At 72.4% G+C, this 57671-nt stretch carries 48 protein-coding genes and 3 pseudogenes (2 of these 51 cut by a window edge); 21 read left to right on the forward strand and 30 right to left on the reverse strand.

What is annotated here, in order from left to right:
- The 6 genes from AB0K65_RS15505 to AB0K65_RS15530 all read left to right on the forward strand — a co-directional run.
- Positions 1–12, forward strand: the 3' end of a protein-coding gene (locus AB0K65_RS15505; RefSeq protein WP_365716568.1) for a class I SAM-dependent methyltransferase. The gene continues 816 nt to the left of window position 1, outside the view; the window shows 12 of its 828 coding nt (coding positions 817–828); the start codon falls outside the window, past its left edge; it ends in the stop codon at positions 10–12.
- A 617-nt stretch (positions 13–629) separates the two neighbouring features.
- Positions 630–1982: an ATP-binding protein gene (locus AB0K65_RS15510; protein WP_365716570.1), complete on the forward strand. Its 1353-nt coding sequence runs from the start codon at positions 630–632 to the stop codon at positions 1980–1982.
- A 1-nt stretch (position 1983) separates the two neighbouring features.
- Entirely contained in the window at positions 1984–2391 is a 408-nt protein-coding gene (locus tag AB0K65_RS15515) for a roadblock/LC7 domain-containing protein (protein ID WP_365716572.1), read from the forward strand.
- Positions 2388–2744: a DUF742 domain-containing protein gene (locus AB0K65_RS15520; RefSeq protein ID WP_365716574.1), complete on the forward strand. Its 357-nt coding sequence runs from the start codon at positions 2388–2390 to the stop codon at positions 2742–2744. The genes AB0K65_RS15515 and AB0K65_RS15520 overlap by 4 nt, the downstream gene beginning before the upstream one ends.
- Positions 2725–3348 (forward strand): ATP/GTP-binding protein, encoded by a 624-nt coding sequence (locus AB0K65_RS15525; protein WP_365716576.1) that lies wholly within the window; start codon positions 2725–2727, stop codon positions 3346–3348. The genes AB0K65_RS15520 and AB0K65_RS15525 overlap by 20 nt, the downstream gene beginning before the upstream one ends.
- Positions 3345–4790 carry a cytochrome P450 gene (locus AB0K65_RS15530; RefSeq protein WP_365716578.1) on the forward strand — a complete coding sequence of 482 codons (1446 nt, stop codon included), beginning with the start codon at positions 3345–3347 and terminating at the stop codon, positions 4788–4790. The genes AB0K65_RS15525 and AB0K65_RS15530 overlap by 4 nt, the downstream gene beginning before the upstream one ends.
- Positions 4791–4903: 113 nt before the next feature.
- Here the strand turns inward: AB0K65_RS15530 and AB0K65_RS15535 are convergent, their stop codons facing one another.
- The 4 genes from AB0K65_RS15535 to AB0K65_RS15550 form a co-directional block, all read right to left on the reverse strand.
- The gene (locus AB0K65_RS15535) at positions 4904–5935 is read right to left on the reverse strand and encodes a hypothetical protein (protein WP_365716580.1); all 1032 of its coding nucleotides are present in this window, start codon (positions 5933–5935) and stop codon (positions 4904–4906) included.
- Between the two features lie 362 nt (positions 5936–6297).
- Positions 6298–7149, reverse strand: coding sequence for an aldo/keto reductase (locus tag AB0K65_RS15540; protein WP_365716582.1), 852 nt, complete (start codon positions 7147–7149; stop codon positions 6298–6300).
- 235 nt (positions 7150–7384) lie between these two features.
- A complete protein-coding gene (locus AB0K65_RS15545; protein ID WP_365716685.1) occupies positions 7385–8875 on the reverse strand; it encodes a hypothetical protein in 1491 nt (496 codons plus the stop codon).
- 233 nt (positions 8876–9108) lie between these two features.
- Positions 9109–10065, reverse strand: coding sequence for a zinc-binding dehydrogenase (locus AB0K65_RS15550; protein ID WP_365716584.1), 957 nt, complete (start codon positions 10063–10065; stop codon positions 9109–9111).
- A gap of 455 nt (positions 10066–10520) precedes the next feature.
- On the opposite strand from AB0K65_RS15550, the gene AB0K65_RS15555 reads away from it, so the two are divergent.
- Both AB0K65_RS15555 and AB0K65_RS15560 read left to right on the forward strand, forming a co-directional pair.
- On the forward strand, positions 10521–12584 hold the full coding sequence (locus AB0K65_RS15555) for an RICIN domain-containing protein (RefSeq protein WP_365716586.1): 2064 nt from the start codon (positions 10521–10523) through the stop codon (positions 12582–12584).
- Positions 12585–12763: 179 nt separating this feature from the next.
- Positions 12764–13372 (forward strand): hypothetical protein, encoded by a 609-nt coding sequence (locus tag AB0K65_RS15560; protein WP_365716588.1) that lies wholly within the window; start codon positions 12764–12766, stop codon positions 13370–13372.
- Positions 13373–13427: 55 nt separating this feature from the next.
- Here the strand turns inward: AB0K65_RS15560 and AB0K65_RS15565 are convergent, their stop codons facing one another.
- From AB0K65_RS15565 to AB0K65_RS15575, 3 genes and pseudogenes are all read right to left on the reverse strand, one after another.
- Positions 13428–14339, reverse strand: coding sequence for a YihY/virulence factor BrkB family protein (locus AB0K65_RS15565; RefSeq protein WP_365716590.1), 912 nt, complete (start codon positions 14337–14339; stop codon positions 13428–13430).
- A 171-nt stretch (positions 14340–14510) separates the two neighbouring features.
- Complete coding sequence (locus AB0K65_RS15570; RefSeq protein ID WP_365716592.1) at positions 14511–15518, reverse strand: MBL fold metallo-hydrolase; 1008 nt, start codon at positions 15516–15518, stop codon at positions 14511–14513.
- Positions 15519–15601: 83 nt separating this feature from the next.
- Positions 15602–16574: pseudogene (locus tag AB0K65_RS15575) on the reverse strand (serine hydrolase); the annotation flags it as partial.
- Between the two features lie 164 nt (positions 16575–16738).
- On the opposite strand from AB0K65_RS15575, the pseudogene AB0K65_RS15580 reads away from it, so the two are divergent.
- From AB0K65_RS15580 to AB0K65_RS15590, 3 genes and pseudogenes are all read left to right on the forward strand, one after another.
- A pseudogene (locus AB0K65_RS15580) lies at positions 16739–17014 on the forward strand (LysR family transcriptional regulator); the annotation flags it as partial.
- A 215-nt stretch (positions 17015–17229) separates the two neighbouring features.
- Positions 17230–18219, forward strand: a complete 990-nt coding sequence (locus AB0K65_RS15585) for a nitroreductase (protein WP_365716594.1) — start codon at positions 17230–17232, stop codon at positions 18217–18219.
- Positions 18220–18254: 35 nt separating this feature from the next.
- Positions 18255–19487: a SpoIIE family protein phosphatase gene (locus AB0K65_RS15590; RefSeq protein ID WP_365716687.1), complete on the forward strand. Its 1233-nt coding sequence runs from the start codon at positions 18255–18257 to the stop codon at positions 19485–19487.
- Positions 19488–19539: 52 nt separating this feature from the next.
- Here AB0K65_RS15590 and AB0K65_RS15595 read toward each other — a convergent pair whose 3' ends face one another.
- Positions 19540–19920: a metalloregulator ArsR/SmtB family transcription factor gene (locus tag AB0K65_RS15595; RefSeq protein ID WP_365716595.1), complete on the reverse strand. Its 381-nt coding sequence runs from the start codon at positions 19918–19920 to the stop codon at positions 19540–19542.
- A gap of 163 nt (positions 19921–20083) precedes the next feature.
- Here AB0K65_RS15595 and AB0K65_RS15600 point away from each other — a divergent pair, with 163 nt between their 5' ends.
- Entirely contained in the window at positions 20084–20968 is an 885-nt protein-coding gene (locus tag AB0K65_RS15600) for an alpha/beta hydrolase (RefSeq protein WP_365716597.1), read from the forward strand.
- A gap of 160 nt (positions 20969–21128) precedes the next feature.
- Here AB0K65_RS15600 and AB0K65_RS15605 read toward each other — a convergent pair.
- A pseudogene (locus tag AB0K65_RS15605) lies at positions 21129–21281 on the reverse strand (HEAT repeat domain-containing protein); the annotation flags it as partial.
- A gap of 42 nt (positions 21282–21323) precedes the next feature.
- A complete protein-coding gene (locus tag AB0K65_RS15610) occupies positions 21324–22214 on the reverse strand; it encodes an NAD(P)-binding domain-containing protein (protein WP_365716599.1) in 891 nt (296 codons plus the stop codon).
- Positions 22215–22323: 109 nt separating this feature from the next.
- Between AB0K65_RS15610 and AB0K65_RS15615 the strand changes: the two genes are divergently transcribed.
- Positions 22324–22968 (forward strand): TetR/AcrR family transcriptional regulator, encoded by a 645-nt coding sequence (locus AB0K65_RS15615; protein ID WP_365716601.1) that lies wholly within the window; start codon positions 22324–22326, stop codon positions 22966–22968.
- A 330-nt stretch (positions 22969–23298) separates the two neighbouring features.
- Here AB0K65_RS15615 and AB0K65_RS15620 read toward each other — a convergent pair whose 3' ends face one another.
- The 6 genes from AB0K65_RS15620 to rhaI form a co-directional block, all read right to left on the reverse strand.
- Entirely contained in the window at positions 23299–23979 is a 681-nt protein-coding gene (locus AB0K65_RS15620) for a lactate utilization protein C (RefSeq protein ID WP_365716603.1), read from the reverse strand.
- The gene (locus AB0K65_RS15625; RefSeq protein WP_365716605.1) at positions 23976–25421 is read right to left on the reverse strand and encodes a lactate utilization protein B; all 1446 of its coding nucleotides are present in this window, start codon (positions 25419–25421) and stop codon (positions 23976–23978) included. The genes AB0K65_RS15620 and AB0K65_RS15625 overlap by 4 nt, the downstream gene beginning before the upstream one ends.
- Entirely contained in the window at positions 25418–26173 is a 756-nt protein-coding gene (locus AB0K65_RS15630) for a (Fe-S)-binding protein (protein WP_365716607.1), read from the reverse strand. Before AB0K65_RS15630 ends, AB0K65_RS15625 begins: the two co-directional genes overlap by 4 nt.
- A gap of 71 nt (positions 26174–26244) precedes the next feature.
- Positions 26245–27708, reverse strand: coding sequence for a rhamnulokinase family protein (locus AB0K65_RS15635; RefSeq protein WP_365716609.1), 1464 nt, complete (start codon positions 27706–27708; stop codon positions 26245–26247).
- Positions 27705–29750: a bifunctional aldolase/short-chain dehydrogenase gene (locus AB0K65_RS15640; protein WP_365716611.1), complete on the reverse strand. Its 2046-nt coding sequence runs from the start codon at positions 29748–29750 to the stop codon at positions 27705–27707. The genes AB0K65_RS15635 and AB0K65_RS15640 overlap by 4 nt, the downstream gene beginning before the upstream one ends.
- Before the next feature lie 90 nt (positions 29751–29840).
- Positions 29841–31010: an L-rhamnose isomerase gene (gene rhaI / locus AB0K65_RS15645; RefSeq protein ID WP_365716613.1), complete on the reverse strand. Its 1170-nt coding sequence runs from the start codon at positions 31008–31010 to the stop codon at positions 29841–29843.
- 187 nt (positions 31011–31197) lie between these two features.
- On the opposite strand from rhaI, the gene AB0K65_RS15650 reads away from it, so the two are divergent.
- Positions 31198–32208: a LacI family DNA-binding transcriptional regulator gene (locus AB0K65_RS15650; RefSeq protein WP_365716615.1), complete on the forward strand. Its 1011-nt coding sequence runs from the start codon at positions 31198–31200 to the stop codon at positions 32206–32208.
- A 128-nt stretch (positions 32209–32336) separates the two neighbouring features.
- Here AB0K65_RS15650 and AB0K65_RS15655 read toward each other — a convergent pair whose 3' ends face one another.
- The 13 genes from AB0K65_RS15655 to AB0K65_RS15715 form a co-directional block, all read right to left on the reverse strand.
- A complete protein-coding gene (locus AB0K65_RS15655) occupies positions 32337–33194 on the reverse strand; it encodes a fumarylacetoacetate hydrolase family protein (protein ID WP_365716617.1) in 858 nt (285 codons plus the stop codon).
- Positions 33195–33228: 34 nt separating this feature from the next.
- Entirely contained in the window at positions 33229–34266 is a 1038-nt protein-coding gene (locus tag AB0K65_RS15660; RefSeq protein ID WP_365716619.1) for a cupin domain-containing protein, read from the reverse strand.
- A gap of 42 nt (positions 34267–34308) precedes the next feature.
- Positions 34309–35568: an FAD-dependent monooxygenase gene (locus AB0K65_RS15665; protein WP_365716621.1), complete on the reverse strand. Its 1260-nt coding sequence runs from the start codon at positions 35566–35568 to the stop codon at positions 34309–34311.
- Between the two features lie 87 nt (positions 35569–35655).
- Complete coding sequence (locus AB0K65_RS15670) at positions 35656–36306, reverse strand: CoA transferase subunit B (RefSeq protein ID WP_365716623.1); 651 nt, start codon at positions 36304–36306, stop codon at positions 35656–35658.
- Complete coding sequence (locus tag AB0K65_RS15675) at positions 36303–37061, reverse strand: CoA transferase subunit A (protein ID WP_365716625.1); 759 nt, start codon at positions 37059–37061, stop codon at positions 36303–36305. Before AB0K65_RS15675 ends, AB0K65_RS15670 begins: the two co-directional genes overlap by 4 nt.
- A 17-nt stretch (positions 37062–37078) precedes the next feature.
- The gene (locus tag AB0K65_RS15680) at positions 37079–37855 is read right to left on the reverse strand and encodes an SDR family oxidoreductase (protein WP_365716627.1); all 777 of its coding nucleotides are present in this window, start codon (positions 37853–37855) and stop codon (positions 37079–37081) included.
- The gene (locus AB0K65_RS15685) at positions 37852–38598 is read right to left on the reverse strand and encodes an SDR family oxidoreductase (protein WP_365716629.1); all 747 of its coding nucleotides are present in this window, start codon (positions 38596–38598) and stop codon (positions 37852–37854) included. The genes AB0K65_RS15680 and AB0K65_RS15685 overlap by 4 nt, the downstream gene beginning before the upstream one ends.
- Positions 38595–39566, reverse strand: a complete 972-nt coding sequence (locus AB0K65_RS15690; protein WP_365716631.1) for a fumarylacetoacetate hydrolase family protein — start codon at positions 39564–39566, stop codon at positions 38595–38597. Before AB0K65_RS15690 ends, AB0K65_RS15685 begins: the two co-directional genes overlap by 4 nt.
- A 133-nt stretch (positions 39567–39699) precedes the next feature.
- Positions 39700–40638 (reverse strand): VOC family protein, encoded by a 939-nt coding sequence (locus AB0K65_RS15695; RefSeq protein WP_365716633.1) that lies wholly within the window; start codon positions 40636–40638, stop codon positions 39700–39702.
- A 12-nt stretch (positions 40639–40650) separates the two neighbouring features.
- Entirely contained in the window at positions 40651–41655 is a 1005-nt protein-coding gene (locus AB0K65_RS15700) for an amidohydrolase family protein (RefSeq protein ID WP_365716635.1), read from the reverse strand.
- Entirely contained in the window at positions 41652–42782 is a 1131-nt protein-coding gene (locus AB0K65_RS15705) for an FAD-dependent oxidoreductase (RefSeq protein WP_365716637.1), read from the reverse strand. Before AB0K65_RS15705 ends, AB0K65_RS15700 begins: the two co-directional genes overlap by 4 nt.
- 37 nt (positions 42783–42819) lie before the next feature.
- Positions 42820–43776, reverse strand: a complete 957-nt coding sequence (locus tag AB0K65_RS15710) for a cyclase family protein (RefSeq protein ID WP_365716639.1) — start codon at positions 43774–43776, stop codon at positions 42820–42822.
- Positions 43773–44771, reverse strand: a complete 999-nt coding sequence (locus AB0K65_RS15715; RefSeq protein WP_365716641.1) for a fumarylacetoacetate hydrolase family protein — start codon at positions 44769–44771, stop codon at positions 43773–43775. Before AB0K65_RS15715 ends, AB0K65_RS15710 begins: the two co-directional genes overlap by 4 nt.
- A gap of 126 nt (positions 44772–44897) precedes the next feature.
- On the opposite strand from AB0K65_RS15715, the gene AB0K65_RS15720 reads away from it, so the two are divergent.
- Positions 44898–45812 (forward strand): LysR family transcriptional regulator, encoded by a 915-nt coding sequence (locus AB0K65_RS15720; protein ID WP_365716643.1) that lies wholly within the window; start codon positions 44898–44900, stop codon positions 45810–45812.
- A 228-nt stretch (positions 45813–46040) separates the two neighbouring features.
- On the forward strand, positions 46041–47297 hold the full coding sequence (locus AB0K65_RS15725) for an MFS transporter (protein WP_365716645.1): 1257 nt from the start codon (positions 46041–46043) through the stop codon (positions 47295–47297).
- 505 nt (positions 47298–47802) lie between these two features.
- Here the strand turns inward: AB0K65_RS15725 and AB0K65_RS15730 are convergent.
- Positions 47803–48870 carry a LacI family DNA-binding transcriptional regulator gene (locus tag AB0K65_RS15730; RefSeq protein WP_365716647.1) on the reverse strand — a complete coding sequence of 356 codons (1068 nt, stop codon included), beginning with the start codon at positions 48868–48870 and terminating at the stop codon, positions 47803–47805.
- A 236-nt stretch (positions 48871–49106) separates the two neighbouring features.
- Between AB0K65_RS15730 and AB0K65_RS15735 the strand changes: the two genes are divergently transcribed.
- From AB0K65_RS15735 to AB0K65_RS15755, 5 genes are all read left to right on the forward strand, one after another.
- Positions 49107–50420 carry an extracellular solute-binding protein gene (locus AB0K65_RS15735; protein WP_365716649.1) on the forward strand — a complete coding sequence of 438 codons (1314 nt, stop codon included), beginning with the start codon at positions 49107–49109 and terminating at the stop codon, positions 50418–50420.
- Positions 50421–50510: 90 nt separating this feature from the next.
- The gene (locus tag AB0K65_RS15740; RefSeq protein WP_365716651.1) at positions 50511–51395 is read left to right on the forward strand and encodes a sugar ABC transporter permease; all 885 of its coding nucleotides are present in this window, start codon (positions 50511–50513) and stop codon (positions 51393–51395) included.
- A 3-nt stretch (positions 51396–51398) separates the two neighbouring features.
- Positions 51399–52295, forward strand: a complete 897-nt coding sequence (locus AB0K65_RS15745) for a carbohydrate ABC transporter permease (protein ID WP_365716653.1) — start codon at positions 51399–51401, stop codon at positions 52293–52295.
- Between the two features lie 43 nt (positions 52296–52338).
- The gene (locus AB0K65_RS15750; protein WP_365716655.1) at positions 52339–54918 is read left to right on the forward strand and encodes a family 78 glycoside hydrolase catalytic domain; all 2580 of its coding nucleotides are present in this window, start codon (positions 52339–52341) and stop codon (positions 54916–54918) included.
- A gap of 473 nt (positions 54919–55391) precedes the next feature.
- Positions 55392–57671, forward strand: the 5' portion of a protein-coding gene (locus tag AB0K65_RS15755; RefSeq protein WP_365716657.1) for a glycoside hydrolase family 3 C-terminal domain-containing protein. 198 nt of this gene lie beyond the right edge of the window; the window shows 2280 of its 2478 coding nt (coding positions 1–2280); the start codon lies at positions 55392–55394; its stop codon lies beyond the right edge, outside the window.

Below are 57671 nucleotides of genomic sequence, written 5' to 3' on the forward strand. Positions count from 1 at the left end.
GGGCGTCGCTGACCCGTACGCGAGGACCCGCGCGGGGCAGCCTTCCAGGTGCCCGCTCGACCACGAGCCGGGTCCGCCGCGCATCGGGCACCAGGCGCGGGCTTTCTCGCCGTAGCCGCGCCAGCTGACGGGTCACCGCCGGGGACCAAGGGCGCGAAGGCCAGGGTGTGATCGGTTGAGAGCTTCTTCGATGCCTGGATTGGCCGTTTGATACGCCAGAAATGACCGGTGGCGGCTGTCCTTTTCGCAAAGTCACATGGCGAACACGAACTGACTATGCTCCCCGATGTGTTGCGCCGCGCTCACAGCGAGTCATGGTCGCCGTGGTGCGCGCGGACGGAGTGGGCTGCCATGGGAAGCGACCGACGGCGCGATCCCGAGGCGGCCGCGGGGCCTCGTCGGGGCATGCGTGCGTGCCCGTGTGGAGTCCGACTCGCTCGTCTCGGCGCATCGCATCACCTCGGTCCGCTCATTTCAGACTGTTTAGGGACCCCTTGATGGTTCGTGCAGGATCAGTTTCCAGAGCCCGGTCAACCGCGGCTGCCCGGGTATGGCTCCTCCCGCCCGGAGTTCTGGCCGGAGCCTCCGCCATAGCGCTGCTCCTCTCGCCTGCACAGATACGGACACCGGTGGCCTGGTGCGGCCTCACCGCCGTCCTCCTCACGGTCGCCACCTCGGCCGAGACCGCACGGCGGCTGCGGTCGGCGGAAAGGGCCCGCCACGCGCGGGCGAGCGCCGAGGCGGGGGAGCGCGCCGCACAGCGGGAGGCCGCGCTGATCGGGCGCCTGGCCCAGCAGCGGGCCACCACCGTCTGGCTCGCCGAGGAGCTGCTGCCCGCGGCCGTCGCCCGCCTCCAGAAGGGGACCCCCGCCTCGGAGATCCTGCAGGCCGTGACCTTCGGCAAGCACCTCGACGACGAGTTCACCGAGGCGCTCAAGGGAGCCCTGCGCACGCTCCTGGAGGCGGTGGAGGCCGAGGAGTACACCCGGGACGCCTCCCAGCGGGCCCTCGTGGCGGTCGCGCGGCGGGTGCAGGCGATCGTGCACCAGCTCGCCAAGGATCTGCACTCCATGCAGATCCTCCACGGCACGGACGTGGTGGTCTCGCGCGGCCTGCAGGACATCGACCACCGCAACGCCCTGATCGGCCGCCTCGCGGCCAGCATCGCGGTCCTCGGCGACGCCCGGCCCGGGCGCCAGTGGTCGAAGGCCATTCCGCTCTACGACGTGCTGCGCGGTGCCATGTCACGCATCGTGGACTACCCCCGCGTGAAGCTGCAGTCGGTGACGGAAGTGGCCGTGACCGGCCCGGGAGCCGAACCGCTGATCCACCTGCTCGCCGAACTCCTCGACAACGCCACGACGTTCTCGCCGCCGCACACCCCCGTCGAGGTGACCGCGAGCGAGGTGCCCTCCGGCATCGCGATCGAGATCGAGGACCGTGGCGTCGGGCTCACCGAAGAGGTCCGGCAGCGTGTGGAACGCGTCATGGCGCAGTCGGGGTCGACCATCCACCTCGCCGGACTCGGCGAGGTGACGCAGCTCGGCCTGCCCGTCGTCAGCCGGCTCGCCCGCGAGCTGGGCTGCGACGTCGATCTGCGGACCTCCGCCTACGGAGGCGTACGGGCCGTCGTGCTCGTGCCCCGGCGTCTGATCACCACGGTGCCGCAGCCCGTCGTGAGGACCCCGCCGCCGGTCCGCCGGCGCATGGGCGGCCCCGTCATGCCCCGACCTGCGCAGGCGCGCGACGCCGTCCCGGAGACGGGCGAGGTCGGGAAGACCGCCAACGGGCTCCCGCAGCGACGCCGCGAGACGCCCGTCCCGACACCGGTCGTCATGGGGACGCCCACCCCGCCCGCCCCCCGGGGGCCCTCCGCCGCGTCCCGCCCGCCGGGCCTGATGTGGGAGGCGTTCAACGGCGAGAAGAGGCCGGGCGCGGAACCATCCACTCCACACAGCGAGCCGTCAGATGAGGTCGAGTAACATGCAGCCACTGCCCAACATGGACTGGATGCTCAAGGAGCTCGTGGGCGGCGTCCCGTACGTGCGACACGTGGTCGTCCTGTCGTCGGACGGCCTGTGCATCGGGCAGGCGAACACGGCGTCCGACACCGCCGACGCGATCGCCGCCGCCTGCTCCGGGATCCAGAGCCTGGCCCGGGCCATCGCCCAGATGTTCCCGCACGGGAACGGTTCGACGCGGATGGTCGGCATCGAAGCCGACGGCGGGTACTTCTCCCTGATGGCGGCCGGCCCCGGGGCCTACCTCGCGGTGCTGGCCGACCAGGAGGTGGACGCCGGACTCCTGGGGGACCGCATGCGCACGCTGGTGGTGCGCATCGGTCAGCACATGACCAGCCCGCCGCGTGATGACGTCGGGCAGGCGATGTGACATCAGAGAACCAGGCTCCCTGGGAAGAAGGCACTCCCGTCCCGCTCTACGTCATCACCGGTGGCCCGGGATCCAAGGCCAAGGCCTTCAACCTGGTCACCCTCATCGCGGCGAGGTCCGAGCCCGAGCCCGCGATGCAGCCGGAGCACGCGGCCATCCTCTCGATGTGCACCTACCCGCTCTCGGTGGCCGAGGTGTCGGCCTATCTCAGTCTCCCGTTCAGCGTCGTCACCGTGCTGCTCTCCAAGCTCGTCGACGACGAGCGGGTCGAGGCCATCGCACCCGTGCCGGTGGCGGCATACCCCGAACGCGGCCTATTGGAGGCGGTGATCCATGGACTACGCCAGCTTTGACGCTCTCGGCGCCGGCCCGCGTGACACCGACGTGCTGCTGCCCCACGGGGCCAGGGGCGTCAAGGTCGTCATCGTCGGCGGCTTCGGAGTCGGCAAGACGACGATGGTCGGGGCGGTGAGCGAGATCCCGCCCCTGACCACCGAGGAGACCATGACGCAGGCGGGCGTCGGGATCGACCACAATCCCGGCGCCCAAGGCAAGAAGACGACGACCGTCGCGATGGACTTCGGACGGATCAGCATCAACCGGGAGCTGATCCTCTACCTGTTCGGGACTCCGGGACAGGAGCGCTTCTGGTTCCTGTGGAACGGCATCTTCGAGGGCGCGCTCGGCGCCGTGGTGCTCGTCGACACCCGCAGGATCGAAGTGTGTTTCGAGGTCATCACCCGTCTCGAAGACCGCCGCGTCCCGTTCGTCGTGGCCGTCAACGCCTTCCCGGAGGCCCCGCAGTACCCCGTACCGGATCTGCGCACCGCTCTGGCCCTCAGCGACTCCGTGCCCATCGTCACCTGCGACGCACGCGACCGGGCGTCCTGCCGCGACGCCCTCCTCTCGCTGATGGTCTATCTGCGCACCCTCGCCGCCGCCCAGGAGACCGCATGACCGTCCCGCCCACCGAAAGCCCCACCGTGACGTCCGAGCCGAGCCCGCCTCCGGGCTGCCCGGCCCACACCGCGACCGGACCCGGCGGAGCCACCCGGCTCTACGGCGCCGACGCGGAGACGGACCCCATGGGCCTGTACGAGAAGCTGCGCGCGGCCCATGGCCCGGTGGCGCCCGTCCTGCTCGACGGCGACGTACGCGCCTGGCTGGTCCTGGGGTACCTCGAGAACCGGGACGTGGCCAGCCGCCCGACCCAGTTCTCCCGCGACCCGCGCGTCTGGCACGGCTGGACGAGCGGGGAGATCGACCCCGCCACCTCGCCGCTCGTGCCGATGATCGGCTGGCGTCCCGACTGCGTCTGCGCGGACGGGGAGGAACACCAGCGCCTGCGCGGCGCGGTCACGGCCAGCCTCAGCCAGTTCGACCACCGCGGGATCCGTCGCCACATCACCCGCTTCGCCCACCAGCTCATCGACACGTTCTGCGAGCGCGGCGAGGCGGAACTGGTGGACCGGTACGCCGAGCACCTGCCCATGCTCACCCTCACCCACCTGCTCGGCATGTCGGAGGAGTCCGCGCCCGAGCTCGTGCACGCCGCCCGGGACCTCTTCAAGGCCACCGAGACGTCACTCGCCAGCAACGCCTACGTGCTGGAGAGCCTCGAACGGCTCGTGGTGGCCAAGCGGGCCCGCCCGGGGCACGACATCGCCTCCGCGCTGATGGCCCATCCCGCCAACCTCTCGGACGAGGAGGTCCAGCACCACCTGCGGCTCATCCTGCTGGCCGGATACGAGACCACCGCCAACCTCATGGCCAACGTCCTGCGCATGGTGGTCAGCGACCCCCGCTTCCGCGGCTCGCTGGCCGGCGGACAGATGACCCTGCCCGAAGCCGTGGAGCAGGTCCTCTGGGACGAGCCCCCGCTGATGGTGTGTCCGGGACGCTGGGCCAACGGCGACACGACCCTCGGGGGGCAGCAGATCAAGGCGGGGGACATGCTCCTGCTGGGCCTGGCCGCCGGAAACGTCGACGAGGCGATCCGCCCGGATCCCTCGGCGCCCGTGCACCACAACCGCGCGCACCTGTCCTTCAGCGCGGGTACCCACGAATGCCCGGGCCAGGACATCGGGCGCATCATCGCCGACACCGGGATCGACATCCTCCTCACCCGGCTGCCCGACATCACCCTGGGCGTCCCCGAGGAGAGTCTGACCTGGCGTTCCTCCACCTGGGCCCGTCATCTGACCGAGCTGCCCGTCACCTTCGCCCCCCGGCCGCCCCAGGCGCACGACGTGCCGGCGCCGCTCCCGGCCCCGCCCGCCCAGGGCATCGCGATGCCGCCGGCTCCGGCGGAGCCGCGGAACGAACCGGAGACGCGGCAGCGGTCCGAGCCCCGTGCCTCGTGGTGGACGCGGGTCGGACGTCTCCTGCGGAGGAGGTAGCCGGGCCGGCCGGTGTCCCGGCGCCGACCGACCGTACCCGCCGAGGGGTGCCGACGCGTTCGGCGGCACCCCTCGGCGCACGGTGTCCCTCGCCGTCACGGCCGTCGCCGCCGCTACGGCCGGAACGAGACGTTCGTGGCGGCGTAGCGGGGAGCTCCGGTGTACCAGGCGTGGATACCGGAGAGGAAACCGCACGCTCCCTCGAGCCACACCTCCAACTCGGCGCGCTCGTCGTCGTGCAGCCCGGATCGCCGTACGAGCAGCGGCAGTTCCTCCTGCCTGAGGTGCTCGAAGTCCCGCAGCCGGGCGTTCACCAGATGCAGGGCAGCCGGGACCGCGTCGTGGAGGCTGATGCCGAGGGACGTTCCGACGACCAGGACGAGGTTGTTGACGTCGTGCTCCTCGTGCACCTCCCTCTCGTAGGAGGCGATGTCGTTCGCCAGGCCCATGAAGTCCATGAAGGCGTCGAGCAGGGCGTGGACGGTCCGGGTGTGCCGGATCTGCTCGGGGATGCGTGCGCCGGTGGCCAACTCGACCGAGTAGGGCGCGGTGTAGGCGGCGAAGCTCTCCCGCCGGAACGGGGCGTAGTCGATCAGGTGGGGGATGCGGCCGTTGCGGCTGTTGGCCAGTTCCTCGACCCCGGCATCGACGTATCTTTCCAGGGCGCGGTTGAACTCCTCGCGCCAGTGGGCCAGGTGCGGAGGGAAGAGGTGCCGCTGCAGATCGGCGATCCCCCGCTCGACGGCGTTGGTCGGCTCCGGCAACCGGGCGCCCGGTTCCGGTCTCAGGAAAGCGCGCAGCCGGGCGGTGAAGACCCGTGCGCCGGGCAGGTCACCGGTCTGCTTGAAGGCGGAGGCGAAGTAGTCGTCCCAGGCCAGAGCCCAGATGTTGAACCGGTGGTTGAGCCGGAGGCCGTCGAGAGAGGCGTCGGGGAGGGTCCAGGCGGTCAGCTGGTCCACGGTCATGGCATGGAACCGGGCCCGGGTCCATATCGCGCGGCGGTCCGGCGATCCCGCGTCGCCGTCCAGCATGCCCATCGCGCGCGCCCAGGACTCGCTCTCCTCGCGTAAGGCCGGCAGATAGGGGTTCACCCGCAGCGGGTAGGGCATCCACAGCTGGGGGAGCTCGACGGCACGCACTGTCATGGCCAACCTCCTTCTTCCGTGGCCCGCGTCGGCCTGCGAGCCACCCTTCGAGCGGTCTGCCTGCAGGGAGGCGGTCCCCTGTGTCGTTCGCACCACGCAGCCGGAAGCTCCGGCACGCCGTGGACGCCATGCCGGAGAGATGCGATGCGCCGCGCGCTCCCGCGCGAGCTCCCGCATGTGCCGACAACCGCCCCCTGCCATGAGGCCGGTCGATGCCCGCCCTGCAACTCTCCAAACCTGCCCTCCACGAACGACCGGCAACCCCGCAATTGGCCGGAACGCGATCGGAACAGGTGCGCGTGCGGAAGGGAACGATCCGCCCTGGGGAGCTTTCCGTTGCCGTACGTACATTCCGGCACCGTTCAGTCGTCAAGACGGTGCCCTCCGAGCAAGGTGACCATCTTGGGGTCGCGGTGGTCGAAGAACAGGGAGCTGCCGGTGTCGAGGGTGGCGATACGGTCCATCTGTTCGTCGGTGAGCCGGAAGTCGAAGACGTCGAAGTTCTCGGCCATGCGCTCGGCGCGCACGGACTTGGGGATGGCGACGACACCGCGCTGGGTGAGCCAGCGCAGCACGACCTGGGCGACCGACTTGCCGTGCTCCTTGCCGATCCCGGCGAGCAGCGGGTTGGTGAACAGGTCGTTCCTGCCCTCGGCGAAGCCGCCCCAGGACTGGATCTGCACCCCGTGCTCGCGCATCAGGACCTGGTAGTCGGCGCGCTGGAAGAAGGGGTGGGTCTCGATCTGGTTGACCTGCGGGGTGATCTCGTTGTGGACGATCAGGTCGATCAGCCGGTCGGGGTAGAAGTTGGCCACCCCGATCGCCCTGGTCGCGCCCTCGCGGTGGAGCGCCTCCATGGCGCGCCACTGGCCGTGGACGTCGCCGAAGGGCTGATGCATCAGGTACAGGTCGAGGCGGTCAAGGCCCAGCCTGGTCAGCGAGGTCTCGAACGCGCGGCGTGTGAGGTCCTCGGCGGGGGCGTCCTGGACCCACAGTTTGGTGGTGACGAACAGGTCCTCGCGCGGGATGCCGCTGGAGGAGACGGCACGGCCCACGGCTCGCTCGTTGCCGTAGGCGGCGGCGGTGTCCAGCAGGCGGTAGCCGACGGCCAGGGCCTCGGAGACGGCGCGCTCGGTGTCCTCGGCGGGGATCTGGTAGACGCCGAAGCCGAGGAGCGGCATCTCGACGCCGTTGTTGAGGGTGACGGTCTGCATGGGGGAGGGTCCTTAGCTGTGCGGGGGGTCGGAGGCGGACGAGGGCCTCGGGCGTACCGGCCCGAGCACCCCCTCGTCGTCGGTGGCGTTGCCCGCCTTCCACTCTCACCCGGCCCGGCGGGTCGTGCCGGTCGAAGCCCGGGTGACGGCGAGGGCCGGCGGCGCCCCGCGCACATCGGCTGCCCGCCGTTCCCTCCGCCGGTTCCGTGCCGGCCGGCCGGCACGGTACAGCCGATCAAGGGCTGTCGTCCGGTCGGTGGACGCTGAGGTCGCCGTAGGCCGCGAGAGCGCCGGCCAGGTCACCGGGTTCGTGCCGGAGGGTCGCGTCCAGGAAGGCGAGCGTGGTCGCGGCGACGACGCGCGGACTCTCGGTGCGGCCCAGGGACCCGACGATCGAGGGCACGGGCGGCAGATAGAGGGGGCCGTCCATGAAGGAGAGGTGTGCGGTGCCGGGGACGGTGAGGCGGTAGCTCGTCGCGGTACTGCGCGTGAGGGCCTCGGTGAGGCGGGGCAGGTAGCGCGGGTCGGTTTCGCGGGTGACGGCCTGGGTGAGCGCGAGCGTCGGCTGGTGGAGGAAGGGGGAGGCGGGGCCGTGGGGGTAGCCGTCCAGGTCGATGACGGCGTCGAACCGGCGATCCTGCCGGGCTGCCTGCAGAGCCGCGGCGCCGCCCATGGAGTGGCCGGTGACCGCGGCCCGGCCGGTGTCCAGGCGTCCGGTCAGCGGGCCGGCCGTCTCCCCCCGGGCCAGGTGGTCCAGCCGGGTGAGGACGAAGCGGAGATCGGCGGCCCGCACGGCCGTCCAGCCGGCCGCAAGATCGGTGTCCTTGGCCTGGTCTCCGGTGGAGGCGATCTCGGAGCGGATCGTCCGGCCGTCGGCGAGGACGACGGCGGCGGAGTCGTACGGGTGGTCGAGGGCGGCGACCACGTAGCCGTGGCTGGCCAGTTCCTCCGCCCAGACGGTGTTCTGGGTGCGCACTCCGCTCGACCCGGGAGAGAACAGCACGACCGGGAACCGCCCGCCCCTCACGGCCACCGGAGCGTCGAAGACCGCATGGGTGTGCGCACGCGGGACGCCGTCGACCAGGAAGCCGGGCAGACCGGCCGTGCGGGCGAGGGCATCGGAAACGGTGCGCGCCTCGTGCTCGGTGCGTCCGAGGTAGCGGGCCCGCCGCGCGCCCGGCGGACTCGTCCGGGCGGGGTACCAGAGCTGGACCACCACCGTGCGCCGGTCGTGCGGATCGGCGGTGAAGCTTTCGGGGCGGCGCGGGTCGGTCCACTGCACGACGTCGGTGCCGACCGCGTAGCGGCCCGACGGCTCGGGGAACACCGGCACAGGAAGGGCCCAGGCCGTCAGGGGGCCGGTGACGATCAGGCCGAGGCAGGCCACGGACCCCGGCCCCGCCAGCCACCATCGGGCCCGCCGCGCGGGTCGTCCGGTGCGACGGCGCAACAGCGCAGAGAGCGCGAACGGTGACGCGACGGCGGCGCCTGCCAGGACGGGCAGCATCTGCCAGCGGACACCCACCACACTCAGCGCGATCACGGCCACCACCAGGAGCGCTCCCGCCGCGACCGTGACGCGTGCGCGGGCGGTGGGAGGAAGCCAGCGCGCCACCACCAGCGCGACGGCACTGAGCAGGGTGAGAAGTTCCGGAGGGGACAGGTGGAGCCCCGCGATGATCTCGTTCACCCCGCCATCCTCAGGGCCGGGGGCGCGATGCCACATCCCTCCGGGGTCGTCCTCGCATGCGACCGAAGTCGCCATTCGAGGCGGCTCACTTGTGCGACCGAAGTCGCATCCGGGGACGTCGCTCGTGCGACTTACGTCTCACGTCGGGTCGTCACGCTCCGCTTTTCTCGGGGCCGCGGCGCTGTTCCATGGCGGGGCCTCACCCCGCAGCCGTCGGGACCGCCCGTGGGTGTCCGTCCGCCGGACGGGGTGGAGGGCGCGCCGCTCCGTCAGCGGGAGGTGTCGAGCACCAGCTTGCCGACGGTCCTGCGGGCGCGCAGGTCCTCGTGGGCGCGGGTCGCCTCGGCGAGGGGATAGACCCCGCCCACCTGCGGCTTCAGACGGCCGTCGGCGACCATGGCGAGCAGCTCGGCCATCGGTTCGCGGTACATGCCGGGACGTCCGACCGCGTGCATCAGCCAGAAGCCGACGACCGCCCGGGACCGGCCCATCAGCTGCGCCGCGTGGACGGGGCTCGGGGCCTGGCGGCTCGCCATGCCGTACGTGACCAGCCGGCCGAACGGCGCGAGGGCGGCGAGGGACGCGTCGAAGACCGGGCCGCCGGTCATCTCGAGGACGACGTCCACCTTCCTGCCCTCGTTGGCCTCGATCAGCCGTGCCTTGAGGTCGTCGGCATCGGCGTCGACGGCGACGTCCGCACCGAGGGACAGTGCGAGTTCCCGCTTCTCCGGGGTCGACGCGGTGGCGATGACGCGTCCCGCGCCGAAGGTCTTCGCCAGCTGGACGGCGAGCGAACCCGTGCCGCCCGCGGCGGCGTGCACGACGACCGACTCGCCCGAGGCCATGCGCCCCGCGGTGCGGAGCAGGTGCCACGCGGTGAGGCCCTGGACGATCAGGGCCAGCGCCTCCCCGTCCCCCACCGTGTCGGGAACGTCGATCGCCAAGTCCTCCCGCACGGAGGCCTTTTCGGCGTACCCGCCGTAGAGGTCGGCGAGGGCGACGACCCGGCGTCCGTCCTCCGTGCGGCCGACGACCTCGCCGCCGGGGACCATGGGCGTGGCGGAACGCGACAGGTAGGAGTCCTCGACCGCGTGCGTATCGGCGTAGTTGACGCCGGCGGCGGAGACGTCGATCAGCAGGCGGCCCGCCTCGGGCCGGGGATCGGGTATCTCCACCGGTCGCAGTACTTCGGGCCCGCCGAATTCGGTGACGTGTATCGCACGCACAGTCGCTCCTCACCCCTGACATGTCCGGCGGTGCACTCCTGCGGACCCCGCCGCCCTCACGTTCCCATCAGGCGCTGCTCATTACCAACTGCTCAGTATGTGAGCTGCGCCACTTCTCGGTCCGAGGACGCCTTATGGCTTCTCCAAGCATCTATTTCATTTCCCGCACCAGGTGTGACGACGGGAATTCCTTGGAGTGAGGCATTCCGTTGACGCCCCGTCACATAGGTGTCGCGTATATCTCGATCGCATAACGAGAAGTCCCGTGAAGGCTGGACCATTCGCAACGAGTGGCGTCAACTGGGCTTCCCTGCAAGCAGTATGACTGCTCATCATTTCAGACCACCGGATAACGGAACGCACACATTCCTTGGGCCCCTCTATGTCTCAATTGCCCATCCCGATGTTCTGGCAGGCTTCCGCGCACCGTTCCCCGATCAAGGAAGAGGTGCCCCGTGTCAGGACGTCGAAGACTCAGGACCCAGCGCCGAAAGACCCCCGGCCTCATACTCGTCGCGGCCGTCGCCGCCCTGGCGGTCGCGGGAGGTGTCGCGTACGAGGCCGCCGGGCCGGCAGCCGGCACGGACCGGGGGCTGCCCCTCGCGCAGCCCGTCGGCACGCCGAGCACGGCGACGCAGCCGGCCGCGGAGCCGACGCGCGACGAGGAGCCCGACCCCCTCGTCGAGAAGCCGAAGAGCGAGCCCGAGCGCGGGCTGGTCTACGAAGGCCTGACGCCCGCGCCCGAGGGGGATCCGTGCGCCGGTGTCTACCGCACGGCGGCCGGCCACTGCACCCACGGCCCCGACGCCCCTCCGAAGGGCGTCGACATCAAGAAGGACACGCCTCCGGCCGTCAAGGCGGTCGCCCCCGGGACGAACCCGGCAGAACCGGTGCCCGGCGGGACCGACGGCAAGCCGCCGGGCACCGAACTGCCCCGGACCGCCGCCCCCGCGCTGGATGCCGCCGCGCCGCGGAAGGGCGCCCCGCCGGCCGGGGCGGCAACCGGCACACGCGACGCGTCCGCGACCGGCCCTACGGGACAGACCGTGCAGTGCGACGGTGACGGGACGACCGGCAACCGCGTCCAGGTCGTCTACGCCCACGCCCCCGGAACGGACCGGTACGCCACGTACCTGGCGTCCTTCCGGAAGTGGGCGGCCGACGCCGACCTGATCTTCTCCGCGAGCGCCGAGGACACCGGCGGAGTGCGGCACATCCGCTACGTCACCGGCTCCGACTGCGTGCCGACGGTGCTCGACATCGAGCTCCCCGCCCCGGCCCTCGCCGAGTTCAGCGCCATGAACCGGGCGCTCGCCGCCCGGGGCCTCGACCGGCGTGACCGCAAGTACATGATCTTCGCTGACGCCCAGGTGTACTGCGGCATCGGCACCTTCGCCGGCGACGAGCGGCCCGCCCAGAACAACCTCAGCAACTTCGGTCCCTCCTACGGCCGTACGGACACCGGCTGCTGGGGCGGGCACACCGCCGCCCACGAACTGGGCCACAACCTCGGCGCGGTGAACAACAGCGCACCCCACACCAGCCGGGGCGCCCACTGCACCGACGAGTGGGACGTGATGTGCTACTCCGACAGCCCGTACTACCCGCGGATGCGCTCGGTCTGCCAGGACGGCGCCTACGAGAACCGGCTCGACTGCAACCACGACGACTACTTCCACACCAGTCCGAAGCCCGGCAGCTATCTGGCCTCGCACTGGAACATCGCCGACAGCCAGTTCCTCATGCGGAACAAGGGAAACACCCGGCCCGATCCGTCGCCCACCGGCACTCCGACTCCGACGGGCGGGCCGACCGGCGGACCGTCCACGGCGCCCACGGTGACTGTCGGACAGGTCGCGTCGGACTCCGTCGTGGCCACCTGGAAGGCCGTGGACGCCGCCGCCTGGTATCAGCTCTTCCTCGACGGCAAGGCCCTCGGCTGGGTGCAGACGAACAGCGCCCGCGTCTACAACCTGAAGCCGGGCACCGGCCACACCCTCGCCGTCTCCGTACGGGACCGGTCGGGACGGGACAGCGGCCCGGGCAAGGCCACCGCCTTCCGCACCGCCGGCGGCGGAAACGGCGGCGGCACCGTGCCGAACGCGCGCTACGTCCTCGCCAACGGCCCCACCGGCGCGGCAGCCGAGGTCTGGGGCGGCCGGACCGCTGACGGGACGGTCCTGGTCGGTTCACCCCGCAACGGTTACGCCCCGCAGCAGTGGTACGTCGACGACGCGGGCGGCGGGCTCAGCCGCATCCGCTCGGCCGCGACGGGCAAGTGCCTCCAGACCGGCGGGACGGCCGGCCCGGGCATGTGGGTGTCCCAGCAGCCCTGCGGCGACTCCGCCGCCCAGCAGTGGCGGCTGGCTCCCCTCGGCAACGGCGTGATGATCACGGCGGGATCGAGCCGCTTCGCGCTGGGCGTCAGTAACCGGCCGTACTACGGATCCTGGCTCATCGAGCTCCAGCACGCGTCCTCGGGCCCCGCGCAGATCTGGACGCTGCAGAAGTCCGGTTGACCCGTCCGGTTCGCCCCGCTCTCACCGACGCCGTCCACCACGGGGAGGACCGCCCACCGGAGTGACGGCCTACGGCGCGAGTGACGGCCGGCGGGCGGCATGCGACCGTCCGCCGGCCCGGGCCCCGCTTCCTTCGCCGCCCCCCATCCCTCGCATCGAGCACATCCCTGGAGGACCCTGTGCACATACCGCGTCCAGCGACCGCGGCGACCGCCGTGGTGGTGGCCGTCCTGTCGCTCCTCACCCTCCCCGCCGGTACCGCCCGCGCCCACGGAGGCACTCTGGCGGTCCACATCGGCGGACACGAGCACGGGCGCGTGACGGCCCGGATCACCTGGGAGAACGACGAGGACTCCGTCGGAGACCGGGTCGCCGCCACCGTCAACGCCGTCAGCGCGGACGGCGCGCGGACGGCGGGACCGTGGCTCCTGGTCCGCGACCCGTCGGACGAGAGGCGCTTCACCACCGTCGAGGCGCTGCCCGCAGGCCGGTGGAAGGTAGCCGTCGAGGTGGGTCATCCCGCGCTCGGCCGCGACGAGGCGGACATCACCGTGGCCGCCGCCCCGGAGCCGAGGACTCCCTCCGCGCCACCGGCCGACCCCTCCCCCGCCACCTCGGCGCCCCACCCTCCCACCGGCAGGGCGACGGCGCGGTCGACGGAGACGTCCGCCGACGCCGAGGCGCCCTCCGCACTGCCCGGCGCCGGGGCGGCGGCCGGCGGAGTCGTCCTCGTCGGCGGCGCGGCGGTCCTGCTCGCCGCACGGAACAGGCGCCGAGGCGGGATCTGAACCCCACGAGGCGGAGGAAGAGGACGGGCGGATGGGGGGGGGAGCCGCGGGTGCGTCACGTCGTTTCGGGGCAGGGGCCGGGCCGCTGCGGCTCCCCGTCCCGGGCCAGTTCGGCGTTGAACTGCGCGCCGGCCAGCAGGACGACGTGCGACACCCACAGCCAGACGAGGAAGGCCACCACTCCCGCGAGGGAGCCGTACAGGCGGTCGTACGTCGCGATGTGCGCCGCGTAGAACGCGAACCCCACCGACGCGAGCAGCCAGAGAAGTACCGCCAAGGCTCCGCCGGCGACCGTCTGCCGCACTCCGCGGCCCTCGGGCGGCCCGGACCGGAAGAGCAACAGGACCAGGGCCACGACCACGAGGAGCAGCAGCGGCCACCTCAGCCCCGCCCACACCAGCGCCGCCTGATGGTCCCTTCCCGTGCCCCGGCCGATGGCGCGGGCGACCCGCTCGGTGGCCGTCAGCGTCAGCACACCGCTGACCAGGAGAGCGAGCACGGTCACCGCCCTCAGCAGGACGGCGGGCAGCGTCCGCCACGCGGGGCGGCAGTCGGGGACCCCGTACATCGCGTGCAGTGCGCGCCGGAACACCGCGAGGTAGCTGGTGGCGGACCACAGCGCCGCGCCCCCGGTCAGCACGACCAGCATCCACCGCACCGACTGGTCCTCCCGCGGGCTGCCCAGCGCCTGCGCGAGCACCGGGTGGGCCGCCTCGGGCACGAACGCCTCCAGCTGGGCGATGACCTCCTGCGGGGAGCCCGTGCCGAGCAGTGCCGTGGAGAACACGATCACCAGGAGGGCCGGGAAGACGGCCAGGACCGCGTAGTACGTCAGGGCGGCTGCCCAGTCGGTGAGGTCGTCCGCCCAGACGGCGACCGGCGTACGGGCCAGAGCGCGGGCGTACTCGCCGCGCCCGCGCCCGCCCCGGCCGGGCGCCGAGCCGCTCGCGGGGATACCGATCGTCATGAAACCACCGCTCCGTTCCGGCCTGCCGCACCGTGGGCCGCCGCCTTCCCGAGCGGTGACCGGCAGGGTCCCCTTCCTGCTTCCCCGCGACGGCCGGCCCACGCCGTGGCGACGCGACCGCGATGAGGGCGGACCGGGCCCCGTGGGTCAGGGAGGGCGGGGCGGTACGGGTCAGGGCTTCGGCCGCATGTCCGCGCCGTAGGTGGTGCGGTAGTCCGGGACGACGATCCGGCTCGCCGGAGACTCCTGGTGCACCAGGGCGACGAACGCGTCCAGGTCCATCGCCGGGTCGCGGCGGGGCGGTCGGCTCAAGGGCTCCTCGAAGTCGTCCCAGTGCACGGGTACGACGACGCCGGGCCACCCGAGCGCCCGCAGCAGGCGCGGTACGTAGCGGGACGTCGAGGCGCTGGACGGTACCGCGACCATCGCGAGGTCGGGGGTCAGCCCCTGGACCGCCCGCTCGGAGAAGTCGCTGGCGCCCATCAGGAAGGCCGAGGGTCCGTCGCTTCCGGCCGTCACCTGGAAGGCGAGCGTGTCGCCCTCCGGCAGGTCCGAGATGGTGCGGGGGGCTGCCGGGGGTGGCGCGTCGAGCGTGCCCGGGGCGAAGTAGGTGTGCCGCTTGTTGCGACTGTGGAGACTCGGCACGACCTCGACGGTGAGGCCGTCGAAGTCCAGCACCTCGCCGCCCTTCACCACCGAGATCTGCCCGGGGTCGACCCCGAACGCCACCAGCAGGTGGTAGGTGGTCTCGGTGCCGACGACCCGGGCGCCGGTGGTCCTGGCGATGTGGGGCACGTCGGCGATGTGGTCCCAGTGGGAGTGGCTGACCAGGACGATCTCGGGGTGCCCGATGTGCTCTCGTATCCGTCCGGGGTCGGACCTCAGCTTCGTGCCCGCATCGAAGGCCCCGGCGAACAGGCCGGTCCTGAACCGGGTGACGTACGGGTCGAAGAGCACCGTCCGCCCCTCGACGTCGATGCGCCAGCCGGACGTCCCCAGCCAGCGGAAGGACGCCGCACCGGTCGGCGGGACCCCGCGGGCCGTCGCCCCCGCCGCCGCGACGGCGGGGGAGGGGAGGAGCGGAACGGCCGCTCCGAGCGCGGCGCCTCGCAGCACCGTACGTCGGCCGAGACCCGGGACGCGCCGCTTCGGGCGCCGTGCGTCTGTGTCGTCGTTCATGCGGCCAGGAGACCAGGAGACACCGGCCGGCGTCCAAGATCAAAATACCGGGGGTCCGATACGCGGGCGCATATGAGACCAGGTCACAGGGGGTGTTCGCGCAGGAAGTCGACGGCGATCCGGGCCGCGGCGCCGATCGCCGCGTCCACCGCCGGACGTGAGGCGGCGAGCTCCCGGGTGCGGGCGAAGACGGAGAGCGCGTAACGGCTGCCGTCGGGATACCGGACGACCCCCGCCTCCATGTGCAGGCCGGGCAGGGTTCCGGTCTTCGCCGCGACGGTCACCTCGTCCGGAAACCCCGACACCAACCGGTGCCGGAACACCTGGCGGGCCATCAGTTCCCGCACCTGCGCGCAGGCGTCCGGAGGGCCCGCCTCGTCACGCCAGACGAGACGCAGCAGCCGGGTGATCTCCCGAGGCGTGCCGGCGTTGGTCCGCGAGGGGTCCAGAACGCTCATGCGCCTCTTGCGCTCGTCCGGGAGAGCCGGGTAGCGGAGGGCGAACTCCCTCTCGTCGCGCGCGCCGACCTCGGAGAGCATCGACCGCAGGACGTCGCGCGGTCCGCCCACGATCCGGGTCCCGTCGAGGCCGAGTTCCGCTGCCAGGAGCCGCACGGTGTCCAGGCCGACGTGGGCCAGCAGGAGGTCCGCTGCCGAGTTGTCGCTCACCGAGATCGCGAAGAAGGCCAGATCGCGCAGGGACAGCTCGACGTCGTCCGCGCACCCGGCCGTACCCCAGCCCCCGAGCCGGTCGGCCGCGGTGACCCGGACCCGTTCACGGGGATCGAGCTGGCCGGCGGCGACCTGGCGCGCGAACTCCAGGACCAGCAACACCTTGAAGATCGAGGCGATCACGACGGGCTCGTCGGCGCCGACGGCCACCTCGCCGGCCGCCGAGCCCGCGCAGGCGCCCACCGCGCCGGCCTCCGAGCCGATGCCCACGGTCGGCGCCTCTGCCCTCGCACACGCGCCGAACGGCCACCTCGCCGGCCCCCGAACGCGTGCCGACGGTCATGCCGTCCGCGCCGGGCTGCCCGTCGATCGGGACAGCGTGCAGCAGCCCCTCCGCACCCACCCGTGCGAAGACCTCACGGATCCGTCCCTCGACCATCGCCTCGCCCCTCACGTAAGGTCCCTGGCTGTGGATCTCTTGCGCCACCTGCGCATCTTCGTCGCGGTCGCCGACGAACTGCACTTCAGCCGGGCCGCCGCGCCGACCAGGCGGGCCACGGTGTCGCCTTCGACCAGGGGGCGGCGGCCCGCAAGGAGCCACGTGTCGTCTGGCGGCCCCTTGCGGGCCGCCCCCTCACCCAGCGGATCACCGGAGCCTGGTCCGCGGGCCGGACCGCCCACCCGGCCGCCCCTCACTTCGCCGAGCTCGCGGCCGACGTGCTCGCCCGCGACCGTACGGCGACGCCGCGTCGCGACGACGGCGCACCCGCGCCGGACGGGCCGCCGCGCCCCTGGGCGGTGGTGTACGACGAGACGGCGGGCTGATCGTCGGCGTTCTCGCCTCCGCGTGCGGCCGGCGAACCCTCGCCGCGGCCCTCGTCCGCACGTCGACAGGCGTCGCGTGCGGCTTCGCGATGTGAAGCTCGGTACGAACTGGGACAATGCGAAGAGGGGGCGGGAAAGGCCGACCGGACCCCGGGGGTGCACACGATCGCCGGCGCGCTCGTCCGCGTGGCGATCCCGCACAGACAGGACGAGCCGTGTCCACTGCAGAACTCGACGCGGCGGTCGTGACGTCGCTGGTCGAGGACGCCGTGACGGCGCCCTCCATGCACAATGCCCAGCCCTGGAGGTTCGTCCATCGCACGGGCGGTGCTTCCCTGGCCCTGTACGGCGACCCCGACCGGAGCCTGCCGTTCGCCGACGCGGACCACCGGGCCCTGCACCTGGGCTGCGGCGCCGCCCTGTTCAACCTGCGGGTGTCCGCCGCAGACAAGGGCTGGTCCCCGGAGGTCCGGCTGCTCCCGGACCCGGAGGACCCCTGGTACCTGGCCGATGTGGCGCTCAGGCGGACCGGCAGCCCGGACCACGCGCTGGCGGACCTCCATCCCGCGATCCGGCGGCGGCACACGAGCCGGTTTCCCTTCTCGGACGAGCGGATCCCGGCACCGATACTCGACGGGCTCGGCGCGGCCGCCCTGCTGGAGGGCTGCCGGCTGATCACGCCCGGCGCCTGGCACGCCGACGCCGTCATGGGGCTCGTACGCGACGCCGAGATGCTCGAGGCGGCGAGCGAGGCCGTGCGCGCGGAGATCGCCGGCTGGACCCGCACGGAGGACGCCGGGGAGGGGCCCGCCAACGAGGGCATCCCGGCCGGAGCCATGGGGCCACGGCAGTACGGTGTGAGCGCCCCCGTGCGGGACTTCGACTCCCGGCGCCGCGTCGCGGACCGCGCCGCGGCGGTCTTCGAGTCACACCCCCAGATCGCGCTGCTCGGCACGGTGGAGGACTCCCCGGCGGACTGGTTGCGCGCGGGCCAGGCGATGCAGCGCGTGTTGTTGCAGGCGACGCTCGACGGCCTCGCGACCTCGCTGATGTCGCAGCCCCTGGAATGGCCCGAGCTCCGCCGGTCCGTACGCGATCCGAGTTCCGCGGTCGGCTTCGTCCACATGGTGTTCCGTCTCGGCTACGGCCCCCGGGGTGACGCGACACCACGCAGGCCGGTGGCGGACGTGCTGAGCCTGCGGTGAGGGGGCGCCCGGTGGAAGGGACCGACGCGAAGACGGTGGGACCGGACCTCGACTACAAGGCGCTGTTCGCCGCCACACCCAGTCCGTACCTGGTGCTGAGTCCGGACCTGGTGATCGTCGACGTCAACGACGCGTATCTGCAGGCCACCGGGCGCAGCAGGCGGGATCTCGTCGGTCTGCACCTGTTCGACGCCTTCCCGGACAACCCTGAGGACGCCACCGCGGACGGGGTGGAGAACCTGGGCGCGTCGCTGCACCGTGTCCTGCAGTCGAGAAGCCCGGACACGATGGCCGTGCAGAAGTACGACATCCCGGTGGCACACCGGCCCGGGGCCTTCGAGGAGCGGTGGTGGTCACCGATCAACACCCCCGTGCTCGGCCGGGACGGACGGGTGGCGTGGATCATCCACCGGGTGGAGGACGTGACCGACTTCGTCCGCTCCCGCCTGACCGGGCCGGGAGGACCGCTCGGGAAGCGGGAGGCGATGGAGGCCGAGCTGTACGCGCGGTCCCGGGAACTCCAGCGGCTGAACGAGGAACTGCGCCAGGCGCACTCCCGGGAGCGCCAGATCGCGATCGCCCTGCAGGGGGCGATGCTCCACTCGCCGGACCTGGAGCGGCACGGGGACGTCGAGGTGCGCTATCTGCCCGCCGTGGGCTCCCTGAACGTGTGCGGAGACTGGTACGACGTCGTCGATCTGCCCGACGGCTGCTTCGGTGTCGCGGTCGGCGACGTCGTCGGCCACGGGCTCGAGGCCGCCACCGTCATGGGCATGCTCCGCAGCGCGCTGAGCGCCGCCGTCCGCGCCCTGCACCAGCCGGCCGCCTCCCTCGAGGTCCTCGGCCTGTACGCCCGCTCGGTCGAAGGAGCGCTGGCCACGACCGCCGTCCAGGCCGTCATCGACACGCGCCACGAGCGCGTGGCCTACAGCAGCGCCGGCCACCCTCCACCCGTCCTCGTGCACCCCGACGGCACCTGCGACCTGCTGGACCAGGCCACCGACCCACCCCTCGGCGCCCGTCCCGAGCACGTCTCGCGCCCGCACGCCGCCGTGTCCTACACCCCCGGCGACACCCTCGTGCTGTACACCGACGGGCTCATCGAGCGCCGTGACGAGGACATCGACGCCGGTCTGAACCGGCTCACCGACGCCCTCGGACGCCATGCCCGCCTGAGCCCCGGCCGTCTCGCGGACGCGCTGCTGACCCGCCTCGGCGTGGTGGGCGGGGCCCGGGACGACATCGCCCTCATCGTCGTCCGCCTGTGACAGGCGCCGGTGACAGGCGCGTGCGACCGCTCCGCGTGAAGCGGCCGCGTGGTCAGCCGGGGGGTGTCGGACCGTCGTGGGGGGTCGGGCCGTCGTCCCGCGCCGCCGCCTCGGCGACGCGTTTGACGCGAGCCAGCCCGCGGTCCCAGTCGGCCGCGAGTGACGCCATCCACCGCGCCGTCGTGTCCAGGGCCGCCGGCCGCACCGCATGCCGCGCCGCGCGGCCGGCCCGGTTTCCGGAGACCAGTCCGGCGGCGTCGAGGACGGCGAGGTGCTTGACCACCGCCTGCCGCGACACGGGCAGTCGCTCGGCGAGCCTCGCCGCGGACGCCTCGCCCTGTGCGGCCAGAAGGTCGAGCCACTGCCGGCGTGTCGGATCGGCGAGCGCGCCGAGGACGCTGTCGACGTCCCCGGCGGGGGGTTCGTCCGTCACGGGGCGGGCCGTTCGGCGCGGGTCCCGAGGGCTTCCCGCTCCAGGGGCCGGCCCTGGGAGTGGTCCTTCGTGTCCGGGGGCGGTCGAAAGAAGGACGCCGCGGACCGATGAGTCGCCGGGCCCGGGCCGGTCTACAGATGCAGTGGTTGCTCTTCCCGAGGAGATGAACATGGTCGACACCGACACCCGCACCGTGGACGCGCCGGGCGCGACGGTCACCTACGACGTACGGCGGCCGGACGGCGACGCCACGGGCGGCCGGCCGCTGATGCTGATCGGCTCGCCGATGGACGCGGCAGGCTTCGGCACGCTCGCCGCGCACTTCGCCGACCGCACCGTCGTGACCTACGACCCGCGGGGCACCGGTCGCAGCGCGCGTACCGACGGTGCCCGCCGGACGACTCCGGAGGAGCACGCCGACGATCTGCGGCGGGTGATCGAGGCGCTCGGCGCCGGTCCGGTGGACCTCTTCGCGAGCAGCGGCGGCGCCGTGAACGCGTTCGCCCTGGTGGCCGGGCACGGCGAGCTGGTGGCGACGCTCGTCGCGCACGAGCCGCCGGCGGCGAGGGTGCTGCCCGACGGCGAGGCCGTCCTCGGGATCTGCGAGGACATCCACGCCACGTACCTCCAGAAGGGGATGGGGCCGGCGATGGCCAAGTTCCTCGCCACCGTCGGCCACAAGGGGCTCTTTCCCGACGACTGGCGTGACGCGCCGGCGCCGGACCCGGCGGCCTTCGGGCTGCCGACCGAGGACGACGGGTCACGGGACGACCCCCTGCTGGGCCAGAACATGATCGGCTGCACGGGATTCCGGCCCGACACGGCCGCGCTCCGGGCCGCTCCGACCCGGGTGGTCGTCGCGGCGGGCAAGGAGTCGGAGGGGGAGTGGCCGGCCCGCGCGGCTGCGGAGATCGCGCGGGAGCTGGGCACCACCCTCACCGTCTTCCCGAGCCACCACGGAGGCTTCCTCGGCGGCGAGTACGGTCAGCAGGGCGCCCCGGAGGAGTTCGCCCGCACGCTCCGCGACGTACTGGCCGACGCGGGCTGAGGCGCGGGCCGGCGGTGACGGGTTCGCCGTCGCCGGGGCGGCCGAGTCGAGAGGCACGGCCGCCCCGGCGACGGGCGCCGGGGCCCACCGCAGGGCGCTCGTCACGTTCGGTTCGCTCTCGCCCGGCGCCGCCTCGACCAGGGCCTCCATTGGCACGGGAGTGGCGGGTGAGCGACCACGTCAGCATCTCCCGTACGTGGAATGCGGGCTCGGCCGCGCACCGTGTGATCAGCGCGTCGACGAACCGGGGGTCCGGAACCGTACCGACCGTTATGGCGGCGCGCAGCCGCACCGCCGCACTGCCGCTCTCCAGGTTGCGGAGAGCGGCAGGCTTACCGGGTGGGCGGCCGGCCGCTCACCGCGCGGGTCGCTTGAGCACCTCCACGAGGCTGGAGCCGCTGTCGCCGCCGTGGCCGGCCTCGACGCCGCGCCGGAAGAGGTCGACGACGGCGGCGGGCAGCGCCGCGTCGACGCCGGCGTCCAGGACGGTGTGCAGGACGTGCTCGGCGCTGGCGAGTCCCATGGCGAGCCGGTCGACGTCCCCGGAGTGGTCGCCCGCGTCGACGCGAGGTGCGTAGAACTCCAGGAACCGCGTCAGATCCAGGGCGCCGAGGGCGTGCGGAAGGAGGTCGGCGGCCTTGATGCCATGCGCGTCGGCCAGGGCGATGGCCTGCCAGTAGGAGCTCAACGCGGTCCAGAACATGACCATGTTGAGCTGGTAGAAGAGCGCGGCCAGGCCGGGGTCCTCGCCTCGGTAGTCGGTGCCGGTGAGCACTTCCAGCGTGGGCCGGTGGGCCTCGAAGACCTCGCGCGGGCCGCTGTAGAAGGTCGAGGAGCCGGGGCTGCCGATGCCCGAGGGCGGGACGAGGACCCCGCCGGTGAGCTGGACGGCGCCGCGCTCCCGCGCCCAGTCGGCCGCCTCCTGGGCGCGGCGGGGCGTGTCGGAGCTGAGGTTGACCAGGACCCGGCCGTCCAGGACCGCCGGATCGACGCCGCCCAGGACGGCGTACAGCGCTTCGTAGTCGGTGAGGCTGAGCACCACGAGCTCGTTGGCGGCGACCGCCTCGGCGGGGGAGGCGGCGAGGACGGCGCCGCGGCGCACGAGGGCGTCGGCGCGGGAGGCGGTGCGGTTCCACAGGGTGACGTCGTAGCCCTGGGCGAGGAAGGCGCCGGCCATGGCGCTTCCCATGGGGCCGAGGCCGATGACGGTGACGGATCGGGTGGAGCCGGTGGTCGTGCCGGGCATGCGGAGTCCCCTCGAAAGGTCTAGAACGAACGCTCTATCCAATGACAGGGATGAAGTTAGCACGGTTCTAGAGCGAACGCTCTACTCAATGAGTCGGTAGGCTCACCGCATGCAGAAGAGCAGCGCGAGCAGCGCCGACGGCGCCGGCGGGGTCGACCGGACGCGCGGGGCGGGTGGGACGGGCGGGGCCGGAGGCACCCGCGATCGCATCGTCGTCGCCGCGTCCCGCCTCATCCAGCGGCAGGGATATGTCGGCACGGGCATCAAGCAGATCGCACAGGAGGCGGAGGCGACGCTCGGCTCCGTCTACCACTTCTTCCCGGGTGGGAAGGAAGCCGTCGCCGTGGCGGCCATGGAGCACGGCCGCGAGGAGTTCGCCGCGCTGCTGCGCGACGCCCTGGACGGCGAGGACGCCCCCGGCGCCGCGGTCGACGCGTGTGCCCGCACACTCGCCACCGAACTACGCGCCTCCGGCTGGATCGACGGCTGCCCCGTCACCGCGGCCGCCCTGGAGACCCTCGGCACGGACAACCCCATCCAGCGCGCCTGCGCCGAAGCCCTGGCGTCCTGGCAGCGCCTGGTCGCCGACAAACTCCTCGGCTGCGGGCTCCCCGGCCCCGAGGCGGAGTCCCTGGCCGCCACGGTCGTCAACACCCTGGAGGGGGCGGAGGTCTCCGCCCAGGTCACCCGCTCGGAGACGCCCCTGCTCCTGGCCGGCCGCCATCTGTCGCGCCTGATCGACTCGTATCTCTGACGGGACCTCGGCGGGACAGGGCTCAGGGCGTGACGACGGGGAAGGCCGTGTCCGGTGCGGTGACGCAGGAGAAGACGCGAGCGAGCAAGGCCGCGTCACCGTCGGGGCTCACCCCGTCGAGACCCTTGCCGGCCAGGATGCCGAGGAGCTGGGGCCTGGTGAGGCGCGGGGTGAGCCCCGCCGGGCTCTTCGGCTCGACCCCGTCGGCGGTCGAGCGTGGGTGAGGGCGCCGTTGTGGAGCGAGAGGCCGTGGCGGCGTCGCTCGTCGGTGAGCACGAGACCTGGCCTCATTCCGGCACCGCACCCGGTCGGGCGCATCTCCGGGACGCGTCACGGCGCGGCGGGACCGGGGCTCCGTCCTCGGTCGGCGGCGTCGACGATGACGACGTCGAGGCGCCGGGGGCCGTGGACCCCCTCGACGCGGTCGAGTTCGATGTCGCTGGTCGCGGACGGGCCGGAGATCCAGGTCAGGGGGCGGGTGGGGTCGAGGCGTCCGATGGCCTGAGGGACCGAACCGACGACCTGCGCGGGGGCGTGGACGACGCAGATGTGGTGGTCCGGTACGAGCGTGAGGCGCCGGCTCCCCTGGGCCTGTCCCGCGTCGAGCACGAGGGTGCCGGTCTCGGCGATCGCGACGGAGCAGCCGGTCACGACGCTGTCGACAGCGTCGAGATCCCGCGGGGTGTCGTCGTCCCGCTCCCGGCGCACCTCGCACCTCGCGGCTCCGGTCACGTCGTCCGGCAGGTCCCGGGGGACGATCACGCTCCTGGCTCCGCGCTCGTCGAGCAGCCGGGCGACGAGCTCCGCGAGCCCGGCGGGGCGGCAGCGGTGCACGACGGCCCGGTACTCCTCCAAGGTGGTGACCAGCAGATCGACGGTCTCCTCGGGCGTCCGGTCGCCGTGCACGCGCGCGTAGTCGCGGACCACCGCCCTCTCGCCGTCGACCGGGGTGCGCGGGTCGTTCTCCAGTGCCCGGCGGATGCGGGCGAGGATCTGCTCCCGGCCGCTCACCGGCCGTCCGCCCTTCCCTTGTGCTCCTGCCGTTGTTTCCACCAGTCGCGGAAGGACCGCTCGGGAAGTCGCGGCAGATCGCGGGTATCGGTCCACGCCCGGCCGGGGCCCGGCAGGCGTGAGGGGTGCAGACTGCGGGTGAGCGACGCGACGCGCTGACCTGAGGCGAACATTCCGGGGTGGTCGAAGGCCCATGCGGCCGCGCCCATGGCCGCCTTCTCCAGCCGGTGCCCCTTGCCGCCCTGGTCGGCGACCTTCTCCCGCAGGTGGACGAGGACTTCGGGGATGTCGATGGCGACGGGGCAGACGTCGTAGCAGGCGCCGCAGAGGGTGGAGGCGTAGGGGAGCGTGGTGTCGATGGCGGTGGTGGTGCCGCGGAGTTGCGGGGTGAGGATGGCGCCGATGGGGCCGGGATAGGCGGAGCCGTAGGCGTGGCCTCCGGCTCGTTCGTAGACGGGGCAGACGTTGAGGCAGGCGGAGCAGCGGATGCAGCGGAGAGCTTGGCGGCCGGTGGCGTCGGCGAGGGTGTCGGTGCGGCCGTTGTCGAGGAGGACGAGGTGGAAGGTGCGGGGTCCGTCGTCGTCGGTGGTGCCGGTCCACATGCTGGTGTAGGGGTTCATGCGTTCGGCGGTGGAGGAGCGGGGGAGGGTCTGGAGGAAGACTTCGAGGTCTTGCCAGGTGGGGATGGTCTTCTCGATGCCGACGACGGAGATGAGAGTGTCCGGGAGGGTCAGACACATGCGGCCGTTGCCCTCGGATTCGACCACCACGAGGGTGCCGGTCTCGGCGACCATGAAGTTGGCCCCGGAGACGGCGACTTTGGCGCGGAGGAACTTCTCGCGGAGGTGCAGGCGGGCGGCCTCGGCGAGGGCGGTGGGTTCGTCGGTGAGGTCGTGGGGGGCGGGGCGGCCCCAGCGGCCCATCTCGCGGGTGAAGATGTCGCGGATCTCGTGGCGGTTCCGGTGGATGGCGGGGACGAGGATGTGGGAGGGGCGGTCGTGGCCGAGTTGGACGATGAGTTCGGCGAGGTCGGTTTCGTAGGCGCGGATGCCTTCGGATTCCAGGTGCTCGTTGAGGCCGATCTCCTGGGTGGTCATGGATTTGACCTTGAGGACCTCGTTCTCGCCGGTGGCTTTGACGAGGTCGGTGACGATGCGGTTGGCGTCGGCGGCGTCGGTGGCCCAGTGAACGGTTCCTCCGGCTCGTTGGACCGATTCCTCGAGTTGGAGGAGGTAGCGGTCGAGGTGGCGCAGGGTGTGGTCCTTGATCCGTTTGCCGGCTTGGCGTAGTGCGGCCCAGTCGTCGAGTTCGGCGACGGCGCGGGTGCGTTTGTCGCGGATGGTGTGGGTGGCGTGGCGCAGGTTGGCCCGCAGGGTCGTGTCGCCGACCGCGGCCCGCGCGGCCGCGGGAAAGGCCGGCATGCCCAGATACGTACCGCTCATACGAGAGGTTCCTCCTTGGTGCTCGCCAGGATCTCGGCGATGTGGACCGGCCGCATCGCGCTGCCCAGCCGTGTCATGATGCCGCCGAGGTGCATCAGGCAGGAGTTGTCCGCCGCGCACAGGGCGGTCGCTCCGGTGGAGGCGGCGGCCTCGACCTTGTCGGTGCCCATCGCGGCCGAGACGTCGGGGTTCTTCACGGCAAAGGTGCCGCCGAAGCCGCAGCACTCCTCCGCGCCGGGCAGCTCCGCCAACTCCAGCCCGTCGACGGCCTGGAGAAGCCGGTAGGGCCGGTCGCCGAGGCGGAGGCCGCGCAGGCCGTGGCAGGTGGGGTGGTAGGTGACCGTGTGCGGGAAGTACGCGCCGACGTCCGTGACACCGAGGACGTCGATCAGGAACTCGGTGAGTTCGTAGGTCTTGGGCACGACCTCGGCGACGGCCCGGGCCAGTGCGGTGCCCCGGCCTTCCGTCCGGGCGCGTTCGCCCATGCGCGGGTACAGCTCGCGCACCATGGCTCCGCATGAGCCGGAGGGCGTGACGATGGCGTCGTAGCCGGCGAAGACGTCCGCGAACCGGCGGGCGAGCGGTTCCGCCTGGCGGCGGTAGCCGGTGTTGTAGTGCGGCTGACCGCAGCACGTCTGGCCGAGGGGGAAGTCGACGTCGACGCCGAGCCGGCTCAGCAGCCGCACCACAGCGCGGCCGGTCTCCGGATAGAGCGTGTCGTTGACACAGGTGAGGAAGAGGGCGACACGCATTCGCGGTCCTCCGATCCGTTCGGTAAGGCTCCGGACGGGCACGGTGTCAGGGGCCGTGCCCGCCCGGAGGATCAGTGGCCGTCCTGGGCGGCGATCCGGCGGGCGGCCGCGTCCCAGGACGCCCGGTCGCCCGAGGGTTCGTAGCGGTGCAGCGGCTGGGTGCGCGCCACGAGCTCACGCATCCGTTCGCGGTCGCCGACGAGTCCCCGGGCACGGGCCTGCACCAGTACATTCCCCAGCGCGGCCGCCTCCACCGGACCGGCGACGACGGGAATGCCGCACGCGTCGGCCGTCAGCCGGCACAGCAGCGCGTTGCGGGCGGCGCCCCCGACCACGTACACCACGTCGACGGGACGGCCGGAGAGCCGCTGCGCCTCCCCGATCGCGCGCCGGTGCGCCAGCGCGAGGGAGTCGAGGATGCACCGGGTGGTCTCGCCCCGGGTCGACGGCACGGGCTGCCCGGTGGCCCGGCACGCCTCCGCGATGCGCCGCGGCATCCGGCCGGGCGCCAGGAACGCGGAGTCGGACGCGTCGACCACCGACCGCAGTCCCTCGGCCGAGGCCGCCTCCCGCAGAACCGCCGTCACGTCCGCCTCGTTCCAGTCGCGCATGCACTCCTGCAGCAGCCACAGGCCCATGATGTTGCGCAGATAGCGGACGGTGCCGTCGATGCCGAGTTCGTTGGTGAAGTTCGCCCGCCGGCTCGCCTCCGTGAGGACGGGCGCGTCGAGTTCGAGCCCGGCCAGGGACCAGGTGCCGGTACAGATGTACGCGAAGTTCTCACGGCGCCCGGCCGGGACCGCGGCGACGGCCGAGGCCGTGTCGTGGGACGCGACCGTGGTGACGGGAACCGCCTCCCGCAGGCCCAGAGCCTCGGTCACGTGCGGCAGCAGGCTGCCCGCCGGGTCACCCGGACGGCGCAGCGGCGCGAAGAGGCCGAGGTCGATGCCGAGCGACTGCGCGATGTCCGTCGCCCACGTGCCGGTACGGGGGTCGACCAGCTGGGTCGTCGAGGCATTGGTCACCTCCGTGCCCTGCGCGCCGGTCAGCCAGTACGTCATCAGGTCGGGGACCAGCAGCGCCCGCCTGGCGATCGACGCCTGGGGCGTCCGCCGCGCCGCGACGAGTTGGTACAGCGTGTTGAACGGGGCGTACTGGATGCCCGTGCGGGCGTACAGCCGCTCGGCGGGGACGGTCCGCCAGACCTCCTCCGCCACGCCCTCGGTGCGCGCGTCGCGGTAGTGCACGGGCGCGCCGAGGAGGCGGCCGTCGGCGTCGAGGAGCCCGTGGTCCACGGCCCAGCCGTCGACGCCGATCGAGTCGACCGGCCCGGCGGCGCGCAGCCCGTCCAGGATCCCCGCGTACAGCGCGTGGACGTCCCAGCGCAGACCCTCCGGGAGGTGGACGGGCCGGTTGGCGAACCGGTGCGCCTCCGTGAGCTCCAGGACGTCCCGGGCCACCCGGCCCACCATGACGCGTCCGCTTCCGGCTCCGAGGTCGACGGCGGCGAACGATCCGCCGCGCAGCGCCGTCATCGCAGGAAGGCCGCGGCGACGCCCGCGTCGACGGGGACGTGCAGTCCGGTGGTGTGGGTGAGGTCCCCGCCGGTGAGCGCGAAGACCGCGCTCGCCACGTGCTCGGGCAGCACCTCCCGCTTGAGCAGTGTCCGCTGGGCGTAGAACTCGCCGAGCCTCTCCTCCTCGATGCCGTACGTCGCGGCCCGCTGGGCACCCCAGCCGCCGGCGAAGATCCCGGACCCGCGCACCACCCCGTCGGGGTTGACGCCGTTGACACGGATGCCGTGTTCGCCCAGCTCGGCGGCGAGCAGCCGGACCTGGTGGGCCTGGTCGGCCTTGGTGGCCGAGTAGGCGATGTTGTTCGGCCCGGCGAAGACCGCGTTCTTCGACGCGATGTAGACGATGTCGCCGCCGAGACCCTGGTCGATCATGATCCGTGTGGCCTCGCGGGAGACGAGGAACGATCCTCGGGCCATGATGTCGTGCTGGAGGTCCCAGTCCCTCGCGGACGTCTCCAGGAGCGGCTTGGAGATGGAGATGCCGGCGTTGTTGACGACCAGGTCGACCCCGCCGAACGCGAGGACCGCCTGGCGGAACGCGGCGGCGATCCGCTCCTCGCTGGTGACGTCCACCGTGACCGCCACGGCCGTGTCCGGCCCGCCGATCTCCTCCGCGACCGCCCGGGCGTTGGCCGCGTCGAGGTCGGCGACGACGACACAGGCCCCCTCGGCGGCCAGCCGGTGCGCGATCGCCCTGCCGATGCCGCTGCCGGCACCGGTCACCAGCGCCACGCGGGTGGCCAGCGGCTTCGGCTTCGGCATCCGCCGCAGCTTGGCCTCCTCCAGCTCCCAGTACTCGATGCGGAACTTCTCCGACTCGTCGATCGGCGCGTACGTCGAGACCGCCTCCGCGCCCCGCATCACGTTGATCGCGTTGACGTAGAACTCGCCCGCGACCCGGGCGGTCTGCTTGTCCTTGCCGAAGGAGAACATGCCCACGCCGGGGACGAGGACGATCGCCGGGTCGGCGCCGCGCATCGCGGGGGAGCCGGGGGTGGCGTGCCGGTCGTAGTAGGCCGCGTACTCCTCGCTGTAGGCGGCGTGGAGTTCCTTCAGCCTGCGGACGGTGACGTCCAGCGGCGCCGTCGGCGGGAGGTCGAGGACGAGCGGGCGGACCTTGGTCCGCAGGAAGTGGTCCGGGCAGGAGGTGCCGAGCGCGGCGAGGCGGGGGTGCTCGGTCCGGGCGACGAAGTCCAGCACGACACCGGTGTCGGTGAAGTGCCCGACCTGCGGCCGGTCCTGGGAGGCGAGGGCCCGGACGTGCGGGGCGAGCGCGGCGGCGCGGTCCCTGCGTTCGTCCTCCGCGAGCGGCTCGTACCCCTCGATCACGGGACCGAACGGCTCGGCTCGTCCGCGCTCGGCGAGGAACTCCTCGGCGGTGCGGATGATGTGCAGGGAGTTACGCTCGCACTCCTCGGAGGTCGCGCCCCAGGCGGTGATGCCGTGACCGCCGAGAACGCAGCCGATCGCCCGCGGGTGGGCGGCCTTGACGGCGGCGATGTCCAGGCCGAGCTGGAATCCGGGGCGGCGCCACGGCACCCACACCACCGACTCGCCGAAGCACTCCGCCGTCAGCTTCTCGCCGTCGGCGGCGCAGGCCAGCGCGATGCCGGAGTCGGGGTGGAGATGGTCGACGTGCGCCGCGTCGACCAGGCCGTGCAGAGCGGTGTCGATCGACGGGGCGGCGCCGCCCTTGCCGTGGAGACAGTGGTCGAACGCCGCGACCATCTCGTCCTCGCGCTCGGCACCCGGATACACGTCCGCGAGGGCACGCAACCGGTCGAGGCGGAGCACGGCGAGCCCGTCCTCGGTCAGGGTGCCCAGGTCGCCGCCCGAGCCCTTGACCCACATCAGGCCGATGTCCGCGCCGGTCACGGGGTCCGTGCCGGCGCCCTTCGCCGAGGTGTTGCCGCCGGCGTAGTTGGTGTTGCGGGGGTCGGCGCCGAGACGGTGCGAACGCGCCAGCAGTTCGGAGGGCGTGGGACGGGAAGCGGAAGACATGGACATCCTTCAGGACACGCGGGGGTGCGGACAGGTACGAGGGCGGGTGCGTCGGGGATCGGGGCCGAGTGCGTCGGGAGCCGGGACGGGTCAGGCGCCCCAGCCGGCCTGGTCGCCGCCGACCCGCTCCGTGGCGGCTCTCTCGGCCCAGCCGGAACGGGCGTACGCGGCGAGGGGATCCGCGTCCAGGCCCATCTCCTCGCGCACCTCGCGGAGAAGCGGCCGTACGTCGGTGGCGAAGGCGTCCATCAGGACGGCGTTCGCGGCCAGCACGTCCCCCGACCGCTGGGCGGCGGCCAGCGCGTGCGCGTCGACGAACAGCGCCTTCGCCGTGGCCTCCTGGACGTTCATCACCGAGCGGATCACGGCCGGAACCTTCGCCTCGATGTTGTGGCACTGGTCGAGCATGAACGCGACCCCGGCCTCGGGCGCAAGCCCGCCGCCGCGCACGACCTCGTGCATGATCCGGAAGAGCTGGAAGGGGTCGGCCGCCCCGGCCATCAGGTCGTCGTCGGCGTAGAACCGGGAGTTGAAGTCGAAACCGCCGAGCTTCCGCTCGCGCAACAGCAGTGCCACGATGAACTCGATGTTGGTGCCGGGCGCGTGGTGGCCGGTGTCCACCACGACCTGCGCCTTCGGCCCCAGCTTCAGGCAGTGGGCATAGGCCGTACCCCAGTCGGGCACGTCGGTGGTGTAGAAGGCCGGCTCGAAGAACTTGTACTCCAGCAGCATCCGCTGCTCCTCGCCGAGGCGGGCGTAGACCTCGGCCAGACACGCGGCGAGCCGCTCCTGCCGCGCCGGGATGTCGTCCTGGCCGGGGTAGTTGGTGCCGTCCGCGAACCACAGCTTGAGGTCCGCCGATCCGGTGGCGTCCATGATGTCGACGCACGCGAGCAGATGGTCCACCGCGCGGCGGCGCACGGAGGCGTCGGGGTGGCAGACGCTCCCCAGCCTGTACGCGTCGTCCTGGAAGGTGTTGGCGTTGATCGCGCCCAGCTCCAGGCCGTGCTCCTCGGCGAAGGAGGCGAGGGCGGCGTAGTCCTCGACCCGGTCCCACGGGATGTGCAGGGAGACCTTGGGGGCGATGCCGGTGAATTCGTGGACCTTCGCGGCGTCCTCCAGCTTCTCCCTGGGGGTGCGGGGCACGCCGGGCTGGGCGAACACCTTGAAGCGGGTCCCGGAGTTCCCGTACCCCCAGGAGGGCGTCTCGATCGTCTGCGTCCTCAGTGCGGCCTTCACGGCGTCCCGCACGGCAGTCATGGGCTACCTCACAACCTGGGCCGTGCATCCGCGACAGCCAGTGAATCGTTTCAGAAGGACACAATCAGCTGGTGAAGCCAACGGTCAAGGGGGTGAGTCGAAATTTGTGAAACGATTCAAAACATCAGTGCAGGCGAACTAGGATGAGGGCGTCGACGCGGGACGAGGCGAACGGACGGGCACAGCTGTGGTGGGCATCAAGGAGGTGGCCCGGGAAGCAGGCGTCTCGGTGGGCACGGTATCCAACGTCCTCAACCGGCCGGAGCGGGTGTCCGACCAGGTCCGGGCGCGGGTGCACGCCGCGATCGACGCTCTCGGCTACGTACGCAGCGAATCCGCCCGCCAGCTCCGCGCGGGAACGAGCCGGATGCTGGGACTCCTCGTCATGGACACCGGCAACCCGTTCTTCGCCGCCCTCGCGCGGGGTACGGAGGAGGTGGCCGCCCGGGCCGGGCTCGGCGTCATGGTGTGCAACAGCGGCGAGGACGCCGCGGCCGAGAGGGCGTACCTGTCCCTCTTCGCCGAACAACGGCTCCGCGGCGCGCTCCTTGCCCCCGTCGAGACCGACGGGGCGCCGTGGGAGGCCCTGCGCCGACAGAACATCCCCTGCGTCGTCGTGGACCGTGCGGTGAGCACCGAGCAGGCGTGCTCCGTGGCGGCCGACGACGTCCTGGGAGGCCTTCTCGCGGGCAGGCACCTGCTGGACGCCGGCCACCGCCGGATCGCCTACGTCCGCGGTCCGGACCACCTGCAGCAGGTGCGCGACCGGCGCACCGGGCTGGCGCGCGCCCTGGAGGAGGCGGGACTGCCGCGGGACGCGCTCGTCGAGATCCCCGCGCAGAGGATGGACGTCCCGGCCGGCCGGGACGCCGGCGCGCGCCTGCTCGGGCTCGCCCCGCGTCCCACGGCCGCGTTCTGCGCCAACGATCTCCTGGCCCTCGGACTGCTCCAGACGGCCTTCGGGGCGGGGGTCGCGGTCCCCGAGGACCTCGCCGTCGTCGGCTACGACGACATCGAGTTCGCCGAGGCATCCCTCATCCCGCTGACCTCGGTCCGCCACCCCGCCGACGCCATCGGCCGTCTGGCGGCGGAGATGCTGCTCGAGGAGATCGAACCGGCCCGGGAGGACCACCGCCACCGCGGCATCGTGCTGCGGCCGGAACTCGTCGTGCGCCGCTCCAGCCTTCCGCGCTCCTGACGCCGGGAGCCTTCGCGCGGTGACGTCCGGGGAGTCCTCCCCGGACGCCTCGTACGACGCCACGACGCGATACCGGTCGCCGGGCGCGTGCCGGTCGCCGGTACCGCGTCGTCAGCGGCGGTCGCGCGTCAGCCGCGGCGGTGACCCGGCCGCGAGGCGTAGGGAGTGGCCCGCGACCCGTCTACGCCCACCTCCAGCCGGCCCACCCGCTCGATCTCCACGACGACGCGGTCGCCGTGGCCGAGCGGTCCGACGCCCGCGGGCGTCCCGGTGGCGATCACATCGCCCGGGTACAGGGTCATCACCGAGGACGCGTAGGCGATCAGCTCCCGCACGCCGAAGATGAGGCTCGCCGTGCTGGTGCGCTGGCGCGTCGTCCCCGCCACGTCGCACCGCAGGTCCAGGGCGTCGGGATCGGGGATCTCGTCCGCCGTCACCACCCAGGGGCCGAGGGGGGTGAACGTGTCGAACGACTTGCGCGTGGAACGGTCCTCGCCGGACCGGACGGTGATGTCCAGGAGGCACGTGTACCCGAAGACGTGGTCCAGCGCGTCGTCGGCGCTCACGTGCGACGCGGTGCGGCCGATGACCACGCCCAGCTCTCCCTCCTGGTCGGTGCGCTTGTCGGAGTAGGGCAGGACGACGTCCTGCCCGGGGCCGATCACGGACGAGTTCGCCTTGAGGAAGACGCCCAGCTCCGCGATGGACGTGGGGTACTCCATCTCGGCCTTGTGGTCGAGGTAGTTGACGGGCGCCCCGATGATCTTGCCGGGGCGCGGCAGCGGCGCCTCCAGGTTCGCCTCCGCCAGCGGGACGCGCCGGCCGCGCGCGAGGTCCAGCGGCGCGGCCGTGCCGGTGGAAACCGCCTCGATGTGGTGGTGGAGCGCGCCGGCGGATCCGGTGCCGGTGAGCTGGTCGGTCACGTCGACGATGTCGTCGCCGTCGACGACGCCGAGCCGCCCCTTGTCGAACAGGGCCAGACGCATCTGGGCCTCCTTGCGATGGTGTCGGGTGGGTGGATCAGGCGCCGGGATCGGCGCTTTCCCCGCGATAGAGGCCGAGGGAGCGCATGACGGGCTCGTCGCTGTAGGAGAAGAGGACCGCGTCGCTCGACGTGGACGTGTTCAGGTGGCGGTAGGACGCCCAGCCCGGTATCGCGAAGGTGTCGTGCTCGGACCAGTCCAGCCGCACACCGTCGACGACGGTGGCTCCCTCGCCGCGTACGACGTTGAAGATGGTCGACGCGGTGTGGCGGCGGCCCGCGCCCTGGAAGCCCGGGCGCAGCCGCTGGACGCGGCAGCCGATCGTGGGCATGACCGGACCGCCGGTCCAGGGGTTGGTGTACTCCAGCACGATGCCGTCGACGGCGCTGCCCTCGGCGGAGTCGGCGATGGCTTCGAGGGCCCGGTCGGTCTCCTGCCACGTGTAGCGGGTGACGGGGGAGTTGAGGCCCTTCGGCGTGATCCACGTCGGGGTCAGGCGGCCGTGGAGGAACTGCCGGCTGCCCGCGTCGTCGGAGCGGGTGACCGGCTGGAGCCGCTCGGGGTACTTCTCGTAGAAGCCCGCCTCCAGGGCGTTGACGAGCGGATAGTCCAGGGCGTCGAGCCAGATCATCGGCGCGTCGCCCCGGTGGGTGTGGTCGTGCCAGTGCCATCCGGGGGTCAGCAGGAGGTCACCGGGGGCCATGAAGACGCGCTCGCCGTTGACGGTGGTCCAGGCGCCGTCGCCCTCCAGGATGAAGCGGAACGCGTTGGAGGTGTGCCGGTGGGCCTGGGCCGTCTCGCCGGGCACGATGATCTGGAGCCCGGCGTACAGGGTGTTGACCGTCGCGGGCGGGTCGCTCAGGCCGGGATTGACCAGCATGAGGACCCGGCGTTCCGCCTCGTCCAGGGACAGCGCTCGGGAGAAGTGCAGGAGGTGCGGGCGCAGTTCCCGCCAGCTCCACCGGAAGGGCACGGCCCGGCTGCGGGGCTGGGCGGGGAAGAGATTGCCGTAGAAGCGCCAGAGCGGGGCCGCTCCCAGGTCTTCGAGGGCCTTGTAGGCGGGGTCGTCGGTCATGGTGTCCTCTCGCGGTGGTCGCTCACTCGGTGGGGGATGCCGTCAGGGCCGGGGCAGAGCCGGGACCGGGCCGGGGGCCGCGGTGGAGGCGGCGGCCGGGACCCCGGTGGGGCCAGGGGTCCAGACCCAGGCGATGTCGTCGAAGTCCTCGGGCGTACGCGAGGAAAGGAGCCGGTTGCGCAGGGCGGCCCCCATGCCTTCCAGGTGGCAGAGCTCGCCGAACCGGCGGGCGTTCGTCTGGATGCCGGCGGCCCGTTCCCGTCGGCGGCCGGCGTAGGAGGCGAAGGCCGCGGCGGGGTCGGCGTGCCCGCGCAGGGCGTGGCCCAGCGTGACCGCGTCCTCCAGTGCCTGGCAGGCGCCCTGGGCGAGGTACTGCAGCATCGGGTGGGCGGCGTCGCCCAGGAGCACGATCCGGCCGTGCACCCACTCGGTGAGGGGCGGTCGGTCGAACAGGGGCCAGCGCCGGTCCCGGGCGACCAGGGGCAGCGCGTCGCGCACGGCCTGGCAGGACCCCGAGAAGCGTGCCTCCAGCTCGGCCTCGGTGCCCCAGTCGTCGGAGCCGGGGGAGTAGTGGTCGCTCTCGAAGACGGCGACCTGGTTGTAGAGCTCGCCGCGCCGCACGGGGTACTGCACGAGGTGCATGCGCGGTCCCGCCCAGACGATGACCGACTCCGTCGCGGCGTGCCGGGACATCGCCCCCGTCATGCGGCTGAGGGGCAGGGCCCCCCGGTAGGCCACGTAACGCGAACAGACCGGGTCGCCGTCACCGACGAGGATCCGCCGCAGGCGGGAGTGGAGGCCGTCGGCCGCCACGACCGCGTCCGCGGGCAGCCGCTCGGACGTCTCGGCGAAGTGCAGGCGGACCTCGGACGGGGTCTGCACCACGTCCGTCACCGTGTGCCCGGTGCGCAGCGTGATCGACGGATGGTCCTGGCAGGCCGCCAGTAGCGCCGCGTGCAGGTCGGTGCGGTGCGTGACGAGGTACGGGTGCGGGAATCGGTCGGTGTAGGCGCCGCCGCGCAGGTCGAGGGAGGTGACCTGCTCGCCGCTGAGCGCGTCCATCATGACGAGCCGCGGCGGCGCGACGGCGGACCGTCGCACGGCCTCCAGGACGCCGAGTTCCGCCAGGGCCACCGAGGCGTTGGGGGCCAGCTGCAGGCCCGCTCCGATCTCGCCGAAGCGGGCGGCACGCTCCACGAGCGTCACGCGATGGCCGGCACGGGCGGTCGCGAGGGCGGCGGCCAGTCCGCCGATGCCGCCTCCGACGACCGCGATGTGCAGGGGTGGGGAAGTCACGGGCACGAGGGCCTCCTTGGGGTGTCGGACCGGGCGCGCGGGGGCGCGATGGAGCGGCGCGCCGCTCCGGCCGGCCGGGGCGGTGGGGTGCTCTCAGCAGGCGGCGGTGACGCCGTCGACGTGGACGAGCGCTTCGGTACGGGCCCGGATGTCCTCGACCGTGACGCCGGGAGCCGTCTCCACCAGGGCGAGACCCCGGTCGGTGACGTCCAGGACCCCGAGGTCGGTGATGATCCGGTCGACGCAGGAGCGGCCGGTGAAGGGGAGCGTGCACTCCTCGACGATCTTCGGTGTGCCGTCCTTCGCGGTGTGTTCCATCAGGACGACGACCCGCCGGGCGCCGTGCACGAGGTCCATCGCGCCGCCCATCCCCTTGACCATCTTTCCGGGGATCATCCAGTTCGCCAGGTCGCCCCGCTCCGAGACCTGCATCGCGCCTAGCACGGCGGTGTCGAGGTGGCCGCCCCGGATCATCCCGAAGGACAGGGCGGAGTCGAAGAACGACGCGCCGGGAAGGACGGTCACGGTCTCCTTGCCTGCGTTGATCAGGTCGGGGTCGACCTCGTCCTCGGTGGGGTAGGGGCCGGTGCCGAGGATGCCGTTCTCGGAATGGAGCACGACGTGGACTCCCGCCGGCACGAACGCGGGGATGAGCGTGGGCAGGCCGATGCCGAGGTTGACGTAGGACCCGTCGGTCAGCTCGGCGGCGGCCCGTGCGGCCATCTGGTTGCGGTTCCAGCTCATCGGCCGCGCACCGTCCTCTTCTCGATCCGCTTGTTCGACGCCTGGGCCGGGGTCAGGGCCACGACGCGCTGGACGAAGACGCCGGGCAGGTGTACCCGGTCCGGGTCGAGCGCTCCGGGTTCGACGAGTTCCTCGACCTCGGCGACGGTGATGCGGCCGGCCATGGCGGCGAGCGGGTTGAAGTTGGCCGCCGCGCGGCGGAAGACGAGGTTGCCGTGCCGGTCTCCGCGCCAGGCTCGTACGAGCGCGAAGTCGGTGGTGATGCCGTGCTCGAGGAGGTGCGGCACTCCGTCGAAGACCCGGGTCTCCTTCGCCGGGGAGGCGACGGCGACGCCGCCGTCCGGCGCGTACCGCCAGGGCAGGCCGCCGTCACCGACCTGGGTGCCCACGCCGGCCGGGGTGTAGAAGGCGGGTATGCCGCAGCCGCCGGCACGCAGCCGCTCGGCGAGGGTTCCCTGCGGGACGAGTTCGACCTCCAGCTCACCGCCGAGGTACCGCCGTGCGAACTCCTTGTTCTCACCGACGTAGGAGCCGACGACCCGGGAGATCCGTCCTGCCGACAGCAGCACTCCCAGTCCTCGGCCGTCCACGCCGCAGTTGTTGGAGACGACGCGCAGGTCTTCGGCGCCCTGCGCGTGCAGGGCCTGGATCAGTATCTCGGGGATGCCGCTGAGGCCGAAGCCGCCGACGGCCAGGGTGGCCCCGTCGGCGATGTCGGCGACGGCGTCCGCCGGCTCACGGATGACCTTGTCCACGTGTACGGGTGCTCCTTTCAGGCGGGGGCGCCTGGCAGTACGGCGGACCATCCGCCGTCGACGACGAGGTGGGCGCCGGTGAGGCACGCCGCCTCGTCGGAAGCGAGGAGGACGGCGGCGCTCGCGACGTCCTGGGGCAGCCCGAGGCGGCCCAGGGGAATGTGACGCGCTGCCTCGCGCACCGGGTGGCCGGCGGCGAGCGGATCGCCGCGCGAGCCTTCGGCGTCGATCAGGCCGGGGCTCACGCAGTTGGCGCGGATGCCGTGCGCGGCTCCTTCGGCCGCCAGTTGGCGGGTCAGGGCGATCACGCCGGCCTCGGCCGCCGCGTGCGCGGCGGGGTGGTTCGTCAGGGAGCCGGTCCGGCCGGCGGCCGATCCGACCGTGAGGACGCAGCCGCGGCTGCGCACGAGGTGCTCCCAGGCCGCGTGCACGGTGAGCCGCACCGCGTCGAGTCCGGCTCGAACGGTGACGGCGAAGTCGCCCCCGGTCCGTTCGCCGACCGGTTCGAAGCGCACGGCTCCGGCGTCGGCGCAGCAGATGTCGATGCCGCCGAACGCGCCGGCGGCTTCCTCGACCCAGGCGTCGACGGAGGCGGCGGAGGTGACGTCGAGCGGGCCCACGGTGAGGGCGGTGCCGCCCTCGCGCGCGATGAGCCGCTGCGTCTCGACGGCCTCGTCGTGCAGGAGGTCGCCGCCGACGACCAGGGCCCCTTCGGCGGCGAAGCGGAGTGCCATCGCCCGGCCGACGCCGCGGGCGGTCCCCGGGACGAGCGCGACCTTCCCTGCCAGCCTCACGGCCCGGCCTCGCCGCGGACCGTGTCGGAGACGGACTTCACCCCGCCGTGCGAGGTGAGACCGCCGTCGACGGGGATCTCGGCGCCGGTGACGAACGACGACTCGTCCGACAGGAGGAACACGACCAGCGGAGTGACCTCCTCGACGGTCCCGACCCTGCCGAGCGGCGTCTCCCGGATGTTCGCCTCGCGGAACGACGGATCCGCCGATGCCGTCATCTCGGTCTCGATGAAACCGGGATGGATCGTGTTCACCCGGATGCCGCGCGGACCGAGCTCCAGGGCCGCCGTCTTCGACAGCCCGCGCAGGGCCCACTTGCTGGTCGTGTAGGCCACCGGATAGTGGGCGGTCAGGGCCGCGGAGGAGCCGACGTTCACGACCGACGAGCCGGGCGGCATCAGCGGAGCCAGACACCGGATCCCCAGGAGCGGACCGGTGACGTTGACCGCGTGGACGCGGGCCAGGTCCGCGGGGTCCACGTCGCCCAGGCGGGCCCGCCAGGTGATGCCGGCGTTGTTGACCAGACCGTGGACCATCCCGTGCGTCTCGCGCAGCTCGGCGGCGAGCGCGGCCCACTCCTCGGCCACGGTGACGTCCAGACGTCGCACGTCGCCCGTGGGGCGTACGTCGGTGGCGATCACGCGAGCGCCCTCGCGGGCCAGGGCGGCGGCCTCGGCGGCGCCCTGGCCCCGTGCCGCCCCCGTCACGACGACGACCTTCCCGGCGAGCCGCCCGCCGCTCACGGCCGCTCCCGGCCGCGACGCCGGCCCGCCGGAAGCGCGACCGGCTCCGGCCCCGGCACGACGCGGGTGGTCAGGGAGCCGATGCCCTGGACGGTCAGGGTGACCGTGTCGCCCGGCCCCAGCGGCGGCGGGCTCTGCCTGCCGGAGCGTCCCCACAGCTCGGCCAGGCAGCCGCCGTTCCCGCAGGTGCCCGAGCCCAGGACGTCCCCGGCGACGACGCGGGTGCCGCGCGAGGCGTAGGCGGTCATCTCCTCGAAGGTCCAGCTCATGTTGGACAGCAGGTCGTGGCCGACCCGCCGCCCGTTGACCTCGGCGGTCAGCGCCAGCCGCAGGAAGCCGTCACGGTCGCGGTACGGCTCCAGCTCGTCGGCGGTCACCAGATAGGGGCCGAGCGTCGTCGCCGTGTCCTTGCCCTTGCATGGACCGAGGCCCACCCGCATCTCGGCGGACTGGAGATCGCGCGCGGACCAGTCGTTGAAGATCGTGTAGCCCACGATGTGGTCCCGGGCCCGCTCCGGGGTGAGGTCACCGCCGTCGCGGCCGATGACGGCCGCCACCTCGAGTTCGAAGTCGAGGACGGAGGAGCCCGGAGGCATCGGGACGTCGTCGTGGGGGCCGTGGATCGCGTGCGGGTTGGTGAAGTAGAACGTGGGCGCCGCGTACCACTGCTCCGGCACGCCGGCCTCGCCGCTGACCGAGCGGCGCACGCCCTCGACGTGCTCCTCGAAGGCGACGAAGTCCCGTACGGAGGCGGGCTGGAGGAGCGGCAGGAGGCGGACCTCGGAGACGTGCGGGCCGGGCGGGACGTCGAACGCCGCCGCCCCGGCGGCGAGCAGGCCGGGCAGGCCGTCCGTCTCACGGATGAGATCGGTCAGGGACGTGACGCCCGGCAGGGGCAGAAGCGTGCCGTCTTCCTCTACGACGGCCACGCGGCGCCGTTGGCGGTGCTCGAAAGCGGCGAAGCGCATGGTGCTGCTCCAGACAGGGGGGAGGAGGCGGATGGGGACCGGCACGGCGGGGGACCGGGAACGCGGCGGCGGGAGTCAGGGCGGGACCCTGCCGCCGCGTCCCGGGGTCAGGAGGGGAAGCGGGCCGGGGGTCTCAGACCGGCGGGGCGACGAAGCAGCCGCGGTCGGGGTCGTTGAAGGACTCCTTGGCGACGAGCTCGTTCATCGGGTTCGCCGTGCCCCACTGGTCGGTGACCTCGGGCTGCGAGAAGTCGTAGACGTGCGGGTGCCAGGTGTCCTCGTCGAGTTCCTCCAGTTCGGTGGTGTACTCGACGGTGTTGCCGTGCGGGTCGAGGAAGTAGGTGAAGGTGTTGTCCCCGGCCATGTGCCGGCCCGGGCCCCAGAGCTTGGTGAAGCCGGCGCGGATCACCCGGCCGGAGCCGCGCATGTACTCGTCGATGCCGCGCATCTCGAAGGAGATGTGGTGCAGCGAGGTGTGCGGGCCCTTGGCCAGCGCCATGGAGTGGTGCTGGTTGCTGATCCGCATGAAGTGCATGACGTCGCCCATGTGCGGTGAGCTGAGCGTGTCGGAGAGCCGGAATCCGAGGTGCCGCTCGTACCAGGCGCGGGTGCGGTCCAGGTCGGGCGAGTTGAGCACCACGTGGGAGAGCTTGACCGGGATCGACTCCTTCTCCTCGATCCTGCGGTGCCGGCGGACCTCGACGTCGGCGGTGACCTCGATGGTGCGGCCGTCCACGTCGAAGAACCGGAAGCCGTAGCCGCCACCGGGCGTGTCGACCGTGCCGGGCCGCGAGAGCAGTTGCACGCCGCCGGCCAGCAGCCGTTCGGCGAGCGTGTCCACGTCCGCGGGGGTCGCGGCGCCGTAGGAGACCAGGTCGAGTCGCTTCTCGGCGGCCTTGCGCAGCCGGACCACGTACTGCTCCGGGCTGCCCTCTGCGGCGAGGAAGGAGATGCCGGAGTCCTCGGCGACCTTGGTCAGGCCCCAGACGCCGGAGTAGAAGTCGAGCTGCTTGTCGTAGTCGGGCACGGCGAGGTCCACGTGCCGCAGGTGGGTGAGCAGGCGAGCGCTCATGAGGGTGCCTCCTCAGGCGAGGGCGAGGTTGAGCAGGGCGGCGGCGTTCCCGCCGCGGATGGCGTCGAAGTCGGTCTCGGACAGGCCCGCGGCCCGCAGTGCGGCGACGGGGTCCGGGCAGCCCATGTCGAAGGGGAAGTCGGAGCCGAGCAGGACCCGGTCCGCCCCGGCGGAGCCCACCAGGGCCCGCAGGACGTCGGGGGAGTGCACGAGCGAGTCGAAGTACACCTGCCGCAGGTAGCTGCTCGGCGGCCGGGCGCAGCCCGTCGACGCGTCCGGGCGGGCCCGCCACGCGTGGTCGCCGCGTCCGATGTGGGTGGGGAGGTAGCCGCCGCCGTGGGCCGCGATCAGCTTCAGGCCCGGATGGCGGTCGAGGACCCCGGAGAAGATGAGGTGGGACAGGGCGACGGCGTTCTCGGTGGGCTGGCCCACGCTGTTGGAGAGGTACCACCGGTCGAGGCGCTCGTCGAGGGTGCAGCCGAACGGGTGCAGGAACACGATCGAGCCGGTCTCCTCCGCGCGGGACCACAGCGGTTCGTAGGCCGGATCGGACAGCTCCCTTCCCGGCGCGTGGCTGGAGATCTCCACTCCGGCCAGGCCCTGCTCGCGCGCGTGGTCGAGCGCCGGGACGAGCTGGTCGGGATGCTGCAACGGCACCAGTCCCAGGCCCCGCAGCCGGTCGGGCGCCTCCGCGCAGTGCGCGGCCGTCGCCTCGTTGGCGAGGCGGTAGACCTTCTCGGCGGTCGGCGCGTCCGCCCAGTAGTGGTAGTGCGAGGGCGACGGGCTGACCAGCTGGACGTCGACGCCCTGCGCGTCCATGCCGGCGAGGCGGACCTGCACCTCGGTCATGCTCGGTACGCGGTCGCGGACCATGGCGCCGCTGACGGCGAGTGCCTCCGGTCCGTTGCGCCGGGCGTCGAGCCGCCTGGCCTCGGCGAGTCCGGGGAGTCCGGCGACGAGCGCCTCGATCCGCGGGAGGAGGACGTGGGCGTGCACGTCGATGGTGGGGATGGTCACGGCAGCTCCCGCAGCATGGTCATGGTGCGCGCCATCAGGCCGGGCACGTCGGCGTCGCGCACGCCGTCGAGCTGCCATCGGCCGATCCGCACGGACGCCTCCACGACCGGGCGGACACGGGCGATCCGCCGTTCGTAGTAGCTCTGCAGCAACTCCTCGTCCCAGTCCTCCGCCTCGGTCAGCAGCTGGGCCAGCACCCAGGCGTCCTCCAGGGACAGTGCCGCTCCCTGTGCCAGCGTGGGAGGACAGCAGTGGGCGGCGTCCCCGATCAGGACGACCCGGCCGCGGTGCCAGGAGCCCTCGACCAGCATCCGGTCGAACCAGGTGTAGTTGACCTTCGACGGATCGGTGATCGTGGCGGTGATGGCCGGCCAGGCGCCGCCGTAGGCGGAGGCGAGCCGGCGCATCTCGTCCGCGTACGTGTCCGGCGGGATGGAGCCGCGGTCGCGGTTCCTCTCGACGACGTACGCGTAGAGCGTGGTGTCGCTCGTCGGGCAGTAGCCGGCGATGAACGCCGGTCCGCCGTAGGCGAGGTCCGTGCGCTCGACCCCCACGGGCCGTGGGGCGGCGACCCGCCAGATGGCCATGCCGGTCGGCTCGGGCTTGTCGGTGATGCCGACCTGCGCGCGGGTGGCGGAGCCCAGACCGTCGGCGGCGATCACCAGGTCGTAGCGGTGCTCGCCCGCGTCGCCGAACCGTACGGTCACCCCGGTGGCGTCCTGGTCCAGGACGGTGGCGGTCGTGCCCAGGCGGATGGTCGCGCCGCTGGCGCGGACGGCCTCGATCAGGATCTGCTGAAGCCGGGGACGCTGCATGCCGACGGTCGCCGGCAGCTCGTCGCCTCCGGTGCGCAGATCGCGCTGGACGTGCAGGACGTCGCCGTCGGGAGTGGTGATGCCGACCGAACCGAAGGCGAACCCGGACGCCTTCACCCGCTCCCAGACGCCGAGTTCGCGCAGGACGCGCAGGGCGTTGCCCTGGAGGGTGATGCCGGATCCCGCGGTGGCGTTCCAGTCGTCCTTGGCTTCGACCAGGTCGACCGTCAGCCCGGCGCGCCGCAGCAGGATCGTGACGGCGTTTCCGGCCGCCCCGCCGCCGACGACGAGGACCGTGCGTGGTGTGCTCATGGGGAACTCCCTTGTTCCTCGGGCTCTGGGCCCCGGGCTACTTGACGGCGATCGGGTTGACGGGGGACCCGACGGCGCCGGTGATGGGCAGGGGGGCGGCGGTGAGCCAGAACTCGTGGACGCCGTCGGCCGCGCAGTCGTCGGCGAGGGCCTCCAGGTCCCACATCTCGCCGATCAGCAGGCCGAGGTGGGGGATGACGACCTGGTGCAAGGGCTGGAAAGCGTGGTCGAACTCGTTGGGCCGTACCTCGAAACCCCAGGTGTCGGTGGCGATCGCGGCGATCTCGCTGGTGTGCAGCCAGGACGCGGTGGTGAAGGACAGACCCGGGGCGGCACCTCCGGCGTAGTCCCCCCAGCCGTCGCGGCGGACGCGGGCGAGCTGCCCGGTACGCACCAGCACGATGTCGCCCCTGCCGACCGTGACCCCGTGGGCGTCGGCGGCGGCCGCCAGATGCTCCTCGGTGATCGCGAAACCGTCCGGCAGCTCCCCGTCCGTGCCGGCCGTGCGGCCGATGTCGAGGAGGACACCGCGCCCGGCGACGTACGGTGCCATGTGCTCGATGCCCGTGACCTGGTCGCCGTCGGAGGTGACGACCCGTTCGGCCGGGCGCCCGTTCCACGCCTTGCCGTGGTCGAAGATGTGCCCCAGACCGTCCCACTGGGTGGAGCACTGGAGCGGCATGGCGATCACGTCGTCCGCCCCGCCGATCCCGTGCGGCAGGCCCTGATTGCCGAGGGCCGCGTCCGTACCGGTGTCGAGCATGGTGTGGACCGGGTTGGTCCGGCGGCGCCAGCCCTTCTGCGGGCCGTTGATGTCGAAACGCTGGGACAGCGAGAAGCTCACCCCGCGCCGGACGAGCGAGGCACCCTCACGGCGCTTGGCCTCGTCCAGGAAGTTCAGGGTGCCGAGGACGTCGTCCTCGCCCCAGCGGCCCCAGTTGGAGCACTCCTTCGCCGCCTGGGCGATCGCGCCCTCGGGGTCGTGGCGGTTCACGCCTCCTCCGCCGCACATCGCGTGCGCTGGGCGCCGAGACCCGTGATCGAGGCGTCCATGACGTCGCCGTCGCGCAGCAGCCGGCCCCAGTGCATGCCGTTCCCGGCGGGGGACCCGGTGAGCACGAGGTCGCCGGGAAACAGACGCGCGCTCCGGGAGGCGTACGAGACCATCCGCGCCACGTCGAAGATCATGTCCTTGGTGGACTCGTCCTGCATGACCTCGCCGTTCAGCCTCAGGGTCAGCCGCAGGTCGCCCGTGTCCCCGAGCGACTCGGCCGGCACGATCCACGGTCCCAGCGGTGTGAAGCCGGGCGCGTTCTTGCTCCGCAGCCAGTCCGTGCCGATCTGCGGCATGTCCCTGCGGAACACGGTGGCCCGGTCGGTGAGGTCGTTGGCGATCGTGTAGCCGGCGATGTACTCCAGCGCCTCCTCGACGGAGACCCGGTAGGCCGGGCGGCCGATGACCGCGGTCAGCTCCAGCTCCCAGTCGGGCTTCGCGGCCCACGAGGGAAGCGTGACCTCGTCGTAGGGTCCGGTGACCGCGCTGGGAAGCCCGACGAACACGTAGGGGAGGTCCTCGGCGGCCCGCCGGTCCATGATCTCGGCCGCTTCGGCGCGCGCCTCCTCCTCGGACCGCCCGTCGGACGGGTCGCGGTGGGCGACGTGGAGGTCGATGACGTGCCGGCGGTAGTTGGCGCCCGACTGGAAGACCTGCCGCGGCTCGACGGGAGCCAGGACCCGGAAGTCCGCCAGCGGTCGGCGCGCGAGCCCGGTGTCGGCCGCGAGCTCGCGCAGCCGCGGCAGCACGTCCGGCCACCGTTCCAGCAGCCCCCGCACCGTCAGCCCGGGTTCGTCCAGGGCCGTCCGCAGGTCGAGGACCTGCCCGTGCGGGTCGACGAGAGCGGGGAAGGCCGGGCCGTCACCGGCCGAAAGGGTGCCGAGGGCGAAAGGCCCGGCGAAAAGGTCAGAAGCGGTTCCAGGTTTCACCGACATGTCCTCCTGATTGCGATGGCACTAATCTGAACCCCTCCTGAGCAATCAGGGAAATCGATTGTGTGGATGCGATCCATACACTGGCTCGATACTCTCTGGTCGGCGCCCGCACCCGAAGGAAACCCTGTGAACCTGGCCCGTCTCGACCTCAACCTCGTCGTCGCCCTGCGCGCCCTGCTCGAGGAACGCAACGTCACGAAGGCGGGGCAGCGGGTAGGGCTCAGCCAGCCCGCCATGAGCGCCGCGCTGGGCCGTCTGCGGCGGCACTTCGGCGACGAACTCCTCTCCCGCGTCGGCGGGCACTACGAGCTCACCGCCCTCGGACAGGTGCTCCTGGACCGCACGGCCACCGCCTACGACGTGCTCGACCGGCTCTTCGCCAGCCAGGCCGCCTTCGACCCGGCCAAGGAGAGCCGGGAGTTCCGTCTCGTCGCCTCCGACTACGCGGTCGACGTCTTCGGGGTCGAACTGGCCCGCGCCGTCCACGACGAGGCTCCGGGCATCCGGCTGCGCTTCACCCGCACACCCATCACCGTCGTCGATGACACGGCCAGCCTCCTGAGCGCCACCGACGGCCTGCTGATGCCCCACGGGGTCATCAGCGACTTCCCCGCCACCGACCTCTACGACGACCGGTGGGTCTTCGTCGTGGCCGACGACCACCCCAGCATCGACGACCGGCTGACCAGGCAGGACCTGGCCAGGCTGCCCTGGGTCACCTACCAGCGCACCTACGACGCCCCGGCCGTGCGGCAGCTGGGCATGCTCGGCATCGAACCCCGCGTGGAGGTCTCCGTCGACAGCTTCCACGCCCTGCCCGCGCTCGTCGCCGGCACCCGGCGCATCGCGCTGGTCCAGGCCCGGCTGGCCCGCCTGATGGCCCCGCTGCACGCCGTACGCGTGATGGAGCCGCCCTACGAAGCCGTCCCGCTGCGCGAGGCGCTGTGGTGGCACCCGGTCCACACCCACGACGCGGCCCACATCTGGCTCCGGGAGATCGCCGCGAGGGTCGGGAGGCGGCTGGCCGACGCGGACGTCTGAGGGGCGGCCCCGCACCGCCCGCGCCGCCCTCGGGCGGCGCATCCGCGGGTATCCGTCCGGTGGATCGAGGAGATAGCGACAACCGATGGCGCGAGGGGTGGGCAGCGCGTCCGCCGGAACGCATAGTCGAGGGCACCTTCGCCCCTGGCGCCGACGTCACCCCGCAGCAGGCACGTGCCGTCCAGTGGGCGCTGTTCCCCGCCCTTCTCAGCGCTCTGGAGTGCCGCCATGCCCGCGTCCGTCGCCCCACCCTCCCGCGCCCACGACACCCCCGCGGCCCCCGCCGGACGACTTCCGGCGCTCGTGCTCATGGCAGGCAGCTGCCTGCCCGTCCTCGGGGCGGTGCTCCTCGCACCCGTCCTGCCCCGCATGCAGGACCACTTCGCGGCCGTTCCGGGGAGCGCGGCCCTGGTCCCGGTGGTCCTCACGGTCCCTGCGCTGGCGCTCGCCCTGCTGGCCCCCTTCGCCGGCGTCATCGTGGACCGGCTCGGCCGCAAGCGCCTGCTCGTCGTCGCCACGCTCCTCTACGCGGTCTTCGGCACCGCGCCGCTGTTCCTGGACTCCCTGCACGCGATCCTCGTCAGCCGGATCCTGGTCGGCATCACCGAGGCCGCCATCATGACGGCCTGCACCACCCTCATCGGCGACTACTACAGCGGGGAGCTCCGCGACAGGTACGTCGCCCTGCAGACCATGTGCGCCTCGGCCTCGGCCACGGCCTTCTTCGTCCTCGGCGGCGTCCTCGGGGCGGCCGACTGGCGCGCCCCCTTCTGGCTCTACGCCGTCGGCCTGCTGATCGCCCCCGTCATGGCGCGCGTCCTGCCGGCACCCGTCCCCACGGTGGCGGTCGGCGACACGGACCCGGTGGACACGCGGGCCGCGCAGACCGCGAGACGTCCCTTCCCCGTACGGCGGATGGCCGGGATCTGCCTGCTCACCGTCTTCGGCGCCGTGGTCTTCTACACGGTGCCCGTCGAGATGGCCTACCTCCTCGACGAGCAGGGCGTCGTCTCCACCGGAGCCATCGGCGCCGTCACCGCCGTCGCCAGCGCCGCCACCGTGCTCGGGTCCGTCGTCTTCACGCGGCTCTCCCCGCGCAGGCGCCACCGGCTGCCCGTCCTCTTCGCCGTGTGCGCGGCCGGCTTCCTGCTGATGGGCATCGCCGACAGCCTCCCCCTCCTGATCGCGGGAGCCGTCGTCAACTGCGTCGGCACGGGTCTGCTGCTGCCGTCCCTGGTCACCCGGGCGATGTCCCGGCTCGAGTTCGCCGACCGGGGACGCGGAATGGGCCTGTGGACGGCCGCCTTCTTCCTCGGGGAGTTCCTCTGCCCTCTCGTCCTCCTGGGAACGAAGGGCCCGGCGGGCAGCCTCGCCGCGGCCGTCGCCGTACTCGGAGCGGGTACCGCCGCCGTGGCCGCCCTGCTGCTGCTCCCGGGCCGCCGCGCCCGCGTGGCCGCGGCCCTGCCCACGGGCGAGGGGCGGTGACCCGGCTTCCGGGGCGAGGGCCCACCGCACGCCGGGTCACCGTCGCCGCTCGTCGGCGTGGCCCGAACGGACGGGGCGCCGGCTCGCCATGAGCAGGGACGCGAGCTGTTTCCCGGGCCGTGCGCTCACCGAGCGCACGGCCCACAGCCGTGCCCGGAGCGGACGCCCGTGCCGGTGCCGGGGTGGCGCCCCTCCGGCCAGGCCCGTCGCCGCCCGGCCCGTCGACCGGCACCCGCGCGTGCGCCAGGCCGAGGTTGTGGCCTGTTCTCCGCGGCATTCGCGCTGTCAGGCCGTGGCCGTACGGCGCCCGTGCCGGCCACAGGCCGTCGCCGTGCCCCGCCTTCCGCGTCCCCCGCGCGGGTGGCAGGCCGTCACCGGACGGCACCCGCGCTGCCCGCAGGCCGTCGCCGTGCCCTGCCCTCCGCCGTACCTGCGCGTGCGCCAGGCCGCGGCCGGACCTCGCCTTCCGCAGCGCCGTCCTGACCGCCCTTCAGCGGTGCGAGTCCTACCGGGCCCGAGGTGCCGCCGTGCTGCGCCGGACCACCAGGCGCGGGGTCATCGTGGTGCGCATCGCCCGGTCGCGGCGGCCTTCCACCCGTTCGACGAGCATCCGGGCCGCGGACGACCCCATGGTGTGCCCCGCCTGGTCGACGCTGGTGAGCTGGACGGGTGCGAGCGCGGCGAGCGCCGTGTCGTTGTAGCCGACGAGGGAGACATCACCGGGAATCGAGAGCCCCAGCTCGTGGGCGGCGCGGTAGAGGCCCAGCGCCGCCACGTCGGCGCCGGCCATGACGGCCGTCGGCCTGTCGTCGCCGCTCAGGAGCGCCATGCCCGCCGCGTGACCGCCGTCGTCGGAATAGGCGGCGTGGTGGACACGCGCGCGGTCGGCGAGGCCGTGGCGTTCCATCGCCTGCCGGTAGCCGTCGGTCAGTGCGATCTCGGGGGTGCGCTGCCAGCGGCCCGTTCTGGTGCCCGCCGCCGAGACCAGGGCGATGTCCCGGTGCCCGAGGGCGACCAGATGGTCCACCACCAGGCCGGCCCCGAGGTCGTCGGCGTCCACGACCGAGTCGTGGACGTCGGAGCCGTCGTGGTGTCCGATGACCACGGTGGGCGTCGACGCCGCCGTGGCGAGCACCTCGGCGCGCGGTGCCCCCGGGGCGATGAGGATCAGGCCGTCCATCTGACGGTCCACCAGCGCCCGGATCGTCCGGGACTGCTCCTCCGCGTCGAACCCGGCCGCCCCGATCAGCACCGTGTACTCGCTGTCCCGCAACTCCTCGCGGATGCCGTCGAGGATGTCGGCGAAGAAGGCGTTGCGGACGTTGTCGAGCAGGACGCCGATGGTGTACGTCCGCCCGCGCATGCCCCGGGCGGCCGCGTGCGGGCGGTAGCCCAGTTCCGCCATCGACGCCCGGACCCGTTCCTGCATGGCAGGGCTCACGCCGTACGCGTTGCGCATGACCTTGGAGACGGCGGCGGTGGAGACGCCGGCATGGCGGGCGACGTCGGTGATCGTCACCCGCTTGTCGCGCCCGGGCGAGCTGTCCGCGGCCATGAGAACCCCGATCTCCATGCGTGTGGTGCAACGGTCTACACGATACGAGCCTGGATGACATCCGCTCATCGGCCAGGCGACGACGATGTTACGCGTCTGTGTCTTGACTATGCCAGAGGCCAGGGGTCATGGTGTTGCCCATCTCGGATGGAGAACGTTCTACATCGCTCCGAGTTATTCGCGGCCCCAGCGTCCCGCCGCCCCGGCGCCCGCCCGGCGCCCCTCTCCTCTCTCACGATCCCTGGGAGTCACCCGTGCCCCACCGCATGATCCGTGCCCGCCGTACCCGCCCGGTCCTCCTCTCGGCCGGCGTCATGTCCCTGGCCGTTCTCGCCACCGCCTGCGGTGGCGGCGGTGGCGGCACCTCCGCGGCGTCCGAGAACTTCACGTACTTGAGCGTCACCGAGAACACCACCACCAGAACGGCCCTGACCGCCCTGTCGAAGGGCCCGTGCAAGGCCGAGAACGAGGCCCGGCCGCTGAAGGTGGAGACCGTCCCCCAGGCCGGCCTGGACCAGAAGCTCCAGCTCCTCGCCGGCCAGGACGCGCTCCCCACGCAGTTCGCGGCGGGCAACGCGCCGGCCCTCACCAAGCAGCTGGACAAGTCCGGAAGGGTCGCCGACCTCACGCTGGAGCTCCAGCGTCTCGGTGTGTACGAGCAGCTCGAGCCCGCGGCCGTCTCCACGATCAAGGCGCTCTACGGCGGCAAGCTCCAGGTGCTGCCGTACGAGTACAACATCGAGGGGATCTTCTACAACAAGAAGATCTTCAAGGACAACGGAGTCCAGGTCCCCGGGACCTGGGACGAACTGCTGGCGGCGTCCGAGAGGCTCGACGCGAAGGGGGTCCAGCCCTTCGCCGCCTCCGGCCAGCAGGGCTGGCCGCTGACCAGACTCGTCAGCGGGTACCTGTACCGGAGCCTCGGCCCCACCGCCCTGGAGAAGGTAGAGGACGGGACGGCGAAGCTGACCGACCCCGCCTACGTCAAGGCGGCGGAGGAGATCGCCGCGCTCGGCAGGAAGGGGTACTTCGGCCAGGGCGTCGGCTCCATCGACTACGACACCGCGATGAACCGGTTCCTGACGGGCAAGGCCGCCATGTTCTACATGGGCAGCTGGGCCCTGGCGAACATCGCCGACCCCCAGCAGAACAAGGTCGGCGCCGAGAACGTCGGCTTCATGCCGTTCCCCGCCGTCACGGGCGGTGCCGGATCCGTCGACCAGTACCCCTCCAACGTCGGACTGGCCATCACCCTCAGCGCGAAGGGCTTCGACAAGAAGACCGGCGCCTGGGTGTCGTGCGTCGCCGAGAACTACGGCAGCACCGCACTGAAGGACCACGGCTCCATCTCGGGCTTCAAGGTCAACACCCCGGTCAAGGACGCCAACGAGGTCACGAGCACCGTCCGCAAGACCATCAGCACCTCCCAGCACAACGTCCTGTGGTTCGAGGCCCTGTTCGGCACCAAGGCGACGACGCTCAGCCAGACCAACGCGGCCGGACTCGTCAGCGGCAGCATCAGTCCGCAGAAGTTCATGGAGACCGTCCAGGAAGCGCTCGGCCGGTGATCCCTCGGGACGGGCGGCCCGTCACCATTCTGCGGGCCGCCCGCTCCCACCCGGCCGGCCTCTTCACCCGCAACGAAGTGGACACCACTGATGCACCGCGTACTCGGTGACCGCAGGGCGATCGCGATCCTCCTCGGTCCCGCACTTCTCGTCTACACACTGATCATGCTCGTCCCCATGGTGTGGTCGCTCGGGTACTCCTTCACCCAGGGCAACTCCATCGACGGCTTCACCGGCAACGGATTCGCCAACGTCACCCGTCTCCTCTCCGACCAGGCCGTCCACGACGCCCTCTGGTTCACCCTGAAGTACGCGGTCGTCGTCACCGCCGGCCAGGTCGTCGCCGGCTACCTCCTGGCCCTGCTCTACGTCTTCTTCCTCAAGAAGGCCTCGGCGCTCATCCGCACCCTGGTCTTCTTCCCGGTCGTGCTGCCCACCGTCGCCGTGGGCCTGCTCTTCCAGAAGTTCTTCCAGGTCGCACCGCAGACCGGCCCGGTCAACTCCCTCCTGAACGCCGTCGGCCTGGACTCCGTCGACTTCTTCGGCAGCGCCGGCAGCGCCTTCTGGGTCCTGATCGTCATGGACATCTGGCGCTCCATGGGCTTCTACGCCGTCCTCCTCTTCGCCGGCCTCGTCGACATCCCCGACGAACTCCTCGAATCGGCCCGCCTCGACGGTGCCTCCGGCCTCCGCCTCATCCGCCACGTCGTGCTGCCGCTGTCCCTGCCGGTGCTCATGTCGTCCCTCATCTTCAGCATCAACGGCACCCTGAAGGTCTTCGACTCCGTCGTCGCCCTCACCAACGGCGGCCCCGGCAACGGCACCACACCACTCACCCTGTACATGTTCCAGACGTCGTTCACCTACAGCGAGTACGGCTACGGCAGCACCATCGCGCTGCTCCTGACCGTCGTGTGCCTGCTGGTGAGCCTGGCGGTCTACCGCGTCTCACGGCGCGACCTCACGGAGGGCTGACAGATGGCCATCGACACCCCCCTCGAGACCTCCGCGACGCACCGGCGCACCGACGCCAGGCCCCGCCCCGCCCGCGCGACGGGCAGCCGCCTCTGGGTCAGGATCGCCGTCGGCCTCTTGCTGATCATCGAGATCTACCCGCTGGTCTGGATGTTCCTGACCTCGCTGAAGTCCAACAGCGACTACCTGAACAACTCCACCTGGAGCCTTCCCACCACCTGGGAGTGGGGCAACTACACCGAGGCATGGACCACCGGGAACATCGGCCTCTACGTCGAGAACAGCCTCCTGGCCGTCGTCCCCGCCCTGGCGCTGATCCTGCTGCTCGGTACCGCGGCGGGCTTCGCCCTGCAGGTCATGGTGTGGAAGGGGCGCAGCCTCACCCTGCTGGTCTTCCTCGCGGGCATGATGGTCCCCCCGCAGATGATCCTGCTGCCGCTGTTCACCGTCTACTTCCGCACCGGCCTCTCCGGCACCCTGTGGCCGCTGATCCTCACCTACGCCGGAACCGGACTCCCGCTGACCGTCTTCATGATGGCCACCTACTACAGGACCGTGCCCCGGGAGCTCTTCGAAGCCGCCACGCTCGACGGCGCCGGCATCCTGCGGGCCTTCTGGACGATCAGCCTGCCCGTGGTCCGCAACGCGCTGCTCACCGTCGGCCTGGTGCAGTTCTTCTTCATCTGGAACGACCTGCTCATCGCCCTGACCTTCACCAACAGCCAGGACCTGCGCACCATCCAGGTCGGCCTGCTCAACTTCACCGGCGACTTCGGCGCCACCCGGTACGGGCCGCTGTTCGCGGCCGTCTGCATCAACGTCTTCGGCACTCTCGTGATCTACCTCTTCCTCAACCAGAAGGTCATGAAGGGCCTCACGTCGGGAGCGGTCAAGGGCTGACCGGCGATCCGCCCTCCTCCCGAGCACACGAAAGGTCCCTCCCTTGCAGTCCCTCCAGCCCTCCCCGGTGCGCTTCGAGCACCTCCCGGACGGCCTCGGCATCGGCACCGCCGCCCCCCGCCTGTCCTGGACCCCGGCGCCGGGCTCCGGCGCCCAGGAAGCGTACGAGGTCGAGCTCGACCGCGGCGGCCGCCCGTGGCGGACCGGCCGCGTCACCGGGGCCGAGCACCTCTTGGTCCCCTGGCCCGGGGAACCGCTCGCCTCCCGCGAGCGTGCCGTCGTCCGCGTCCGGACCTGGTCCTCCGGCAGCGCCGAAGCGTCGCCCTGGAGCGCCCCCAGCGCCGTCGAGGCCGGCCTGCTGCGTCCGGAGGACTGGATCGCCGTCCCCGTCGGCGCCGCCTGGGACGAGGGCCCGGCCGCCGAGCGCCGTCCGGCCCGCGTCCGCAAGGACTTCCGGACCGACCGGCCCGTCGCCCGAGCCCGCCTCTACATCACCGCCCACGGCCTGTACGAGGCGGAGATCAACGGCACCCGCGTCGGCGACGAGGCACTGGCGCCGGGATGGACCGTCTACCCCCACCGCCTGCGCTACCGCACCCACGACGTCACCTCCCTCCTCACCGACGGCGCCAACACCATCGGCGCCTGGCTCGGGGACGGCTGGTACCGCGGCAGGTACGGCTTCGACGGCGGCACCCGCGACATCTACGGCAGCGACCAGTCGCTCATCGCCCAGCTGGAGGTGACCTACGAGGACGGCACCACCAGCGTGGTCGCCACCGACCTCACCTGGCAGGCGGCCCCGAGCCCCGTCCTGACGAGCGGCCTGTACGAGGGGGAGACCTTCGACGCCCGCCTCGACGACCCCCGGTGGTCCACCCCGGCGGCCCGGTCCGGCGACTGGACTCCCGTACGCGCCGGGAAGCGGGACCCCGCGACCCTCACCGCCCCCGACGGCCCCCCGGTCAGATGCACCCAGGAGGTCCCCCCGGCCGCGATCAGCCGCACGGCCGACGGCCGGTATCTGCTCGACTTCGGGCAGAACCTGGTGGGCAGGCTCCGCATCACCGCCGACGGCCCCGCCGGCACCACCCTCACCCTCCGGCACGCGGAGGTCCTCCAGGACGGAGAACTGGCCACCCGGCCCCTGCGCGAGGCCCGTTCCACCGACACCCTCGTCCTGCCCGGCGGCGGGCCGTACACCTGGGAGCCCCGCTTCACCCTGCACGGCTTCCGCTACGCGGAGATCACCGGCTGGCCGGGCGACCTCCCCGAGGACGCCGTGACCGCGCGCGTCCACCACACGGACATGCGCCGCACCGGCTGGTTCGAGTGCAGCGACCCGATGGTCAACCGACTCCACGAGAACGTCGTGTGGAGCATGCGCGGGAACTTCGTCGACATCCCCACCGACTGCCCCCAGCGGGACGAACGGCTGGGCTGGACCGGTGACATCCAGGTCTTCGCCCCCACCGCGAGCTTCCTCTACGACTGCGCCGGCATGCTCGACTCCTGGCTCACCGACGTCGGCCTCGAGCAGCTGCCCGACGGCACCATCCCCTGGTACGTGCCCGTCATCCCCGGCGAACCGATGTGGACGCCCATCCAGCCGGGCGCCGCCTGGGGAGACGTCGCCACCCTCACCCCCTGGGTGCTCTACCGGCGCTACGGCGACCTCGAACTCCTGCGCCGCCACTACCCCATGGCCCGGGCGTGGGTCGATCTGGTCGAGACACTGGCCGGCCCCGACCGTCTCTGGGACACCGGCTTCCAGCTCGGCGACTGGCTCGACCCGGCCGCCCCGCCGGACGACCCCGCGGGCGGCCGCACCGACCGCTACCTCGTCGCCACCGCCTACTTCGCCCACTCCGCCCGTCACCTCGCCCACTCCGCCCGCGCCCTGGACCGCACCACGGACGCCCTTCGGTACGGGACACTCGCCGACGAGGTCACGGCGGCCTTCCGGTCCCGATACGTCCTCGGCCCGGGCCGCATGTCCAGTGACAGCCCCACCGCCTACGCCCTCGCGATCGGCTTCGACCTGCTCGACGCCTCGCAGCGGCGGACCGCGGGTGACCGCCTGGCGGAACTCGTCCTCCAGGACGACGCACGCATCGCCACGGGCTTCGTGGGCACACCCCTCGTCTGCGACGCCCTCACCGACACCGGTCACCTCGACCTCGCCTACCGCCTGCTGCTGCAGACCGAATGCCCCTCCTGGCTCTACCCGGTGACCATGGGCGCCACCACCGTGTGGGAGCGCTGGGACAGCCTCCGCCCCGACGGAACACTCAACCCCGGCGGCATGACCTCCTTCAACCACTACGCCCTCGGCGCCGTCGCCGACTGGCTCCACAGGGTCGTCGGCGGCCTCGACAGCACGGGGCCCGGCGCCCGGACACTCCGTTTCCGGCCCAGGCCCGGAGGCGGCATCACCTGGGCGCGCACCCGCCACGAGACGCCCCACGGAACCGCCTCGGTCTCCTGGGAGACGACCCCCGCCGGCGTACGGGCCCGCCTCACCGTGCCCCCGGGCTGCACCGCCGTCGCCGAGCTCCCCGGCCTCGCACCCGTCAGGCTCGGCCCCGGAACGCACACACTCGGCCCGGACGCGCGCGACTGAGCGCATCTCGCGAGAGGGAGCGCCTCTGCGCGGAAATGCCCGGCATGAAGCGACCCTTCCTGCCGGGTATTTCCGCGCCCGAGGGAGAGTGGGCGGTTCTCTATTCGTATGCCCGATAGCGGTCATCGAATATCTGTATAGCGATCGGGGCCTCACGCGGTCGGCTTGCCTCATTCTCCTTTCTCGGTGCCGCGGAATTGTTCGATTGTGCAGGTCAAAGCAGCTCTGATCAATTTCCGATGTCGGGAGGGTTGACCGGAAGCGGTGATGAACATAGCTTTCCGATTCGTGTGAGGCGCTTCACCTCGAAGCGCACGAAGAGTCCTTGGAGCGGGACACCGCGGGACGCGGAAAACCCTCGAGGACAGAACGCGCAAGAACGCGCCGGCCCGTGCCCTCGCCGCCGGACATCCCAGTTTCGCACCCGACTTCGGCGGGCCCGCCCCGCCCTTTCCCGCGTCCGGAGAGCCGCTGTGAACCGACGATCCTTCCTGTCCTCCGCCATCGCCACCGCTCTCGCCGTCAGCATGGCCCCCGCGGCCACCGCCCCGGCGATCGCCGCGACCGACCCCCGCGCCTTCGAGCGGGCCGACGCCCTCCTCGCCCGGATGACCGCCGCCGAGAAGGAGGCCCTCATCCGGTGCGACTTCGCCGCCGTCGCCCACCTCGGCATCCCGGCCCTGACCATGGTCGACGCCTCCGCCGGCCTGCGCGGCGAGCAGGGCGTCACCGCCTTCCCGGTCCCCCTCGCCCAGGCCGCGACGTTCGACGAGGACCTGGCACGGCGCATCGGTGTCGCGCTGGGCACCGAAGGACGTGCCAAGGGCTACAACAGCCTCCTCGGCCCCACCGTCGACCTGGCCCGCACCTGGCACTTCGGCCGCCAGGCCGAGACCATGGGGGAGGACCCGCTGCTCGCCGGCCGCCTCGGAGCGGCCCTCACCACCGGCATCCAGAGCCGCCGGGTCACCGCCACCGTCAAGCACTTCGCCGCCTACACCCAGGAGGTGAACCGCTTCTTCACCGACACCCTGGTGTCCGACCGGGCCCTGCACGAGGTCTACCAGGCGCCGTTCCGCCGGGTGATCGCCGCCGCGCCGACCAGCTCGGTCATGATGGCCTACCCGAAGATCAACGGCACCTTCGCCACCCAGAGCCCCGCCCTCTTCGCCGACGTCAAGAGCCGTCTGGGCCTCCAGGGTTACACCGTTCCCGACTTCTGGGCCGGAGACGACCAGGTCGCCGCCGCCAAGGCGGGCATGGACCTCGCCGGGCTCGGCCCCGCCGGCGTCAAACTGGCCCCCGGCGCGCTCACCGACGGCTCCGTCCCCGCCGCCCGGGTGAACGACGCCGCCCGCCGCATCCTCGTCACCATGTTCGCCAACGGGCTCGTCGACCATCCCGTCTCCTCCCCGGTCCAGGACGCCGGCACCCCCGCGCACAAGGCCCTCGCCCACGAGGCCGCACTCGCCTCCACGGTCCTGCTGGCCAACCGCTCCTCCGCACTGCCGCTTCCGGCCGGGCTGCGGACGCTGGCGGTCATCGGCCCCGCCGGTACCGACGCCTTCACCGGCGTCTCCGGCTCCACCTACGTCGACCCCGGCACCTGGACCACGCCGCTCCAGGCCATCCGGGCCCGCGCCGGCAGTGCCGTCAGGGTGACCCACACCCAGGGCAGCACCGGCGACATCCCGCTGACCACCGTCCCCTCGGCCGTGCTGCGCACCGCCGACGGAGCCGCGGGTCTCCGCGGACGCTACTACGCCACCGCCGAGCCGACCGGCACCCCCGTGATGACCCGGACCGACACCGTCGTGGACTTCACGACCGCCCCCGCCGGCAGCCTGCCGGCCGTCTGGTCCGCGACCTGGTCGGGCACCCTGACCCCGACACACACGGGTCTGCACCGCTTCTCGCTCCTGACCGCGGGCGCGGCCACCCTGAAGATCGACGGAGTCGCCGTCGTCGCGGGATCCCGGGGCACCCGGCGCTTCTTCCTCGGCCCCTACGACTATCCCCTCCAGGGCACCTGCGACCTGACCGCCGGCCGGACGGTCTCCGTGGAGCTGACGTACACGAACGCCGGCGCCGACCCCGGCACCTGCGGGCTCACCCTCGGATGGCAGCCCGTCTCCCTCATCCCCGCCGCCGTCCAGAACGCGCGGGCGGCCGACGCGGCCGTCGTCTTCGTCAACCGGGTGGCAGGCGAGGCCATGGACCACGAGCGGCTCGACCTGCCCGGGGACCAGAACCGTCTCATCGCCGCCGTCGCCGCGGCCAACCCCCGCACCATCGTCGTCCTGAACACCGACGGGCCCGTGGCCATGCCCTGGCTCGACGACGTCGAAGCCGTCGTCCAGGCCTGGTACGGAGGCAGCGGCATGGGCACCGCGCTCGCCGCCGTCCTCTTCGGCGACGGCGACCCCTCCGGCCGCCTCCCGGTGACCTTCCCCGCCGACCCCGCCCAGGGACCCGGATCGACCCCCGCGACCTACCCGGGCCAGAACGGCGCCGTCTCTTACGACGAGGGCATCGCGGTCGGCCACCGCTACTACGACGCCAAGGGCCGACAGCCCCGGTTCCCCTTCGGGCACGGCCTGTCCTTCACGACCTTCGCCCACGGCTCGCTCACCGCCGCCTACGACCCGGCCGGGAGGACGGTCACCCTCGGGGTCGACGTCACCAACACCGGCAGTCGCGAGGGCACCGAGGTCGTCCAGGTCTATGCCACCCTGCCGAGCGCCGCCCAGGCG

The sequence above is a fragment of the Streptomyces sp. NPDC053755 genome, from assembly GCF_040677675.1.
In the GTDB taxonomy this organism is placed as follows: domain Bacteria; phylum Actinomycetota; class Actinomycetes; order Streptomycetales; family Streptomycetaceae; genus Streptomyces.

Bases quoted from the DNA above. Each gene is read 5' to 3' on its own strand.
- AB0K65_RS15670 (WP_365716623.1), bottom strand. From the start codon at position 36,306: ATGAGCTGGAACCGCAACCAGATGGCCGCACGGGCCGCCGCCGAGCTG.
- AB0K65_RS15600 (WP_365716597.1), top strand. From the start codon at position 20,084: ATGAACATGGTCGACACCGACACCCGCACCGTGGACGCGCCGGGCGCG.
- AB0K65_RS15635 (WP_365716609.1), bottom strand. From the start codon at position 27,708: ATGACGGCGCTGCGCGGCGGATCGTTCGCCGCCGTCGACCTCGGAGCC.
- AB0K65_RS15525 (WP_365716576.1), top strand. From the start codon at position 2,725: ATGGACTACGCCAGCTTTGACGCTCTCGGCGCCGGCCCGCGTGACACC.
- AB0K65_RS15545 (WP_365716685.1), bottom strand. From the start codon at position 8,875: ATGTGGCATCGCGCCCCCGGCCCTGAGGATGGCGGGGTGAACGAGATC.
- AB0K65_RS15630 (WP_365716607.1), bottom strand. From the start codon at position 26,173: ATGCGTGTCGCCCTCTTCCTCACCTGTGTCAACGACACGCTCTATCCG.
- AB0K65_RS15540 (WP_365716582.1), bottom strand. From the start codon at position 7,149: ATGCAGACCGTCACCCTCAACAACGGCGTCGAGATGCCGCTCCTCGGC.
- AB0K65_RS15565 (WP_365716590.1), bottom strand. From the start codon at position 14,339: ATGACGATCGGTATCCCCGCGAGCGGCTCGGCGCCCGGCCGGGGCGGG.
- AB0K65_RS15660 (WP_365716619.1), bottom strand. From the start codon at position 34,266: ATGACCGACGACCCCGCCTACAAGGCCCTCGAAGACCTGGGAGCGGCC.
- AB0K65_RS15740 (WP_365716651.1), top strand. From the start codon at position 50,511: ATGCACCGCGTACTCGGTGACCGCAGGGCGATCGCGATCCTCCTCGGT.
- AB0K65_RS15715 (WP_365716641.1), bottom strand. From the start codon at position 44,771: ATGTCGGTGAAACCTGGAACCGCTTCTGACCTTTTCGCCGGGCCTTTC.
- AB0K65_RS15705 (WP_365716637.1), bottom strand. From the start codon at position 42,782: ATGAGCACACCACGCACGGTCCTCGTCGTCGGCGGCGGGGCGGCCGGA.
- AB0K65_RS15615 (WP_365716601.1), top strand. From the start codon at position 22,324: ATGCAGAAGAGCAGCGCGAGCAGCGCCGACGGCGCCGGCGGGGTCGAC.
- AB0K65_RS15725 (WP_365716645.1), top strand. From the start codon at position 46,041: ATGCCCGCGTCCGTCGCCCCACCCTCCCGCGCCCACGACACCCCCGCG.
- AB0K65_RS15530 (WP_365716578.1), top strand. From the start codon at position 3,345: ATGACCGTCCCGCCCACCGAAAGCCCCACCGTGACGTCCGAGCCGAGC.
- AB0K65_RS15690 (WP_365716631.1), bottom strand. From the start codon at position 39,566: ATGCGCTTCGCCGCTTTCGAGCACCGCCAACGGCGCCGCGTGGCCGTC.
- AB0K65_RS15625 (WP_365716605.1), bottom strand. From the start codon at position 25,421: ATGAGCGGTACGTATCTGGGCATGCCGGCCTTTCCCGCGGCCGCGCGG.
- AB0K65_RS15745 (WP_365716653.1), top strand. From the start codon at position 51,399: ATGGCCATCGACACCCCCCTCGAGACCTCCGCGACGCACCGGCGCACC.
- AB0K65_RS15730 (WP_365716647.1), bottom strand. From the start codon at position 48,870: ATGGAGATCGGGGTTCTCATGGCCGCGGACAGCTCGCCCGGGCGCGAC.
- AB0K65_RS15570 (WP_365716592.1), bottom strand. From the start codon at position 15,518: ATGAACGACGACACAGACGCACGGCGCCCGAAGCGGCGCGTCCCGGGT.
- AB0K65_RS15640 (WP_365716611.1), bottom strand. From the start codon at position 29,750: ATGTCTTCCGCTTCCCGTCCCACGCCCTCCGAACTGCTGGCGCGTTCG.
- AB0K65_RS15515 (WP_365716572.1), top strand. From the start codon at position 1,984: ATGCAGCCACTGCCCAACATGGACTGGATGCTCAAGGAGCTCGTGGGC.
- AB0K65_RS15655 (WP_365716617.1), bottom strand. From the start codon at position 33,194: ATGCGTCTGGCCCTGTTCGACAAGGGGCGGCTCGGCGTCGTCGACGGC.
- AB0K65_RS15535 (WP_365716580.1), bottom strand. From the start codon at position 5,935: ATGACAGTGCGTGCCGTCGAGCTCCCCCAGCTGTGGATGCCCTACCCG.
- rhaI (WP_365716613.1), bottom strand. From the start codon at position 31,010: ATGACTGCCGTGCGGGACGCCGTGAAGGCCGCACTGAGGACGCAGACG.
- AB0K65_RS15610 (WP_365716599.1), bottom strand. From the start codon at position 22,214: ATGCCCGGCACGACCACCGGCTCCACCCGATCCGTCACCGTCATCGGC.
- AB0K65_RS15695 (WP_365716633.1), bottom strand. From the start codon at position 40,638: ATGAGCGCTCGCCTGCTCACCCACCTGCGGCACGTGGACCTCGCCGTG.